Genomic DNA, 52,500 nt, shown 5'->3' with positions numbered 1-52,500 from the left:
CCAGCTATCTCCAGGTTCGATTGGAATTTCTCCGCTACCCACACCTCATCCCCGCACTTTTCAACGTGCGTGGGTTCGGGCCTCCATTCAGTGTTACCTGAACTTCACCCTGGACATGGGTAGATCACCTGGTTTCGGGTCTACAACCACATACTAAACGCCCTATTCAGACTCGCTTTCGCTACGGCTCCGCCTTATCAGCTTAACCTTGCATGGGATCGTAACTCGCCGGTTCATTCTACAAAAGGCACGCCATCACCCATTAACGGGCTCTGACTACTTGTAGGCACACGGTTTCAGGATCTCTTTCACTCCCCTTCCGGGGTGCTTTTCACCTTTCCCTCACGGTACTGGTTCACTATCGGTCACTAGGTAGTATTTAGCCTTGGGAGATGGTCCTCCCAGCTTCCGACGGAATTTCACGTGTTCCGCCGTACTCAGGATCCACTCAAGAGGGAACGAAGTTTCAACTACAGGGTTGTTACCTTCTTCGACGGACCTTTCCAGGTCGCTTCATTTACTTCGTTCCTTTGTAACTCCGTATAGAGTGTCCTACAACCCCAAGAGGCAAGCCTCTTGGTTTGGGCTAATTCCGTTTCGCTCGCCGCTACTCAGGAAATCGCATTTGCTTTCTCTTCCTCCGGGTACTTAGATGTTTCAGTTCCCCGGGTCTGCCTTCAATATCCTATGTATTCAGATAAAGATACTGTTCCATTACGAACAGTGGGTTTCCCCATTCGGAAATCTCCGGATCAAAGCTCACTTACAGCTCCCCGAAGCATATCGGTGTTAGTCCCGTCCTTCATCGGCTCCTAGTGCCAAGGCATTCACCGTGCGCCCTTTCTAACTTAACCATTAGCGAATAAATGGTACAACATAAAGTTGTGTTATTTATTGGTTTGATTAAAGAAAAGTTTCACTTTTCCTCAGCAATTACTGTTATCTAGTTTTCAAAGAACAATCGCAACCAAAATTCTTCTTATCTAATAAGAAGAAAGTAGTGTGCTTTCTATAATTGAGAGATTGAACTCTCAAAACTGAACAAAGTGTCAAAACGTACGTCATGTAAAAATCCTTAGAAAGGAGGTGATCCAGCCGCACCTTCCGATACGGCTACCTTGTTACGACTTCACCCCAATCATCTGTCCCACCTTAGGCGGCTAGCTCCTTACGGTTACTCCACCGACTTCGGGTGTTACAAACTCTCGTGGTGTGACGGGCGGTGTGTACAAGGCCCGGGAACGTATTCACCGCGGCATGCTGATCCGCGATTACTAGCGATTCCAGCTTCATGTAGGCGAGTTGCAGCCTACAATCCGAACTGAGAATGGTTTTATGGGATTGGCTTGACCTCGCGGTCTTGCAGCCCTTTGTACCATCCATTGTAGCACGTGTGTAGCCCAGGTCATAAGGGGCATGATGATTTGACGTCATCCCCACCTTCCTCCGGTTTGTCACCGGCAGTCACCTTAGAGTGCCCAACTAAATGCTGGCAACTAAGATCAAGGGTTGCGCTCGTTGCGGGACTTAACCCAACATCTCACGACACGAGCTGACGACAACCATGCACCACCTGTCACTCTGTCCCCCGAAGGGGAACGCTCTATCTCTAGAGTTGTCAGAGGATGTCAAGACCTGGTAAGGTTCTTCGCGTTGCTTCGAATTAAACCACATGCTCCACCGCTTGTGCGGGCCCCCGTCAATTCCTTTGAGTTTCAGTCTTGCGACCGTACTCCCCAGGCGGAGTGCTTAATGCGTTAGCTGCAGCACTAAAGGGCGGAAACCCTCTAACACTTAGCACTCATCGTTTACGGCGTGGACTACCAGGGTATCTAATCCTGTTTGCTCCCCACGCTTTCGCGCCTCAGCGTCAGTTACAGACCAAAAAGCCGCCTTCGCCACTGGTGTTCCTCCACATCTCTACGCATTTCACCGCTACACGTGGAATTCCGCTTTTCTCTTCTGCACTCAAGTTCCCCAGTTTCCAATGACCCTCCACGGTTGAGCCGTGGGCTTTCACATCAGACTTAAGAAACCGCCTGCGCGCGCTTTACGCCCAATAATTCCGGATAACGCTTGCCACCTACGTATTACCGCGGCTGCTGGCACGTAGTTAGCCGTGGCTTTCTGGTTAGGTACCGTCAAGGTACGAGCAGTTACTCTCGTACTTGTTCTTCCCTAACAACAGAGTTTTACGACCCGAAAGCCTTCATCACTCACGCGGCGTTGCTCCGTCAGACTTTCGTCCATTGCGGAAGATTCCCTACTGCTGCCTCCCGTAGGAGTCTGGGCCGTGTCTCAGTCCCAGTGTGGCCGATCACCCTCTCAGGTCGGCTATGCATCGTTGCCTTGGTGAGCCGTTACCTCACCAACTAGCTAATGCACCGCGGGCCCATCTGTAAGTGATAGCCGAAACCATCTTTCAATCATCTCCCATGAAGGAGAAGATCCTATCCGGTATTAGCTTCGGTTTCCCGAAGTTATCCCAGTCTTACAGGCAGGTTGCCCACGTGTTACTCACCCGTCCGCCGCTAACGTCTTAGAAGCAAGCTTCTAATCAGTTCGCTCGACTTGCATGTATTAGGCACGCCGCCAGCGTTCATCCTGAGCCAGGATCAAACTCTCCGAAGAAATGTTTGACTTGCTCAATTTAAAAAATAAAAATTAACGTTGACGTTTGTCGCTTTGTTCAGTTTTCAAAGTTCAATCGCCGCTCTTAAGCGACTTTACTATCTTATCAAGTTATCAACGTAATGTCAACAACTTTTTTTATTTCTTTTTGTTGTTTTCGCTTATCTGCGTTAGCAACAGATATAAATATACCAAATCGTTTTCATAAAAACAAGAGGTAAATTAAAAGTTTAAATTTTCTAATATTAACACCTAAAAAAAGATGGCCGTAGCCATCTCTTTTTTTAGCGTTGACGCATATGTGGGAATAATAGCACATCACGGATTGACGGTGCATTTGTTAGTAACATAACAAGGCGGTCAATACCGATTCCTAGACCACCTGTAGGTGGCATACCGTATTCTAATGCCTCAATGAAGTCATCATCCATCTCATGTGCTTCATCGTTTCCTTGTTCTTTCTCTTTCAACTGAGCTTCAAAGCGCTCACGTTGGTCAATTGGATCATTTAGCTCTGTAAATGCGTTCGCGTGTTCACGCGCCACGATAAACAGCTCAAAACGGTCAGTAAAACGCGGATCTTCCGCATTTTTCTTAGCAAGTGGAGAGATTTCTACAGGATGTCCGTAAATGAACGTCGGTTGAATTAACTGCTCTTCTACTTTTTGTTCAAAGAATTCATTTACAATATGTCCATATTGCATATGTTCAGTGATTTCTACCCCGTGTTCTTTTGCTAAAGCACGAGCTTCTTCAACAGATGTTTCTCCCCAGAAGTCTACGCCCGTATATTGTTTAATAGCATCGACCATATGAAGTCTTGTCCATTCTGGCGTTAGGTCTACCTCTTGATCACCATACTGAATCTTTGTTGTGCCAAGTACTTCTTGCGCAATGTGTGCAATTAAGTTCTCTGTTAAAGCCATGATATCTTTGTAGTCCGCATACGCTTCGTACAATTCGATCATTGTAAATTCAGGATTGTGACGTGTAGATACACCTTCATTACGGAATACACGGCCAATTTCATATACTTTTTCTAATCCACCTACGATTAAACGTTTTAAATGAAGTTCAATCGCAATACGCATATAAAGTTCCATATCAAGCGCATTGTGGTGTGTCACAAACGGACGAGCTGCTGCTCCACCTGCGATTGAATGCATCATCGGTGTTTCAACTTCTAAGTATCCGTGATTATCTAAGTAACGGCGCATCGATTGAATAATGCGGCTTCTTGAGATAAATGTTTGTTTACTTTCTGGGTTTGTAATTAAATCTAAGTAACGTTGACGGTAGCGCTGTTCAATATCTTTTAAACCATGATATTTATCTGGAAGTGGACGAAGCGCTTTTGTTAGTAACGTGAAATCTTTTACTTTAATAGAAAGTTCGCCAACTTTTGTTTTGAATAAAACACCTTCAACCCCTACCAAGTCACCGATATCTACGCTGCTGAAGATTTCGTACTGTTCTTCGCCAATTGCATCTTTACGTACATAAAGCTGAATTTGTCCTGTTAAATCTTGAACGTGAGCGAAACCTGCTTTTCCTTTTCCACGCTTTGTCATAATACGACCAGCTAGTGACACAGGCACTTCATTTTCTTCTAACTGTTCTTTTGTTAACTCGTCATACTCACTAATTAATTGCTGTGATGTATGTGTACGTTCAAAACGTTGACCAAACGGATCAATACCCTGATCTCGTAGGTTGCTCATTTTTTCGCGACGAACGAGAAATTGATCATTTAATTCTTCATGACTCATCGTTTACTCATCTCCATCGTATAATTAAGTTTTCCGAAACAGAAAAAAGGCCAGCATGTTTACTGGCAACTACTACGTTTCTTTAAAATTATTATAGGTTCAGTCGTTTCTCTATGTCAAATCGCTTTATTCTTGCTTCGCTTCTCTTTTTCTTCGATTTCTCTAACAAGCTACCGAATAAACCAACAACCTGCGAACCCAAACCTTAAAGTTTTCACTGTGAACTCTACTTTACGCCAATATAAAAATGAATCAACTAATAAGATTCATTTTTACTTATGTAAATCATTCCTATTATTTTCGAACATATCTAGTATATCAGTTGTTTGCTCTCGAAATAATTTTACATCTTTTAAATCCGATAACCGTTTTGTGATGGTTTCAACTTTTTCTTCTGCTACAGGGAGAATAAGAGATGGAGCTAGTTCGTTCAGAGGAACCATCACAAACGCCCGTTCAAACATTCGGGGATGAGGGACGTTCAGCCTATCCGTATGAATGATTTCATTACTATAAAGTAAGATATCCAAATCAAGGGTTCGAGGTCCCCATACAATCTCTCTTTTTCGACCTGCCGCTTGTTCAATGGCTTGCAAACAATCTAAAAGTTGCTCTGACGAATACGTTGTTTGTATTTTTACTACCATGTTTAAAAAGCTTGCTTGATTCGTATACCCGACCGGGGCCGTTTCATAAACAGATGAAACAGCCACTACCTTAACCTCAGAATGTTTCATCAAGCCAGTAACTCCCGACTTCAAATGTTCCATTCGATTTTCAATATTTGATCCTAATGCAATATATGCTTCTGTTGTCATTCAACGGCTCCTTTTAATTTCAATAGCTACCGATTGATAATAACCGGGAATTGGCGGATCAGGCTTATATACCTTTACTGTACAAGCCTGCACGAGTTCGTAATTAGCAAGCAATTCAGATGCAATCGTTTCGGCCACCGTTTCAACTAACTTGAACGTGCGCTTCTCTACAACTTCCTGGCATGTTTGGTATAAATCTGCATAGCTCACCGAGTATTCTAAATTGTCCGTAGTACCAGCTTGTTTTAAATCTAGTTCTACAGTTAAATCCACGTGAAAACGCTGCCCTAATTTATTTTCTTCTGGAAATACACCATGATATCCATAGAAACGCATATCATTCACATAAATTTTATCCATCTTTAGCCTCTCCTTTCGCTTTTATACATGTAGCTCGCGTCGACTCATTAGCGACATCGTGTAAGAGCGATACTCTTTTTGCAACTGAGCTGTTAACGTATGGTCTCCGACTGAAAACTTCTTATCCTTTATACTTCGAAGAGGTACGATTTCTTGAATGGAATTTGTAACGAAAGCTTCATCACTCTCCAAAAGCTGTTCCGCCGTAAATAAACCTTCTACAACTTCTATGTTTTTCTTTTTTAAAAGCGTAAAGATAAACTGTCTCGTAATTCCATTTAAGATACCTGTTTCAAGAGACGGTGTATATACACAATCATCTTTTACAAAAAATAAATTGGACACAATACCTTCGGCTAAGAACCCTTCTTTTGTTAAAAAAATACCCTCTTTATTTAAGTCTGAACCAACTTCTCGCTTAGCCAGTACATTGTTTAAATAATGATGAGACTTCAACCTCACGGTTCCTTCGGGCGTATTTCGCTTTGTCTCAAGAATAAGCCCCTCTTTTACAAGGGGGCTCGATGGATGAGGCATTGATTTCATGTATACAATTGTAGATGGCTTGTCGTATTCTTCCACTTGCAGTCCAATTCCGCCATTTCCTGCTGAAACATTTAATCGAACATACGCATTTCTCTCATTGTTTTTCATTAACAGACTATTAATAATTGCCAACACGTCCTGTGTGGAGTAGTCCCATACAATATTTAATTCACGTAAGCTGCTACGCAGTCGATCCAGATGGTCTTCCACTAAAAATGGATGACCATCATAAACTCGTAGCGTTTCAAATAGCCCTAGACCATACATATATCCGTGATCAAACGGAGAAATAGTGGCTTCAGACGCAGGCTTTACTTCACCATTGACGTATATATACATATCATTACACTCGCTTTTTTTCGTAAGTTTCAATAAAATTCTTCAGCATTTCTTTACCGTAAGAAGTCATGATAGATTCAGGGTGGAACTGTACCCCTTCAATAGGTAATGATTTATGGCGAATCGCCATAATTTCATCTTCTGCTGTCCACGCTGAAATCTCAAAGCAATCCGGCAGTGAACTTTTTTCTACAATCAAAGAATGATATCGAGTTGCCGTGAACGGATTATCAAGACCTTTAAAGATAGTACGGCCATCATGATGCATTTCAGATGTTTTACCGTGCATTAATTTATCCGCACGAATCACATTCCCTCCAAAAGCTTGCCCAATCGACTGATGCCCTAAGCATACGCCGAATATTGGAATCTTACCTGCAAAATACTCGATGGCTTCTAAACTGATTCCCGCTTCGTTAGGACTACAAGGTCCCGGGGAGATCATCAAGAAATCTGGATTTAGCACTTCAATTTCAGAAAGTGTAATTTCATCATTTCTTTTTACAAGAAGCTCATGCCCTAGCTCACCTAAATACTGTACTAAATTAAACGTAAAAGAATCATAATTATCAATCATTAATATCATCTTTACTCACCCTCACTCAGCTCATTTTCGCTCTGCTCTTTTGCTTTCCATAGTGCAATTGCTTTTTTCAGTGATTCTTTGTATTCGTGTTTCGGATTTGAATCAATTACAACACCCGCACCAGCCTGCACATAAGCTTGGCCGTCTTGAATAATCATAGTGCGAATCGCAATATTTAATTCCATATCTCCATTAAACCCAATCCAACCAATCGATCCTGTATAAATTCCTCGCCTTACAGGTTCAAGTTCTTCAATGATTTCCATTGTACGAACTTTAGGCGCTCCAGTAATCGTTCCTCCAGGAAAAACCGCATCTACAATATCTACAAAATCTTTATTGCGCGCGAGCTTGCCTTTTACATTAGACACAATATGCATCACATGTGAATACTTTTCAATAACCATAAACTCGTCAACATGAACGGTACCATAGTCGCTTACTCTACCAAGGTCATTACGCTCCAAATCAACAAGCATCACATGCTCTGCACGCTCTTTTTCGTTATGAATAAGCTCATCCGCTAACTGTTGGTCTTCTTGATCATCCTTACCGCGAGAGCGCGTTCCCGCAATTGGTCTCGTACTGATTTCGTCACCGGCTTTTTTCACTAATAGTTCTGGTGAACAGCTCACAATGTGAAATTCTTCTGTCTGCATATAAGACATATAAGGAGACGGGTTGATTTTTCGTACCTGTTCGTAGATATGCATAGGATGAGTTTGAAGCTGTTGAGACTGTCGAACAGATAAGTTCACTTGAAACACATCGCCTTGACCGATGTACTCATGTACGCGAGTTGTGGCATCTGAAAAAGCAGCTTCAGACATTGAAACCTCACTCTTTTCGGCAACACGATGAATACGCTCATATGAGAGCCCTTCAGCACTTGCCTCCATCCAGTCCTTTTTGTATTGATCAATACGCTTATGTGCCTGCTCTTTACAATCTGCTTCATCGTTAACGATAATCCAGAGCTTTTCCTTTTCTTGATCGTATACAAATACGTCATCGAAAATAAGGAAATAAACGTCCGGCGTTTTCAATGAATCTTCAGCAAGATCAGGTATGGTTTCTACATAGCGGATATAATCATAGCTAATAAAGCCAATTGCTCCACCTTGAAAAGGAGGAAGATCTGGATTCACCTCTGCTTCAAACTTCTTCATCCAGTCTCGCATAAGATGAAGCGGATTACCTTTTTGAACAGTAGCTTGGCCATCCGTTTTGATATGAAGCTCGTTTTGTTCGCCTCGCAAAATGGCTACAGGTTTTAATCCCATCATTTGAAACTTTCCGCCTCGACCGCTTTCAAGCAGGATATGATTCGGTTCCTCTTTTGACAACTCTTGATATTTTTTGAACCATTGGTTTTTAGAGATAGAAATAGATTCGCCCCAAGTCATTCTTTGCTGCATTTGTTCACTCTCCTAAAAATAAATCACCTGCTTTCATTTTACATGATTCTCAGATGAAAAAAAACAGCTTCATATAGAAGCTGTTCTTTTATGGTTTTTATGCTTGTGTTTGTTCCTCGAATTGGAACAATGGAGTACTTAAGTAACGCTCACCGTTACTTGGAATAATCGCTAACACTTTTTTACCTTTTCCTAGCTGTTTTGCAGCTTTTAACGCAGCATAAATCGCAGCCCCAGAAGAGATACCTACTAGTACGCCTTCTGTTTTTGCTACTTTACGTGCATATTCAAAAGCTTGGTCGTTTTGAACAGCGACAACTTCGTCATATACTTCCGTGTTAAGCGTATCCGGAACAAAGTTTGCACCGATTCCTTGAATTTTATGAGGTCCTGGTTGACCACCACTTAAGATCGGAGAATCAGCTGGCTCTACCGCATAAATTTTGATGTTTGGATACTTTTCTTTTAATACTTCGCCAGCACCTGTAATAGTACCGCCAGTACCAATACCTGCCACAAATCCATCTAGCTGATCGCCAAACTGCTCGATGATCTCTTTAGCCGTTGTTTGACGGTGCACTTCTGGGTTAGCTTCATTTTGGAACTGCTGAGGAATAAAGTAGCCGTGCTCTTTTGCAAGCTCAGTTGCTTTATTAACCGCACCTTTCATTCCTTCTGGACCTGGTGTTAACACTAACTCTGCACCGTACGCACGAAGCAGATTACGACGCTCAATACTCATCGTTTCAGGCATTGTTAAAATAGCACGGTATCCTTTTGCTGCAGCTACCATTGCTAAGCCAATTCCTGTGTTACCGCTTGTTGGTTCAATGATGGTGTCTCCAGGCTTTAATACACCTTTTGCTTCAGCATCTTCGATCATTGCTAATGCGATACGATCTTTTACGCTGCTTCCTGGGTTCATAAATTCTAATTTTAAATATACATCCGCCATATCTTCTTCAACTAGACGGTTTAGTTTTACGATTGGTGTTTGACCAATTAACTCTGTAATTGAATTTGCAATACGTGCCATATGACCACTCCTAATACCAACTAATTTTATTGATTTTGTATACAATTTATCAGATGTTTTCTAAATTGTCAATCATTTTGTCTTTCCATTTACCTATTTTTGTTATATTTTTAGATCAATATATACATAAATAGGACTTAACACTTATAAAAAAAGGCGTTCATTTATAAAATGACGCCTTTAAAGAATCTTTTATTTCATTTAAATTGCTTGTTCTTTCATTTCTTCTAGCTGCTTTTTATCAAAACGATAGGTTTCATTACAAAAATGACACTGTGCTTCAGCTTGGCCGTCTTCCTCAATCATCGATTGAATCTCTTCTTTTCCTAAGCTGATAATGGCATTAGCAATTCTTTCTTCTGAGCACTGACATTTGAACTCTACAGGCATTGTCTCTAGAAACTTTACGTTTTCTTTTCCAAGAACTTCTTCTAAGATTTCCTCAGGAGAAAGACCTTTTTGGATCAGTTTTGAAATGGGTTCAATCGTTTGTAAACGTTGTTCAATAGCTGTAATCGTTTGATCATCTGTTCCTGGCATAAGCTGAATGATAAATCCACCCGCAGCTAAGATTGTGTTATCAGGGTTAACAAGTACACCTACACCTACTGAAGATGGAACTTGCTCAGATGTCACGAAATAATACGTGAAATCCTCTCCTAATTCTCCCGATACGATAGGTACTTGTCCATTAAATTGATCACGCATCCCGATATCTTTTACAACACTCAGCGTACCATCTGTACCTACAGCACGTGCTACATCTAATTTTCCATGCTGATTTAAATCGAAGTGCGTTTGCGGGTTCGTTACATATCCACGCACTTCACCCTTGGCATTGCTGTCTACTAAGATAACACCAATTGGGCCGCGGCCTTCAATTTTAATTGTTAGCTTTTGCTCACCTTTTAGCATAGCCCCCATCATAACTCCCGCAGTCATTGAACGTCCCAATGCTGCAGAGGCTGTAGGCCATGTATAGTGACGGCGCTGCGCTTCTCCAACTGTATCCGTTGTTTTTACCGCATAAGCGCGAACTTGACTATTGTAAGCTAGTGCTTTTACTAAATAGTCGCCCATAATATACACCTCTTACTCCATATTTTTTGTATAGATTATTTGTAATCCTTTTAAAGTCAAAAATGGATCCACAATATCAATAATATCCGACTCTTTAGCAATCAATGTTGCGAGTCCTCCAGTAGCAATAACTTTAGGATTTACTGTTGCTTGCTCTTTCATTCTTGCTACAATTCCTTCTACTTGTCCAACGTATCCATATAAAATACCTGCTTGCATCGCAGATACTGTATTTTTCCCAACAATGCTATTTGGTCGCGCAATTTCAATACGCGGAAGCTTAGATGCTCTTGAATAAAGAGCTTCTGTCGAAATATTAATACCAGGGGCAATTGCACCACCCATATATTGCTTATTTTCATCAATGTAGCAATATGTGGTTGCGGTACCAAAATCAACGATAATTAAAGGGCTTCCGTACAGCTGAATTCCAGCAACAGCATTGACAATACGGTCTGCTCCCACTTCACGTGGATTTTCATATTTAATATTTAAACCCGTCTTAATTCCAGGACCAACAACAAGCGGCTTTAAATGAAAATACTTTTGACACATTCTCTCCAATGCAAACATAATAGGAGGAACAACAGAGGAAATAATAATACCATGAATATCTTTAAAAGATAAACTAACGTGCTCAAGCAAGGCTTTGATTGTCATGCCATACTCGTCTTCTGTTTTATTACGGCTTGTTTCTACACGCCAATGGTACTTTAATTCATCTCCATCGTATACACCTAATACCGTATTGGTATTTCCAACATCTAATACAAAAATCATTTCAATCACCACTTTATTTAAATTCAGTATTCACACTGAAACCATCATACCATAACTGGTAAATAGACGTGTATATTCTAGATAAAATAGGAATATAATGACACAATTCTCTAGTGGATATCCTACTTATCCACTATATATATGAAAAACTTTTTGCCAAACCTAACTTCTACCAAATAAAAAAGATCAGTGGAGATTGTCTCCACTGATCTTTTTTGGTCTTATGCTTTTGGCTCTTCATCGTCTGTCTTTGTTTGGATGTTTACTTTAACATCTTCATCTGTTACGTGACTAGAACGGTCTGGAAGAGTTCCATGATCTACTAAGTGGTTGATCTGCTCAGCGTCTAACGTTTCTACTTCTAACAATGTTTGAGCTACAAGCTCTAACTTGTCACGGTTTTCCGTTAAGATCTGCTTCGCACGCTCATAGCTTTCTTTAATGAAACGTTGGATTTCATTATCAATTTCATGAGCAATCGCATCACTGTAGTTTTGTTCACTGTGTAAATCACGACCTAAGAATACTTGGCCTTGTTGTGATTGACCGAATTGCATTGGTCCTAACTTTTCACTCATACCGTATTCTGTTACCATTTTACGAGCGATGCTTGTTGCACGCTGGAAGTCATTGTGAGCACCTGTACTCACTTCGCCGAAAATAATTTCCTCAGCTACGCGACCACCAAGCAATCCAACAATTTTATCCAGCAGCTCTGGCTTCGTCATAAAGTAGCGATCTTCTTTTGGTAACATAACAGCATATCCACCAGCTTGCCCACGTGGAACAATGGTTACTTTATGTACCATATCAGCTTCGTCTAATACGACACCGATAATTGTATGTCCTGCTTCATGATAAGCAACAATATTGCGTTCTTTTTTAGAAATAACTCGACTTTTCTTAGCTGGACCTGCAATTACGCGGTCTGTTGCTTCGTCAATATCGACCATTTCAATTTTCTTTTTGTCCTGTCTAGCAGCTACTAAGGCAGCTTCGTTTAACAAGTTTTCTAAATCTGCACCTGAGAAACCTGGCGTACGCATAGCAATTGCTTTTAAGTTTACTGATTCATCTAAAGGCTTATTGCGAGCATGTACTTTAAGCACTGCTTCACGGCCATTTACATCTGGACGATCTACCGTAATTTGACGGTCGAAGCGGCCTGGACGTAATAACGCTGGATCTAAAATATCCGGGCGGTTTGTTGCTGCAATAATAATGATACCTTCGTTAGCACCAAAACCATCCATCTCAACAAGCAACTGGTTCAATGTTTGTTCACGCTCATCGTGTCCACCACCAAGACCTGCGCCACGTTGACGACCTACAGCATCGATTTCATCAATAAAGATAATACATGGAGCATTCTTCTTCGCATTTTCGAATAAATCACGAACACGAGAAGCACCGACCCCAACAAACATTTCAACAAAGTCCGAACCACTGATAGAGAAGAAAGGAACGCCTGCTTCACCAGCAACAGCTCTTGCTAATAATGTTTTACCAGTACCAGGAGGTCCCACAAGTAAGACACCCTTCGGAATTCTTGCACCTAGCTCTGCGAATTTACGAGGATCTTTTAAGAACTCAACAACTTCCACAAGTTCTTGCTTTTCTTCGTCTGCACCAGCTACGTCTTTAAATTTAACCTTTTTCTTTTCTTCGCTGTAAAGCTTAGCCTTACTCTTACCGAAGTTCATAACACGACTTCCGCCGCCCTGAGCTTGGTTCAGTAAGAAGAAGAATAGGATGAAAATAATAACAAACGGAATGATTGACGTAAAGAACGTTACCCAGCCGCTTGTTTCATCAGCAGGTTTAAAATCAACTTCTACTTGATTATTTTCTGAAGCAGCGTCAATACGATCAAGTGCTTTGTCACCATCTACGATGTAAGTTTGGAACGTTTGATCCTTTTTATAAGAATCTAACTTTCCTTGCACAACATACACGCCTCTTTCAGGCTTCATAGAGAGTGATTTCACATCACCTTTGTCTAAGTGTTGAACAAATGTATCGTATCTCATTGGTTCTGCTTTTTGATTAGAGCCACTAAAGAAGCTTACCACGCCAATAATGACTAAAAATATAAGTAAATAAAAGATGGTATTACGGAAGATCCGATTCATTTCTTACCTCCTCCCACGATAAACAAATACTGTATTCAATACTAACATAGAACATTTATCCTATCCAATAAATTGCACTTGGATATGTGCTTCTTAATTGCTGTATACTTGCGGTTTAAGAACCCCAATATACGGCAGGTTACGATATTTTTCTTGATAATCCAATCCATACCCTACTACGAACGCATCAGGTACTTCAAATCCAACGTAATCTGCTTTAATAGCTGCTTTACGACCTGTTGGTTTGTCTAAGAGTGTGACAATCTTAATTGACTTAGCTTTACGGTACTTGAATAACTCTACAAGATAGCTAAGTGTTAAGCCGCTGTCGATAATATCCTCTAAGATAAGAATGTCTCGACCTTCAACTGATGTATCTAAATCTTTTAGGATTTTTACTTCACCAGAAGAAACCATCGCATTGCCATAACTTGATACATCCATAAAATCCATTTCTAAATATGTATCAACACGCTTAATTAGATCAGACATAAAAGGCATAGCGCCTTTTAGTACACCGATTACCAAAGGAAAACGGTCAGCGTATTCCTCAGATAATAGCTTACCCAATTCTTTTACTTTCTGTTGTATTTCTTCTTCTGAAATCAAAATTTCTTGAATATCCTGCTTCATTCCTTACTTGCCTCCTAGAAGTTTTCGCTACTTATAGTATAAAATAACATATCTGGACTTATGTGTATGCAGTTCATAAGCAGATTTTTTCAAACCAGGTAGCCACAAAATAGTTCCTTGGCTATCTTCCACTACCGGCCAATGATCTCTGAAGTGTAAAGGGATTTTTTCATCGATAAAAATATCCTTTACTTTTTTATGTCCCTTCATGCCCTTTACTCGCATTTTATCGCCATTTTTTCGTGTCCTTACCTTTAATGATTGTAAATCGTGAGCTTCATCTAAAAGAAAAACATCGTTTCCTTTTATATCTTCGACTTTATTATGTATTTCACAAATAAGCTGGTGACCATTTGGAAGCTCAACGACCCCTGGAATCGGAACAATAAATTCATATGGCTCGATGTTCCCCTCATTAAAGGTGAAAAGACAGTCGTTGTAAGATCGGATAATGCGTAAACCATTTGGAAAGTCAAGCGTCCCAGACGGTTTTTCACTTTCACAAAATCCTACTAACGTGTCAACATGCGCTGAGGAAAGGGTTGGAGGAATTTCTTTATAGAGATAGTTTAATATTAGTTGAATACCACGCCTTTGTAAAGGCTTGCGTATCCTTAGAAAACAATCTCTATCAATGAGAATTTCATTTTGCAATTTCTTTCTCATTACTTTATTCATCACATCGGTCGTTAATTCCTCTAAGTATGCTTGATCTTCATGCAAGTTCTCGCTAAATTGTTGAAATTTTTCATGTACAGCGACGTTTTCTTGCTTTAAAAATGGCAAAACGTAATGACGAAACCGATTTCTCGTGTACGAGTCTTTCTCATTACTCGGATCAATTCGAGGTGTAAGCCCATGTAGCTTACAGTAGCGATTGATTTCTTCTTTCGTTACGGCTAGGAAAGGCCTAATAATAAATCCATGCCCATATGGCCGCTTGGGCTGCATCCCTGCGTATCCATTCATCGTACTACCTCGAACCATTCGCATTAACATCGTTTCAATCTGATCATCTCCGTGATGTCCTAATGCAAGAAGGTTTGCTTTGTGCTTCTTCATAACATGAGTAAAAAATGCATAGCGGCATTCTCTGGCAGCTACTTGAGAAGATAGCTTTCTTTCCTTCTGATAGGCAGTAACATCAATCTGCTTCGCCTCACATTTAATATTCAATTGTTTGCAGTAGTTCTGCACATATTCCATGTCTTGCTGTGACTCTTGGCCCCGGAACATATGATCAACATGAGCAGCAATAATCGTAAGAGATTTTTGCTCTTTCAGACTCCATAAGAAATGCAGCAGCGCTAAAGAATCAGGACCACCAGAAATACCTACAACCACCGTAGAGCCTGCGGATAATAACTGATGTTTTGTCATAAAATTGTTCACTTGCTTTTCCATAGGAATGACTCATCCTTATAATGTACACGCAATAATGTATCATTAATTTACTTTATACGAATGACTATAAGGAAAGTTTCACAATTTCTCCAAACTTTATAGCACTTGAATAAATAGATACAAAATATAAATCAACATTAAAGACGTACAAAGTAGTAGCGTCTCTAACACGTGAGAACGCTTCTTCTTTACTTTAACACGAGGGGCAGACGGTTGACGAACGTTTTGAGGCTTTGTTCCTCTACTTTTTGCCCCTCTTCTTTTTTCGATCGATAACACCTCTGTTTTCATTTCTTTAGCTGACTTATACTTTCCCGTAACCGCTTGATACAAAACGTCTCCGAAAGGCTCCAACTGCTTTGTTGTTAATATAAATTGTTTTAATTGTTCAGCCGGTTTGTCTGTTTTATTAATTCGCTTGCCATAAGCCGCGTGAATCAAAACCATAGATACGGCAAACAAATCATAGGTCGGTTCTGCTTTTCGGGAGCCAAGCCCCCAGTGCGCTCGATCATAAAAGTCGGTAAATTCTTTTATTGACCGCCCTTGCAGAGTTGTTCCTCCCACGTCGATCCATCGAACTTTTACAGGGTTAGATGTTACGACCAGGTTTTCGGGTTTTAAATCGCCAAATACCCACCCTTCTTCATGAAGGTTTTCTAAGTCTGTTAAGAGCTGACTTGCAAACACTTGCAACCATTCTGTCCCTCTTGTTGAGATAAAAGAAAGGAGAGGCTGCCCTTTCACATACTCCATTACATAGAAAGAAAGAGCGTGAGAACCATAGCTCCAATCATCTACATCAAGTAAACGCGGTCCTAGCACTTTGTCTTTGACTTGAGACAACTTTTTTAATACATTCACTTCTGCTGTAACGGACATGTTGGAAAAGCTTATTTTTAACGCCGCTAGCGTTCCGTTTACTAATTGGACTAAGTAGACAACTCCAGTTGCTCCCACGCCTAATTTCTCAAGAATTTTATAATGGACGTGATGCCATTTCCCTTGAATTACTGTTCCCGGAGATAGGTTACATACCTGATTCTTCAATGTATTGTTCATTATTTTTTAACAACCCTCTCAATGAGCGCTTTTTGGTGAAATAATGAGTAGCCTCTTTGATAGCCGGTCCAGTAGGCGTAATACCTCCTGCTGTTAGTTTTGGGAAAATCGTTGAAAGCGACTCTAATCTTGGATTCCAGTCCATTAGCTTCTCTACATCTTTCTTTTTCCCAGGAAATAAAAAGATTGAAAATTGATTGTGCCCCATGCGAGCATTCAAGCTTAACGATAAATCTAACAGCGACTCCTTTACAGTAGGGAGCTTATTTTTCATACTTCCGCTCATGTCAACTAAAATAAGAATCTCTAAGTCAACCGTTTCCCCAAGTTCATCAACCACTTCCATGATTTCTCCTCGCTTCTCAGGAGATAACTCTTCTAATCTTGAATTAGAGGAACCTAGAATTTGCTGAAGTTCTTTATTTACAACGCCTTGAAGTGTTTGCGTCATTGCCTGCCTTGTAACCATTTGAACAGTTTGAGACAGCTGTTTTACGTAAACAATTTGACTCACGCCACCGCCTGACATGGCAATGCCTTCTATTTCATTCGTGCTTTGCTCATCAATTGTATCCTCTTCCATCACACCAATAACGTTTACACTAATCCCTTGTTCTTTAGCTAGTGCAGCCATTGCTACCGGATCTTCACCTGTATTTGAACCACCGTCCGTAATGACCAACATCTGTTTCAATGTACCTTTTTTCATAAAAAAATCCCCTCCTCATTATCAGTATTAACATGATAGACGAGGAGGAGATAAAATATACTTCTATCTAACTATTGTGCTTTTTTACGATAAGCGTAAGAAGGAATCGATGACCATTTCGGGGTATTGTGCTGAAGTTTTGCCACAACTACCGTCATATCATCTTCAATTAAACCTGATTTTGTTCGAATAACTTCTTCCATAATTAAGTCTGCAATTTCTTGTGGATCGTTTGTTTGAAGCTCGCCAATTTTTCGCTTCATCCACATTTCGTAGTTCTCAACGTGTTTCGGTCCTTCAAATACACCGTCACTCATCATAATTAACAAGTCTTCCGCCTTCATTTGTTCATTCACAACATCCACTTCAAATTCTTCAATAATGCCCATTGGCAAATTGCTTGCCTGTATTTTAATAACCTTATCTCCGCGTTTGATGAAGCTTGGCGTAGAACCGATTTTCAAGAAGTTTACATTGGCATCTTGTAAATCAATCATCGCTAAATCTAAGGTCGAAAAGATCTCATCGTTTGTACGCAGGGATAAAATAGAGTTAATCGATTTAATTGCAATTGTCTCTTCTATTCCTGTTTGTAAAATTTGTTTTAACAGCTGAAGCGTTTCGCTGCTTTCATAGTGGGCACGCTCTCCATTTCCCATGCCATCACTAATAGCTAGTGCATATTTACCGGCGTTTAGCTCAATCATGGAATAGCTGTCACCGGATACAAACCCTCCGCCTTTAGCAGCATGTGCTACGCCTGTATCAACAACGTATGCTTTTGTACAGCCAAACGAAACGTGGCAATAGCCTTGAGGATATTTAGCACATTCTTCGTTCTTTACTACAATACTTTCACCTAAAATATCCGTAAGCATTGGCGCAATAATTTTCTCGCATTCTCCTCTTCCGTGACAATATGGCACCCACATTTCAATATCTACATTTCCAGGTTCTAAGCTATAAATTTCAATTTGATTGATTTCCATCCCAAAGTTACGAAGAGCTTCTAAAATCTGTTCTTCTTGTACATTTAAATTTTCGCGCTCTCGCTTAATTTCTTTTGCAAAATTCCCCATGACTTCAGAGACACCGTGAAGCTGTTCTGCTACAATCCTTCTACTTTCTTGAATTTGTGCTTTTAAGTGCTGATTGGCTTTAAAATACGTAAGTTCATGCTCAATCACATCGATGACTTTTTTCGATTTCACGCAATGTTTGTCCATTTCTCGAATTAGCCTTGGATTTTGTTCAAGAGTGCCATTATCAACTTCAAGCATAATTTCCTTCATATATTCATAGGTTGTATCAAACTGCTGTGCCCAGCATTGTTCTTTTTTAAAACAAAATTGGCACGTCCTTTCGGTAACGCTGCTTAAGAAATAATCAACTTCTTTATCAGCGCTTGGCTTTTCATCGTAAAATCCATTTTGCGTAAAGCTTTTGGAAAGTGCTTGAAAAACATTTGAAAACTGTTCTACGCGATTTGCTGTTACATCTCGGATCTTACGCACGTACTGCTGTTGTTCAAGCATATTTTCAGATGTCCCTGGTACTAGTTTACTTAAGTTTTTCAAAACAAAAGATGGGGTTAATAAAAATAGGACAACGGCCGTCAGTGATTCATACAAATTAGTCGTCAATCCTTGATCTGCCTGAGCATATAGGCCAATTAGCAATGAACCAACAACCAGCCCTAGAGCTGCCCCTAGCTTTTTACCGTCTTTTAAAAGTCCTCCAAGCAAGCCAGAAAAAGCGAGTAAACTCATTTCGTACAAACTAGAAACATTCGCGAAACTTAAAATTAAACCGGTTACGACCCCGACCGTAGCTCCTATCGTAGGGCCAGATACAAACGCAAAAACTAGTACTAAGTAACGAGATAATATATGTTCAGCCGAAAGGCCGTAAATCATCCACCCTATTGTCCCTGTCATAACAGATGCCAACAAAATAATAAGAGAAATCACTTCTTCTGTTTTTAATGATTGTTTTCGCTTTCGATATGAAATTAAAGGCACGCTTTGTAGGAAAATCATTGTTAAGATAAAGCTCAACCCTGCTTCTACTGCCACAAATGTAAAATCATACATGGTGAATTCCTTGGTAAACACATAAAAGATAGTTAGTTTTGTAAGTAACATCGCGCTAAATACAGTGAACGGCAGTTTCTTTAACGGATCCATTGTCAGTATGCCGCTAAATCGATGAATTAGTAAGAAAACAAATAGTGTAGCAAATACGGTACCTCCATTTTGAATGGAAACACTAAATGCCCCTGCCAATACGGCTAAACTTGCTAACGGTGCTTTTTCTTTCTTTATAGCCATTACGGCTGCAAAGAATGGCAAAGCAAATGGCATGATTTTCATTAAAATTAACGCTCGTCCTAATAAGAAACCTACGACTAGCAGCAATAATCCCCATTGAAATAACACCTTTTCCGTTTTCATACCCGCCTTTGTAAATACACGGGACATTTCTAATCTAGTTCGGTTAAATACCGCCTCTGTTGTTGGACTTGCAAAATCTCTTTCCGTCTTTTGCATTCTCCCACCACCCGCTAATTATACTTATTCGTTATTATATCGCGGCGAAAGGTGAAATTTTGTCAAACGGACTAGCAAAATACCTATAATCGTTCGACTATTTTCTAGTATTATATTGAAAACTATACAAAAAGATGTACAATCTTACATGGAGATTTAAAAAATATGAGAGATACTGTTCGCCCCAGAGAAAGCCTATGCTCATCATTCTTTTTTAAAAGCAAATAAAAGTCTATAAAAATAACAAAAGAGTTATTGACAATAACCCTGCTTTTTTATATTATTATAAATGTCTTTTAGAGAACGTATAATGGCGGTGTAGCTCAGCTGGCTAGAGCGTACGGTTCATACCCGTGAGGTCGGGGGTTCGATCCCCTCCGCCGCTACTCGAATAACGGCCCGTTGGTCAAGCGGTTAAGACACCGCCCTTTCACGGCGGTAACACGGGTTCGAATCCCGTACGGGTCATCAAAAAGCATGTACAACAAGTACATGCTTTTTTTCTACTCTTTTTTACATATAAAAAAAGCACCTTTTAGATAAAAGGTACTTTCCAAAAACTCGCTATCTATTTGATATAAGCAGCAAGTTAACCGCGTTTTGCACCGCGTCCACCGCGTTTTGATTCGGTATGGCGTTTTAGGGAAGATAAACGTTCTTCACTGTCTTTTAAGAAACGATTCATTTTTTGTTCGAATGTTTCTTTTGTACGGAAATCATTACCGCCACCACGATTGTTATTACGTTGTGGGCGTGAATCACGTGGACGGTCTGAGCGTGGCGCTCTTGCAGGACGCTCTGGTCTTTCTGGACGTTCTGGTTTGTCTACCGCTTTCTTAATTGAAAGACCAATTTTACCATCTTTCTCAACGTTAATTACTTTGACTTCAACTTCGTCGCCCACTTTTAAATGGTCGTTAATGTCCTTTACGTAATTATCAGCTACTTCACTGATATGAACCAAGCCTGTTGAACCTCCTGGTAACTCAACAAAAGCTCCAAAGTTCGTAATACCTGTTACCTTTCCCTGTAACTTGCTGCCTACTTCGATTGACATAAAAAAAATGCTCCTCCTTAAATGATAAAAGAAATCAATTTATTATATTATACAAAAAGCAAAAATACACTGTCAACGAACCATACGTTTAGTCTTTTTTTACATTAAAGATAATTTCCCCGTCTTCTGATAAAAAATAATCTCTGCGGGCAATCTTTTTAATATAATCATCGTCATTTAACTTGACGATTTCACCTTTTAACTGTTTTTGCTTGCTTTGTAATTTTGTCAGCTGCTGTTCTAATTTTACCTTCTCAGCTTTTTTGTTCTCAATAGCTGAGGTTTGCGTAATTAAAGCTGATACCATCAATCCACCAATGATTAAGGCCAACACTCCGAAAACAGTCAAACGCCTAATTAAACCGATACGCTTTCGATCTGTATTTTGTTTAATTTGTTCTTGTTTATGGCTATAATCAGTATTTAACTTCGCGACCTTTTTTTTTCGTACCGCACTCATTGAATTAGTCGTCCCCCTTGTTTTTTAAAGTGTTCACCCATGCAACGACTCTCATTATCATATTCTTTGCACGATTGTAAATTCCTTCTATATACCGAAAACCCATATGTAAAAATCGTTTTACAGGTTTAGGCATCATTCTCCAAAATACGAAAAGAACCCACCTAGTCGGTAAGTAAATAAGCTTTAGACAGAATACGAGCAGCTTATGAACAGCTCGGTAGATCCCTAAAGCGACTACAAGTAGAATATGAATAAAGAAGCGGATAGGCTTGACCAAAAAAATATTACTAAGCGTTAAAACACCTCGATATAAACTTAATACGCTCGAGACAGTAAATGTTAATACTTTTAAATACAGTGATTGAAATAAGCTTTGATACGCGGCAAAGCCGCAAAACAAAGCAAGAAACGCATACAAACGCAGTTCTCCTTCATTCACTAAAAACAACACATAAAAAATGAGAAGAGCTTGCACCATCCAAAACAATACGTCATTTACAAATACAAACCATGGGCGTGATTTAGAGCGATTAACAAAGTAACGATAAGTATCGAGAGAAGCACCTAAACCGCTTCCCATCGATACCATCGCAAGCATTGTATAGAGCTGAATGTTTAAACTCATCGAAACAACTTACTAAAGAATCCTTTAGCCTTCTCCGATTGGTTCTCATCTAAGTAAACTATATCAAAGATTTTTCCTTTTATCGATACAATTCCTTGATCAACGTCTAAATTTTTCATTTGCAGATTTTGCCCTCTAACTGACAAGAAACCCATCACTGTTTCAAGTAAAAATTCCTCATTGTCAAAGCTCTCTACCTGCTTCACACCCGTGATATCTAAGAGACGCCGACCCTTCATCACTAAATCATGATTTGGAGTATGGTCTTTGTTTGAATTGCTTGTTTCATAAAATTGGCTCATATCTTCATCCCCACCTCATTCATTAAGAGCATTCGCTCTTGTTATCTGTTGTTTAAAACATATGAATGAGAAAGGTGATTTAGAACAAGCCTTCATCAGTTATACTTCAGATGAAATACGCTCTTCTTTGACAATTGAGTACAAATTAGCTGCTTCTTCTTTTTTAGCTGCTTCTTGAAGAGCCTCTATTTTAACGGTAATTTTCTTCGTGCCAAATGTGATGGCTAATTCATCTCCTACTTTCACATTTGTGCTTGCTTTTGCAACGATACCATTAATCGTAATACGGCCCTTGTCTGATACTTCTTTTGCCAATGTACGGCGCTTAATTAAACGTGATACTTTTAAAAATTTATCTAACCTCATAATTCCCTCACCTTTCTGTTTTACAAACCTGTTTTTTTGGCTTCTTCCCAAAATTCATCTAACTCTTTTAACGAAAAAGATTCAAATGGTTTTTCAGAAGCTCTCACTTTTTCTTCAATATATTGAAATCGATTTAAAAATTTTGTATTCGTTTTAGCTAATGCAGCTTCAGAGTCGATTTTATAAAATCTTGCAATATTCACTAAAGCAAATAAAATATCTCCAAATTCATCACTCATTTTTTCTTTATCAGCATGCTGTACTTCATCTTGGAATTCAGCAAGTTCTTCCTGTACTTTTTCCCACATAGGTTCAACTTCTGACCAATCGAAACCAACTTTTGCAGCTTGTTTTTGGTATCCGTGCGCTTTCATTAAAGAAGGCATAGCCCCAGGTACAGAAGCTAACAGAGAAGAAGGCTCCTCTCCTTTTTCTTCTTTTTTGATTTCATCCCAATTTTTTAAGACCTCATCTGCATCATTCACGCTCACTTCCCCAAATACATGCGGATGGCGTCTTACCATTTTCTCTGAAACACTGCGAATGACGTCATCAATTGAAAACATTCCTTCATCTTCACCGATTTGTGCATGAAGCAATACCTGCAGCAATACATCACCGAGCTCTTCAATCATATTATCGTCATCTTGACGGTCAATTGCATCTAATAACTCATAAGACTCTTCTAGCAAATAGCGCTTGAGCGATTCATGCGTTTGTTTTTGATCCCAAGGACATCCGTTTGGCCCTCTGAGCGTGGCAATAATCCTTCTGAATGAGTCAAATTGATGGTATAAAACCGTTTCGTCCGCTACTGGAGGGACATAAATAGTGGTTAAGTTATTGAGCGACATTTCTCTATCTAATTCATACAGCTTGACCGGCTGGATTTTTTCTTCACTGCTTCCCGCTGCCGTTACAATGTAAACGAGGTAATCATCAGGAACGTGTTCCATCAGCGTTAGTTTTACCTCTGAAGCAACGAACTGATCGTACACTTGAGCAATTAGAACATGACCCGTTAACTCTATTTCGCTTCGCTTTAAGTCTGTTCCGTCTAGCAGCTGAAATCCTTCAATAGGATCGATCTTTAGTGCGCCAAAAATTGGATCTAAGAAGCTTTGTCCCCCTTTAATTTCAACAGGAATGCTGCGTTCTTTTCCTTTTTGTAAAAGTAATTGAACCGTACGTTCTGCCACTAAAGGATGCCCGGGAACGGCATACACCACTTCTTCTACTGAAGCTTTATCGATTAAATCATTTGATATATGTTCATATACCTCTTCAAATCCATCATAAGATTCGTATACGTCATCATAGGATACGTACGTCAAGCCTTCACTTTCTAATTCTTTGATTACAGGATGTTCTTTTGTGCGCATATAAATATGCTTTTCCTGCTGCAGCAAGCGATAGATGCCTACGGGTAGCTGCTCTAAATCGCCTGCTCCTAAACCAATAACTGTTACTTTACCTGTCATTGCTTCACCTTCTTATTTATTTTTTAATACGTATTTAGCTAAAACACTTCCCATTGGAAGTAAACGTAATTCCTCTTCGGTAAAAATATGTTGTTTCATAATGATAAACAAATAAAACAAACCGCCTATTAAAACACCAGATCCTGTTTCAACCACTTGTTTGCTTGTATCTAAACCATTAGACCATACAAAGTGATGTAAACAAAATAAATAGCTTTGCAAAAGAATGACCATTGCTATGCCCGTTATAAAAATACCTCCACTCGCCTTTTTCGGAACGAGCGATACAGCTAGCTTTTTATACAGACAAAATAGATTGATTGCTGCAACAATAGCGAATCCAGCTGAGGAAGCAATGGCTGCTCCTATGGTTTGAAAATCTGGTATTAGCCAAAGATTCAATATCAGTTTAACCGTCATGCCAGCGATGACGGCTATTACAGGTGCGAAAACAGCTCCCATCCCCTGAAGCACAGCTCCAGCAGTTGCTGCTACGGTTGTAAATATAACTAACAAGCTCAAAATTTGTAAAACGTCCGTTCCGTCGGAGTTACTATATAAAAGCATATTAATGGGTTTCATCAGCGCAATCAAGCCAAAGGCTGCTCCAACTCCGACTACAAGCGATAGTCGGAGAGACAGCTGAACTTTTTCAAGCACAAATGACAAGTTCTTTTTCGCAATGGCTGAAGAAATAACGGGTACAAGTGAAAGTGAAAAAGCTGTACCTACTACTGTACCTAATTGAATCAACGGAAGTCCACGGTCATAAATACCTTTTGAAACTTTTGCTGCCTGTTCAGCCATGCCATGCGCCGTCAGACCGGAATATAATGTAAAGGAATCAATAAGCTGAATAAACAGCAGACCCATAGCGCTGATACAAATTAATAAACCTTGAATAATAAGGATTTTCACTACTTTTTTGATGTCTGCTTTTTTTATGCGTTGAAATACTCCCTTAGAATTTGTCTTTGTTCTAAAAACAAATAAACATAAAATAATAAGAGATGTTATACCGCCTGTTATGGAACCAAAAATAGCTCCTGCTCCTGCAGTATAAGGACCATACCCATGGTGGATAAAGAAAATAGATAGGCACAAAATAGTCCCTACTCGAACAATTTGTTCTGCGATTTGAGACAACGCAGTAGGAAACATATTATATAATCCTTGATAATAACCACGAATGACAGCAATAAACGGAATAAGTAAAAACGAAAATGAAATAATTTGAATGAGAAGCGTTAACTGACGATCTCCCATCCACTCGGCAATCGTTTCTGCAAAGATATATTGGAGGGAAAACATTATGCAGCCTACTACAAACAAAAAAGCAAATGAAACTTGAAGTATTCCTCGGATTTCCTTTCTCCGATTTGTTGCCACATAATCGGCTACTAACTTTGAAATAATTACAGGGAAACCGTATGTACCTAGCTGTAGCGCAATTCCATATAGCGGATAAACTTGCTGATAGATATAAAACCCTATATCTCCCGCAATATGGTGATATGGAATACGGTAAGTAGCACTTAAGATTTTCGTAAATAAACCTGCGAGCGTTAAAATAATCGCGCCGTTAAAAATAGAATAGAGCTTTGATTGTTTCTGCATTCCTACACCTTTCACCTGCAGCTTGTAATTATGTGAACAATGCTTTTTATGAGCCGCTAACTGTAGAAGAATAGCGCTTTGTTCTTATAAAACATCCTGCACTTTCCAATAAATAAAATACCGTACCATTATATCATGTTCTCTTTATTTCTAAGGTAAGACAGCATGAAAAAAGGTAGCAGAAACTGCTACCTTTTCAGTAAATAATGTAAAATAAAGATAATTACGCTTACTGCTCCATTTGACGAGATAAGAAGCTAGCTGCCGTTTCGGCTGCTTTATGCTCTACTTCACCAAGAGACTTCTCTTTTGAGAAGATGACAACAGCTCCAATCGGATCTCCATTTGCAATAATCGGACCGATTGTGTAAGAAGAAATATTTTCTTCGTATCCATCGACAAATTCAAGGTTTTTCCCATCAGTTACTAAAGAAGAACTGCGGCTTTCCATAACAGATTCTACTAAAGAACTAATGTTTTTATTTAAGTATTCTTTTTTAGAGCTTCCTGCTACCGCAATAAATACATCGCGGTCACAAATAAGTACAGGATGACCTAAGCTATCGTATAGCGCTTCGCCATACTCTTTTGCAAAATCTCCTAATTCACTAATTGGCGAATATTTCTTTAAAATAACTTCTCCATCGCGATCGACGAAAATCTCTAGCGGGTCTCCCTCTCGGATGCGAAGTGTTCTTCTAATTTCTTTTGGAATCACAACGCGACCCAAATCATCAATACGACGAACAATACCTGTTGCTTTCATTCATTGAAGCCTCTCTTTCATATGATGATTAAAATAGTTGGTGAATATCACTGATGGCTATATGATAAAAGGTTCACCTTTGTTGAGGTTAGTATTCTTCACTCTACAACTTCTATTCACCAACCATCTCTTTTTTTGTTAAAAAGTGTGCTTTTATTAAAAAAATGTCCAAAAAACCGCCAAAACATGGGGATTTGGACATTTTTATTTCGGCTATATAAAAAGAAGGCTCAAAAATGAGCCTTCTTTTTAATTCGTAACTTGTTCTTTTTTAACAGTGGCTACTCCTTTTACTAACTGATACACAATATTGAGCCATTCTTTTTGAGCAAGTCCTTTTACGTTAACCACTAATTTTACTTTCTTGCCTTCCATACCTAAGCTGACCATTCTGCCAAATTGATCACCTAGCATGAATAATTTTTGGCCGTCTATCGTTGAGCTCGCTTCTTCAGAAAGCAGAATAGAAATTTCTTGTTTTGACTGAAGAATAGATTCTACTAGGTTCTGCGTTGCATATACTTTTGTTTCAGCTACTTTAAACAAATACTCAACCTCAGCCGGATACTCCCCAAAACGATCAATCATTTCATCTTGCAATTCTTGAATATCCTCTAGCGCTTCAATTCCTCTAAAGCGCTTATACATCTCAATTTTCAAGCGGCCGTCTGTAATGTACTGATCAGGGATATACGCGTCTAAGTCCAGATTCATTTCCACATTAAATTTCACACTTTCTCCGTCAGACCCGCGTCTTTCCTCTATCGCTTCTTTAAGCATTTGTGAGTAGAGATCGAAACCGACAGAATCGATAAATCCATGCTGCTGAGCACCCAGGAGGTTTCCGGCGCCACGTATTGAAAGATCACGCATAGCAATTTTAAAACCAGAACCTAATTCGGTGAATTCTTTAATAGCTTGCAGACGCTTTTCAGCTACTTCTGTCAGTACTTTGTCTTTATGATACGTAAAGTACGCATATGCCACGCGATTTGAACGACCTACGCGTCCTCTTAATTGATACAGTTGTGATAATCCCATCTTATCAGCATTGTTGACAATGAGCGTATTTACATTTGGAATATCTACTCCTGTTTCGATAATAGTTGTACTCACAATCACGTCATATTCGCCTTCTAAAAAGCTTAAGATAACTGCTTCGAGTTCTGTTTCATTCATTTTTCCATGGGCATACGTTACCCTAGCATCAGGCACGAGCATCGAAATTTCTTCTGCTTTTCGTTCAATATCTTCTACGCGATTATATAAAAAGTAAACTTGGCCATCACGCGCTAACTCACGCTCAATCGCTTCACGAACTAGAACCGGATTATACTCCACTACATATGTTTGAACCGGAAAACGATTTTCAGGCGGCGTTTCAATAACAGACAAATCCCTTACGCCCAACATAGACATATGTAATGTTCGTGGAATAGGTGTTGCTGTAAGTGTAAGGACATCAACGTTTGCTTTCATTTGCTTGATTTTTTCCTTGTGCGTTACACCAAAACGTTGCTCTTCATCGATAACTAACAACCCTAAATCCTTATAAATCACATCTTTAGATAGTAAACGATGTGTACCAATCACTACATCTACGGTCCCGTTTTTTAGCCCTTTAATTGTTTCCTGCTGCTGTTTACGGCTGCGAAAGCGGCTCAATAGCCCAATATTAATTGGGTAGTCTTGAAAACGCTCACGGATGGTTTCATAATGCTGCTGAGCTAAAATAGTGGTTGGCACTAAAATAGCCACTTGTTTTCCATCTGTCACAGCTTTAAACGCAGCACGAATGGCTACTTCTGTTTTTCCGTATCCAACGTCTCCACAAAGCAGACGATCCATTGGTCTTTCATGTTCCATATCCTTTTTAATTTCTTGTACAGAACGAAGCTGATCTTCGGTTTCTTGATAAGGGAAAGCTGTTTCAAATTCTCTCTGTAAATCGCCATCCGGGGAAAATGCATAACCTTTACTTGCTTCGCGCTCTGCATACAGTTTAATTAAGTCATCAGCGATGTCTTGAACAGAAGACTCAACTTTTCGTTTCACTTTCTTCCAGTCATTTCCGCCAAGTTTATATACTTTCGGCTCTTTCCCTTCAGAGCCTACATATTTTTGTACTTGATCAATCTGTTCAACAGGAACGTACAGCTTGTCAGAGCCTTCATATTTGATATGGATATAATCTTTATGATTACCGTTAATCTCTAACGTTTCCATTCCTAAATAACGGCCAATACCGTGGTTCACGTGAACGACATAGTCACCTACGTTTAACTCTGAATAGCTTTTAATACGCTCTGCATTGGAAAGCTTTTGACGACGCTTTGATTTCTTGATCCGCTTTTTAAACAATTCTTCCTCGGTTAAAACTGCTAATTTTTGCATCGGCAGTTCAAAGCCCATTTGTAAATCGCCTTCAATAATTTGAACAAGACCTGGCACAAGCTGACCATTTCCATCTAAAATAGATGAATCAATATCATAATCTGCTAGCACACCTTCGAGTTTTTTCACGCGCTCCTTATCTGCTCCTAAGAGGACTACCGTATAATTAGCATTTTTCCAACGTTCAATTTCACTTTTTAATAAGTTCATTTGGCCGTAAAACTGCTGCATCTGCTTACATGAAATATTAATAATATTTTGCGGACTCGTATACGATACGTGCTTCAAAAATAACGATAAGTATAAAAACTGATGTTTTGCTCGCTGAATAAGAGATGGGAGCTTATGAGATAATTGAACATCTCGAACAATTTGCCCCTGTCCTAATAATTCTGTTATCCATTCAGCTTCCTCTGTTTCAAGCTGATCAGACGTCTCTTGAATTCGAGTTGTTTCATCAAAGATGACAAGGCCACCTTCTGGTAAATAATCTAGTAAACTAGCAGGCGATTCGTAAAAGAATGATAAATACTTGAACATATTTTCAAGAAGTTGACCTTGACGCAGCTGTTCAATTTCACCTTTAATATTTTCTGTTAAGGTAGCTTTTAGCGCTGCGTTTTTCACTTGCTGCAGCGTCGAAGCCAGCTGTGCTTCTAGTTCTTCAATTCCTTGGGCCACTTCATTTTGGTTCACAATGATTTCCGTAGCAGGGCCGATTGAAATTTCTTTTAACTGTTCTTGAGAGCGTTGATCCTCAATTGTAAAAGTACGAATGGAATCGATCTCGGTATCAAATAGTTCAATTCGGACAGGTAGCTCTTCTGTTAACGGATAAATATCAATGATTCCTCCGCGCACACTAAACTCACCCGGAGCTGAAACCATCGATGCCCGCTCATAACCCAACTCAACTAACCTTTTTAAATAATGATCAACGTCGATGTCAATTCCCATTTGAAACGGCAGCTGCGTTTGCTCCCATCTTGCTTTAGGAGGCAGCAGCTTTCGAATTCCTGCAAGCGGCGTTACAACTACTCCACCTGTATGTTGACTCCAATAATTGAGTACTTCAATTCGCTGAGCCTTTAATTCTGGACTTGCAATCCCCACTTCTGTAGCAACTAAATCGTTAACAGGGTATAAGAAAACGTCTTTTTCCGGTAAAAGGTGCAAAAGGTCTTCATACACTTTTTGGGCTTGATATAAATTATGAGTCACTACTAATAAGGGGTATTTTTTATCCTCATTTAAGAGTGCCATTAATACAGATCGAGCTGAACCGGAAATTCCCGTTACTAACTGTTCTTTCAAACCTTCTTCTAAACTGCTGACAACAGCTCCAATTTCTTTATTTTCTTCAAATTGCTGTCTAATCCCTCGCAAAGGAATTCCCTCCTCCCATGATATGTCTAAACTAAACAGAAAAACGCTTTGGTTTGAGACCAAAGCTTTTTATTGTATAAATGTTTCGTACTGATGATAGTCTGGATTTCGTTCTAGCGCTTCTTGACAGTCTTCACAAATAATTTTAACCACGATGTCTCCACTATTATGGTAGTGAATAAAGTCTTTTCGTTCATCTGCGGTCAGGTGATTAAAACCGAGTGCTTCTGTATTGTGAGCTGTCTTTTCTATCATACCGACTTTTGCGCCACAATGTCTACAGAAATAATGAATAGACATACAAATCCTCCCAAATCTTTTAGTGTTAGTATGGACGATTGAGAGAAATTTTATTCTGCTTAATTATAGCGATTCATTACTTCTAAGAACGTTTGACCTAAAAAGTCTTCACTCGCGTGCACAGACGTTTTCATCGCTTCTTCCATATGAACCATTTCATCTTCTGTAAAGCGCCCTAGTACATAGTCAACTACTTTCATACCGTTTTTCGGACGATCAATCCCAATACGAATTCGGTTAAACTCTTGGGTTTTTAAATGCTGAATAATTGATTTTATTCCGTTATGGCCGCCTGGACTTCCTTTTGTACGCAATCTTACTTTTCCGCACGGCAAATCTAAGTCATCGTAAATAACAAGCAAGTCTTCGACGTCTATATCAAAATAGTCCATTAACGGGCGAATACTTTCTCCTGATAAATTCATATATGTTAGAGGCTTTAATAATATGACTTTTTCTCCTCTTATTATACCTGTTCCATATATTCCGTTAAACTTTGTTTTATCTAATGAAATCATAAACTGTTCGGCAATTTTATCAATTGCCATAAATCCTATGTTATGACGAGTACGGTCATATTCTTTTCCAGGATTCCCTAAACCAACGATTAATTTCAAAATAGATACTCCTTTCCACTCTATGTAAGTTGTACATAATAGGTAAATGTCTTTAATGTTTTACATTACTATATAGTATCACTTTTATTATAATCAATTCACACAAAAAGACGTAACCTTTTGGTTACGTCTTTTTATATTATTCTTCGCTATCTTTTTCTTTTGTTGCTTCAACGTCGCCTTCAGCATCCTGAACTTCGCCGCTATCCGGCTCTTCTTCCTGTTGAGGAGGTAGTACAGAAGCAACTGTATCTTCTGCATCATGCGTAATTTCTAGCTTTTTATCTACCTTAATATCCCCTACTGTAATTGTATCGTTAATTCCCAAATCTGATACATCTACATCAATAGATGATGGGATATCTTGCGGCAAGCCTTTTAATGAAATTTCATATAGAGACTGCTGTAATACGCCGCCTTCTTTTGTTCCTTTTGCTTCTCCTACTAGAGATAAAGAAACTTCAGTATCAATTTCTTTCTTCATGTCGACCACTTGGAAATCGGCGTGGACAATTTCGTTTTTTAATGGATCGGTTTGAATATCATGTAACATTACGGAATATTTTTGCTTGTCCACTTGTAATGTTAACACTCCATTGCGTCCTGCTTCACGAATAGTCTTAATAAAATCAGCACTGTTTAAGTAAATAGGCGTGGATTCTGTTTTATTTCCGTAAACAACCGCTGGGAAGTTTCCTTCGTCGCGAATTTTTCTATTTGTAGAATTTTTGAAATCCGTTCTTTTATTTGCTTGAATTGAAATACTCATTTTATTCACCTTCCAGTATGTTTTCTACTTAAAATGTACCCTTTTTAGAAGGCTGCTAAACATAAAACTCGTTTCAATCAGCAATATATCTTTGCTCATCCCGTCCAAATCCCTTTAAAACCAAGGATTAGCCCATTTAATTTTTTTCAAAAAAACCTCTTTCCAAATGGAAAGAGGTTCTGTTTATCAATCAAATAACGTACTAACTGATTGCTCTTCGTGAACACGAATAATCGCTTCACCAATTAACGGAGCTACTGAAAGTTCTGTTACTTTACCAATTTTCTTATCTTCTGTTAAAGCAATAGAGTTTGTTACAGCTAGCTCTTTGATTGTAGAGTTTTGAATACGCTCAATCGCAGGGCCTGAAAGAACTGGGTGTGTACAACAAGCATATACTTCTTTTGCACCTGCTTCAATTAATGCACTTGCACCAATTGTAATTGTACCAGCTGTATCAATCATGTCATCAATCAAGATTGCTGTTTTCCCTTCCACTTGTCCAACAATGTTCATAACTTCTGCTACGTTTGGACGTGGGCGACGTTTGTCAATGATAGCGATCGGCGCTTTTAGACGTTCCGCTAAACGGCGAGCACGCGTTACGCCACCGTGGTCCGGAGATACAACAACAACGTCATCAAGGTTTTTACTCTTGAAGTATTCACCTAAAATTGGAACACCTACTAAATGGTCAATTGGAATATCGAAGAAACCTTGAATTTGAGGAGCATGTAAATCTAATGTGATAATACGAGTAGCTCCCGCTTTTTCAATGATATTTGCTGCTAATTTGGCAGTGATTGGTTCACGTGCACGAGCTTTACGATCCTGACGAGCATAGCCATAGTAAGGCATAACGATGTTAATTGTTTTAGCTGATGCACGTTTTAATGCATCAATCATAATTAATAATTCCATTAAGTGTTCGTTAACTGGAGCACTTGTTGATTGAATGATAAATACATCACAACCACGGATACTTTCTTCAATGTTAATTTGAATTTCACCGTCACTGAAACGATCAACCGAACATTTACCTAATTCCACACCAATTACTTTTGCGATCTCTTCAGCTAAAGCCTTGTTTGAATTTAGCGTAAATAACTTTAAATTTTCATCAGCATATACATTTGACATTTTATTGTGAAACCTCCGTCAGGATTTTTTATTAATATCAAGCTTTTCAGCATAGTTTTCTTTATTTACTTGTTTCGCACGAGCAATTGATAATGCTTTTCCTGGCACATTATCCGTTACGGTTGAACCAGCTGCAACATAGGCGCCTTCACCAATTGTTACAGGTGCAATTAAGTTTGAGTTACATCCTACGAATGCCCCATCTTCAATCTTTGTTAAAAATTTATTTTTCCCATCGTAGTTAACTGTAATAGATCCGCACCCTAAGTTTACACCTTTTCCGACCTCTGCGTCTCCAATATAACTTAAATGAGAAGCTTTGCTACCTTTGCCAAAAGATGCTTTTTTAATTTCTACAAAGTTTCCTACGCGCACTTCATCTCCAATTAATGATTGAGGACGAATATGTGCAAATGGGCCAATTGTGACTTCGTGACCAATTTCACTATCGTGAGCAACAGAATGGCGAATAGAAGTATTATTACCTATTTTGCAGTCTTTAATTTCACTGTTAGGTCCTACTTCACAGTTCTCTCCAATTACAACTGTTCCTTGAATAACCGTACCAGGATAAATAACCGTATCTCTGCCAATGACAGCATCTGCTGAAATGTACGTGTTAGAAGGATCCACAATCGTCACTCCATTTAACATATGCTGCTTGTTGATACGCTTTTTCATTGTTTCTTCTGCTTGAGACAGAGCAAATCGATCATTAACGCCCAATGTTTCAGCAAAATCGGATGTTTGATATGCAGAAATAATTTGACCTTCATTTTTTAGAATTTCGATAACATCAGGTAAATAGTACTCTCCCTGTACATTATCATTTGAAACTTTTGAAAGTGTCTCAAATAATTTCTCATTATCAAAACAGTACGTACCAGTATTAATTTCCTGTACAAGACGCTCTTGTTCTGTGGCATCTTTATGCTCAACAATCTTTTCAACAGAGCCTTGTTCATTTCGAATGATGCGTCCATATCCTGTTGGATCTTCTGCATGAGCCGTTAAAATAGTTGCCATTGCATTTGTTGCTTCATGATGCTTTAATAAAGATTCAATTGTTTCAGCTGTAATAAGCGGAGTATCTCCACATACAACAATTGTCGTACCTTTTTCATGTGCAAGTAAAGATTCTGCTTGCATTACTGCATGAGCTGTTCCTAACTGCTCTTCTTGTAAAGCAAATAAGCTTTTATCTCCAACATGTGATTTCACTTTTTCGGCACCGTGACCTACAACTGTAATTAAATTTGTTAAATCTAAGCGTGATAACTGATCAATTACGTGTTGCACCATCGGTTTGCCACACACAGGGTGTAACACTTTATATAAAGATGACTTCATACGTGTACCCTGACCAGCTGCCAATATGACTGCATATCTTTTTGACATAACAGGCCTCCAATTTTACCTTTTTATCCATTAAGAATATTATATCAAAAATGACAGCATTTCAAGGAATCATTTATAAGTCATGAATTTTATTTTTTGGTAATGCTAAAGTTTTACAAAGGTGTGAAATTATATAAGCGGTAATCAAAAAGAAAAGAGCCTACTTTTCAGTAGACTCTTAATGTATCATATGTTTACGAAGCACCCGCTTCTTCGAATTCAACTTCTACCTCACCTAAACGATGATATTCTGCTAAAACAGCATCTTGAATCTTTCCGCGAGTATTTGAATTGATTGGATGTGCAATATCACGGAACTCACCATCCGGTGTACGTTTACTTGGCATGGCTACAAATAAGCCATTATTACCATCAATCACACGAATATCATGAACAACAAATTCACCATCTAATGTGATTGAAGCAATCGCTCTCATACGTCCTTCAGTGTTCACGCGGCGTAATCTTACGTCAGTTACTTCCATCTTGTTCACCACCTTTTTCTATGCGAAGCTTTACATACTTAATTCCACAGAATTTTGTGTTTTCCTGCTATTCAGAAAAAATTTTTAGAAAATTTTCGCAAAAAAAGTGAACAATTGGAAGTTACTTGCTTTTTGTTAGAAATTTGTTAATTTAATTACCCTTTAACAAGCGCAATAACTTCAATTTCAACAAGTACATCTTTAGGTAGTCTCGCTACTTCTACACATGAACGTGCCGGCTTATGGTCGCCGAAGTAGTCACCATAGACTTCATTTAATGCTGCGAAGTCGTTCATATCTTTAATGAACACGGTTGCCTTTACAACTGTATTTAGAGAAGCTCCTGCTTCTTCAAGAACTGCTTTTAGATTTTCAAATACTTGAGTAGCTTGTACTTGAACATCGCCTTCGACCAACGTACCATCTGGACGAAGTGGAATTTGACCTGAACTGTAAAACAAGTTATTCACAACAATTCCCTGTGAATATGGACCAATAGCTTGCGGTGCATTTTTTGTTTGAACCTGTAACATATGTTCCTCTCCCTTACTTGATCAAATATATTTTAAGTAATTGCCTTCCTGTACACGAATTTGTTTATCTTTAATATTTACATCTGTTAATTGTACAAGAGACACATACTCATCCACTAAACGTTCTTCAATATCTTCTGATTCTACTAAAACTCCAATACCAGCAACAGTTGCATCAAACTCTTCAAGCAAACTAACCATTCCATTTACCGTACCGCCGGCTTTCATGAAGTCATCAATGATGAGTACATTTGACCCCACCGCTAAACTTCTCTTAGCTAACAGCATCGTTTGAATGCGCTTAGATGAACCTGACACGTAGTTAATACTAACGGTCGATCCTTCAGTTACTTTACTGTCTCTGCGCACAATAACAACGGGCACGTCTAAATACTGAGCAACCGCATACGCAATAGGAATACCTTTTGTTGCTACAGTCATCACAACATCGATTTTGCGGTTAGCAAAAAGCGATGCATACAAGCGACCGATTTTATTCACAACGCGGGGGTTCCCTAAAATATCAGTTAAATATAAATATCCACCTGGCAATAAACGCTCAGGTTTTTCAATCAACCCACATAATTCTTGAACAAGCTGACCGGCTTCTTCATTCGTCATCTTTGGAATGAATTTAACTCCGCCGGCAGCCCCTGGTAGCGTAACCAAAGTTCCGATACCCTGCTGTTCAAAAGTTTGTTTAATAATCGCCATATCTTCGCTAATAGATGATTTTGCGGAATCATATTTATCTGCAAAATACGTAAGAGGGATAAGGCGCTGAGGGTTTTGAATGAAATAGTTGGTCATATCAATTAATCGTCCACTACGTCGAAACTTCATAACATCCTCCTGAAAATCCGAATATTGTAATGTAAATATAACATTAACATACGGATTTATTCAAGCGTTATTCGTTCACCTAGTAACCTAACTGCATAAACTTTATCACAAAAGCCACGTAATCCATTATAAATGCGATGCATACGTGAATCATGCTGTACAAGTCCAAATACAGTTGGCCCACTGCCACTCATGAGTACAGCATCGGCGCCAAAACGCTTTATTTGTTCTTTAATGAGAGCTACTTCCGGATGCATTTTCAGCGTTACTGCTTCCAATACATTTCCGACAAGGCTACACATTTGATCATAATTTCCTGATTGTATGGCGTGAACCATCTCATCTACTTTAGGATGATCCATTTCCTCAATTTTTAAGTTTCGATATACATCTGCTGTAGAAACACCTATTTCAGGCTTAGCCAAAATCACCCAGCAGCTTGGAGGTGCCTCAATATGCTCTACAATCTCTCCGCGCCCTGTAGCAAGAGCTGTCCCTCCGTACACGCAAAAAGATACGTCAGAGCCAATCTCAGCCCCTATTTCTGCAAGTGTGTCTAATGATAACCCTAATTCCCATAACGTATTTAAACCGCGTAATGTAGCAGCCGCGTCACTGCTGCCTCCAGCTAATCCAGCAGCTACTGGAATATGTTTATCAATTAATATATTTACACCTTTTGAAATGTTATAACGCCGCTTCAAAATCTGCGCTGCCTGATAAGCAAGATTTCGCTGGTCATCTGGAACAAAGCGATTATGAGAATAAATAACAATTCGTCCATCTTCACGATCAGAAAGTTCAATTCTGTCCGCTAAATCAATTGTTGTCATAATCATCTTAACTTCATGGTAACCATCTGGGCGTTTATGTAACACATCAAGTGACAAATTTATTTTAGCCGGTGCTTTCACCATTAATTTCAACTTACTTCACCTACTTCATCTTATCGAGTTTAACGCTATTTTATCATAAAATGAACAAGATATAGCTGTTCATTTAAACATCTTTGTTTAATCCTCTGTTTTATCTTTCATTTTGGGACAAAAAAACCGAAGCGGTTATACACTTCGGTTTTCCTCATTTCACTTTAAATAATCGCATAAGCATTGATTTTCACTATTGCCTTAGCTGCTGCTGTGCAAGCTCCACTGCTCGCTTCACCATATCGCCTGCGTCTTTTGCCCGAATAGCGCCCCAACCTTCTGCTTGTACAGTATCGTAAAAACCAAGTTCTTTAGCCAGTTCTTCTTTCAGCTTCGATGACATAATCCCTCTACGCCTTGACATTGCACATGGCTCCTTTACGTATAAAATGAAATTTCAACCTGAATCTCCTCGCTCTTTATACATGAAAATGCGAGGACGATATGTATAGTATGTATAAAAAATAATGTATATATAATTTGAAAAAAAGACCAATAAAAAAGCAGTAAACCAATGTCCACTGCTCATCACCACTTGCTATATTGCCTATGTCATTCTTAGAAAAATTTTAGTTGCACTGTTTCCGTTAACACATCTGCGTAACTATACGAAACGCGCTCCAAAGAGTTTTCCTCTTGATCTAATTCAACGATAAAAACAGATGGGTACGTTTCTGTTAATACACCTGAACGTTCTACTGTTTTTCTACGACCACCGTTTGCTTTTAAAGTTAATCGTTGGCCTAGGTGCAAATCCAGCGCTTGCTTAATATCAGACAAAGTTTTCGCCATATTGGTCCACCTCACTATGTATAGTGTAACACATGTTAGAAAAATAGTCAAAAACATAAAATTATAACAATCTATCTCTAATTGTGTCAATAAATAATTTTCAACATGAATCTACATTTCGCTGTTAGTATGCTCGTTTTTTAACGAAATATGTATATCTTTAGCAAATATTGAAAATGATTTTGTGAAATTCAGCGTATACTTTGGCTTCATACGAAAAAACAACTGGTTGCACATCATGCGTGTACATGCTGTAACCAGTTGTTTTTATTTCTACTCATCGCTTTCATAAGGCATGCCCGTGCGAAGCAGCCCTTTTGTTTCTACTCCTCCTAAACCTTTAGCACCCGTTAATGTATTACGTAAGACGTCCCATACATTAATACGATCCGTGAAAGGAGTAAAACTTAGTTTTGCTACTACATACACGGGGTCAAGCGCATGAATATTTACACGCGAAGGTGAACTAGCAAAGTTTGCTCCAGCTTGAATCAATAATTCAAAATGCGATTGACAGGCACCTGCAAAAATCACCAGCTGATCTAAATTACCAACTCTTTTTCTTGCTTCTTGGACTGTTCGAATATAGTGCTTGGAATGTCTATAAGCAAGAAGATCATCCTTATTTCCTTTTCCTTTGGAATAAGCATCATGCCCTGTCAGCACCAGAATATCAGGCCTTACATCCTCAATTAACTTTCCAACTTTCTCCGGCATCTCTGACTCTACGCAATGAACACCATAAACAGGAACACCAATTTTTTCATAAACCAACAAACATTTACGTAAATAATTAGGGTCTCCGTCTACGTGCAGGACCTTTCCAGGAATTTGAAACAAGCGATGTGAATGGCTGTATCCATTAGTCATACTATATTCAGTTTTCTCTCGAACGAGCCGATAATCCTGTTGAATAAGCTCCAAGGATCTTTCTAAAAGTTCTTCTTCTTGTTTTTTTCTTTGATCCTGTTCTTTAGCATCCACAACCTCTAAATCTGTACAAGGAGCGTCGGCAATCAACCGAACGTCTTCTCCTATTAAAGTCGCATATTTCCCCGCTTCGCTGTCATTAATAGCTATAACACGAAAAAGCAAATCTCTTTGATAAGAAGGTCGTGTAACTATATCACCAATTTTGATGTTCATATGCTTCACTCCGTCTTTGCTACTTCAAAAATAAATTCTCTTCATAGCCTATGACTTCATGATAAAAATGTGATGATTTAGCGAAATGATTTTAAAAGTTGGTCACTTAACGCTCCGAATTCTTGAATAGACAGCGTTTCGCCTCTTCTTTTCGGATCAATTTCAGCAGTTGCAAGTGCTTGCTCAATGTCCGCTTTTTTCTGTTTCCCATTTGGCAAGTTGTTCACTAGATTGTTTAAAATGGTTTTTCGGCGCTGTCCAAAACTTGCTCGTACAACTTGGAAGAAGAATGCTTCATCTTGTACTTCTACCGCTGGCTTCGGTCTTCTCAGCAGCCGAATAACAGCTGAATCTACATTAGGCTGCGGATTAAATACTGTTTTAGGCACAATCATAACCGTCTCAGCCTCTGTATAGTATTGAATCGCAATAGAAAGTGAACCGTACTCCTTTGTTCCCGGTTTAGCTGCTATACGGTCGGCAACTTCTTTTTGAAGCATAACAACGATTCCCCGTACCGGAATTTGCTCTTCTAATAATTTCATCAAAATGGGTGTCGTCACGTAATACGGTAAATTCGCAACGACCATTAAATCTTCTATGTTTTCGAATTCTTGTTCGAGCGTCTCTTTTAAATCCGCTTTTAACACATCTTGATGAATAACTTTTGCATTTGGGTAAGGAGAAAGAGTGTCGGCTAAAATCGGAAGCAGACGCTGGTCGATTTCAAATGCCAGTACTTTTTTTGCGCGCTTTGCTAGCTGTTCAGTTAACGCTCCGATACCGGGTCCAATTTCAATTGCTCCCGTTTCTTCTGTTATTTCTGCATGATCAACAATGCGATGTAAAATGTTCGTATCAATTAAAAAATTTTGTCCCAAACTCTTTTTAAATGTAAAACCGTATTTCTTTAAAATTTCCTTGGTTCGATTAGGCGTTGCAATATCTTTTAACACGATTCCTTTTCCTCCTTATTTATCTGCTCAACAGCTTTGATAAACTCCTCTTTTGAAATTTGGAACATCTGTAATCGTTTATGAAGCTGCTTTCCATTGGCATAGCCTATTTTTAATAACTTTCCTATTCTTTCACGTCGAGACTTGGCTTTACTATCTCCTACCAAACGAGCTACGATTAAATCCTCTTGAGAAATCTCCATATCTGCTTCTACCCACTCTTGCTTTACATCTTTTAGTGCTTTTTGAATAGACGCAATAGAAGCATGTTCAACTCCAATACCTTTGCCGTTTTTAGGGCGAGCCTCTTCTTTATCTAAAAATGCATGTTTACATCCTGGAACACGTTCTGAAACAATATTTCGAATTCGCTGTCCTGGATAATCTGGATCTGTAAAAATAATTACGCCTCTTGTTTTTTGAGCTAATTTTACTTTTTCAATGGTTTCTTCATTTACAGCTGATCCATTTGTCTCGATAGTATCCGCATCCACTGCACGTTTAATCGCTACGGTATCGTCCCGACCTTCTACTACAATAATTTCTTTAATCTTCATTTCTTCCTCCAAAACATTCAGTTTTGTTCATTTGCTTTTCAGTAAAAATGAAATGCTCGTTACTCACATCATTTTTCTTCTATGAAATCAACGTTTTATCTTATTATCAACTAAATTAAAAAGCATCTATCTGTTATTTTAACTGAAAAAGGCAGAGGATAACATTCTCCTCTGCGCCTATCTTTACTTTAACACGAAAATGATTGTTATATGAGAAAAAGTTTTAATCATTAATGCCAAATAGCTTTTTAGCGTTAGCTGTTGTAATATCAGCCAACTCTTCATACGTTATGCCTTTTAACTCTGCAATTTGCTCCGCTACGTATGACACATAACCAGGTTCATTGCGCTTGCCGCGGAATGGATGAGGAGTTAGATAAGGACAGTCTGTTTCAATTAATAGTTTATCTAAAGGAAGTTCTGCAGCAACTTCTTTTGGTTTTTTTGCATTTTTAAAAGTAACAGGTCCACCAAAAGAAATATACATATTCATATCCATACACTGCTTCGCTACTTCAATACTGCCCGTGAAGCAATGCATAATCCCGCCTACTTCCTCTACGTGCTCTTCTTTTAAAATGGTTACCACGTCTTCGGTGGCATCACGATTATGAATAATGATAGGTAAATTCACTTTGCGCGCTAAGCGAATTTGACGGCGAAATACGTCCTTTTGAACCTCTTTAGGTGATTTATCCCAATGATAGTCTAATCCCATCTCTCCTAAAGCCACAACTTTCGGATGCTGAGCTAACTCTTCAATCCAAGCTAAATGCTCATCCGTCATATCAATTGCATCTACTGGATGCCAGCCTACACTAGCATAGATAAAGTCGTACGTTTCAGCTATTTGAATAGCTTTTTTAATGGTAGGTTCATCAAATCCAACAACCACCATGTTTTGAACACCTTTTTCTAACGCGCGATTAATTACTTCTTGCAAATCGTCTTCATACTGTTCTGCGTTTAAATGAACATGTGTATCAAATAACATCTAATCGATCCTTTCCATGAATAAAAGGGGGTCCTCGCATGTTACACGTGAAACACCCCTTTTAACTATACTTATTTTATCTTCGTGCCGTTTGCTAAGTTTTGATCTACGCTTGCTAGTGAAAGACCATTCTCATCTTCACCGGCTAAAATCATTCCTTGTGATAGTTCGCCGCGCAATTTTACAGGTTTTAAGTTGGTTACACAAATTACTTTGCGACCTACTAATTCTTCAGGCTTATAAAACTTGGCAATACCTGATACAACTTGGCGTTTTTCATAGCCAAGATCAAGCTGCAGCTTTAATAGTTTATCTGCCTTCTTAACTGGTTCTACTTGCGTAACTTGCGCTACACGAAGCTCTACTTTCATGAAATCATCAATCGTAATCTCTTCAGAAGGCTCTTCCTTCACAACAGGTTTTTCTTCCTTCGGAGCACTTCCTTGCATCTGCTCTTTAATAAACGCTACCTCTTCTTCTCGATCTAGACGAGGGAACATTGGCTCACCTTTTTCTACCTTTGTGCCTTCTTTAAGCATATTAAAGCGCGTCGTGCTTTCCCACGTTTTTAACACATCTTCTTTTACACCGATCTGAGCAAAAATTTTCTCAGGTGTACGTGTTAAGAATGGCTGTAGTAATACCGCAATGTGACGAATTGATTCAGCTAGATGTGTCATAACGGAAGCAAGTTCTGCACGCTTATTCTCATCTTTTGCTAACGCCCAAGGTTGCGTTTCATCAATGTATTTATTCGTGCGGCTTACATATTGCCAGATAGAAGCAAGAGCCACTGAAAACTCCATATCCTCCATCGCTTCTTCATATTTATTCACTGTATCTTTTTGAGCTTGTACGATAAGTGCATCAAACTCTGTTACATTTCCTTCATAAGTCGGAATAACACCATCAAAATACTTATTAATCATCGCCACTGTACGGTTAACTAGGTTGCCAAGGTCATTTGCTAAGTCAAAGTTAATACGTTCAACAAACGCTTCTGGTGTGAATACACCGTCTGAACCGAATGGAACTTCACGAAGCAAGTAGTAACGAAGGGCATCTAACCCATAGCGGTCAATCAATGTCACTGGGTCTACTACATTCCCTTTTGACTTCGACATCTTTCCATCTTTCATTAATAACCAGCCGTGAGCAAATACTTTCTTAGGAAGTGGCAAATCAAGTGCCATCAACATGATTGGCCAATAAATGGTATGGAAACGTACGATTTCTTTTCCTACTAAATGTACGTTAGCCGGCCAGTATTTTCGATAGTTTTCATCATTCTCAGTATCATACCCAAGAGAGGTGATATAGTTAGAAAGCGCATCAATCCATACGTAAATAACGTGTTTTGGGTTACCTGGAACTTTTACCCCCCAATCAAACGTCGTACGAGAAACAGCTAAGTCTTCAAGACCCGGCTTAATAAAATTATTGATCATTTCGTTTTTACGAGACTCCGGTTGAATAAATGAAGGGTTCTCTTCATAAAAAGCTAGTAAACGATCTACGTATTTCCCCATTTTAAAGAAATAGGACTCTTCTCGAACGAGCTCTACAGGGTGTCCGCTATCCGGGCTTTTCCCACCTACAACTTTTCCATTTTCAACGATTGGATCTACTAGTTGATGCTCTGTATAGTACGTCTCATCGGGAACTGAATACCAACCTTCATACTCATCAAGATAAATATCACCTTGTTCTAAAAGGCGCGCGAAAATCTTTTCCACGATTTCTTTATGTCTTGGTTCTGTTGTACGGATAAAATCGTCATACGAAATATCCATCTTATCCCACAGCTCTTTGATTCCAGAGACAATATCATCTACGTATTGCTGAGGTGTCACGTTTTTCTCTTCTGCTTTTCGCTGAATTTTTTGACCATGTTCATCCGTACCTGTTAAATAACGTACGTCAAACCCTCTCAAACGTTTATAACGAGCCATTGCATCTCCCGCTACCGTCGTGTATGCGTGCCCTATATGTAATTTACCACTCGGATAATAAATCGGCGTAGTAATGTAAAATGTATTATTTCCATCTGCCATGTTCATAACCTCCAACATTCCATTTCAACATTTTGATTTATATGGATGTAATCATATAAACCCTGTCTTCTTATTCTACTATCTATCATACTATTTTACATGATAATTTCAAAACATTCTCTTCCTATATACACGGGAATATGACGGATTCACTTCATTTTTAAATAATCGTTATTTTCCCAAAAAATAATCCTGTTAATTGTATCAGCTTCGCCCTATTTTTATATAAAATATACCCCCATTCAAAAAGTCACTTTGATAAAAACGACAAATAGGTCTAATTTTGTCGTTTTATGTCGAATTATATTTACCCTATCTTCAAAATAGTTAATATCAAGCTATTTAGGCGATTAATCTTTTTTCCAATGAAACCCCTTGTCATTCCTTGACTGACGGTCACAATTAGCTTCTAAACGAGTCGGGGAAAAAATTTTTTCCCAGCTACATTTTTTTACATATAAAATGATTGACTAGTTTTGGAAACGCTGGTATTATGAAAGTACGTTGAAATTGTCGAATAATGACGAAAGTAATAACATAGAAAAATGATCATTGAGAGGAGAACGATTAACATGAAATCTACAGGTATTGTTCGTAAAGTTGATGAATTAGGACGCGTAGTAATTCCAATTGAATTACGTCGTACATTAGGAATTGCAGAGAAAGATGCTCTAGAAATCTATGTAGATGAAGAGCGCATCATCTTAAAAAAATATAAACCAAACATGACTTGCCAAGTAACAGGTGAAGTATCTGATGATAACATTCAACTTGCTAGCGGCAAATTAATTCTAAGCCGTGAAGGTGCAGAACAAATCATGAAAGAACTTCAAGATTCTTTACAAGCTTCTAAATAAAACGAAAAGCTGTCTATGATAGACAGCTTTTTTTAATGTACGTGATATTCACTATAAATGTCTCGTTTTGATACATCTCGGTCTTTTGCCACTTGCTTAATCGCTTCTTTGTTTGAAAGTCCTTCTTCTACATAGTGATCAACGTGCTCGATAATGGTGAGCTGTTCCCACCATAGATTACTTTCATCTGGCGCTTCTTCATTTGTCCCTTCAAGAATTAAGCAGAATTCCCCTCTAATATCTGTGGCATTTGTCCATTCAATTGCTTCTAATACGCTTCCTCTTAAAAATTCTTCATAGCGTTTGGTTAACTCTCTACATAACACAATAGATCGGTTCCCTAAAATTTCTTCTATACTCTTTAGCGTTTCTTTTAATCGATGAGGGGCTTCATAAAATATCATGCTTTCTTTAATATACTGAAGCTCTTGAAGCTGTTCTTTACGCTGTTTTTTATTTCTGTTTAAAAATCCATAGAAATAAAACTGCCCTGTAGGTAGACCAGAAGCAATTAAAGCTGTTAATGCTGCGTTAGGCCCCGGCAGCGGAACAACCGTATATCCTTCTTTAACGGCAGCTACCACTAACTCATAACCAGGATCTGAAATACAGGGCATACCCGCGTCGCTTACTAAAGCAATATTTTTTTCACTGTCCAAGTCGCTTAACAGCTGTTCACTTTTTGTATGTTTATTATGTTCATGATAACTTGTAATAGGCGTATCGATTTCAAAGTGGTTACATAGTTTTTTCGTTTGTCTCGTATCTTCTGCGGCAATATAATCAACTTCTTTTAAAATTCGAATCGCACGAAATGTCATATCCTCTAAGTTTCCAATAGGAGTGGGAACTAAATATAAAACGCCTCGTTCATTCGATACATCATAACTTTTTTGTGATTTCATTCTGCTTTTCTTGCTCCCTTCGAATGTAAGCCTGTTTTTGCACTCTGCTTAACTGTTTGAACCAATACTCTTTTTGCATAGCTTCTGTTTTAGAAGTAAACACCTCATGCCAAATTAATGAAACAGGCCTTCTTGCTCTCGTATATTTTGCCCCTTTCCCTTCATTATGGACAGAAATACGTTTTTGCAAATTATTCGTGTAACCAGCGTAATACGTACAGTCCTTGCATTCAACTACATAAAAATAATGATTATTCTGTTCCATATAAAATCCTTTTTAATTCGTCCGTGTATTCATCATTATCTTGGTAGACCACCAGCGGAGGAAGAATCTTTAAATCTGGACTTCCATCCTTCGTACCTTCAATTAAAAGTGTATTTGCTTCTTTCCCATCTTTAGGATAGACAAACTGAAGTCTCTTTGGCTCTAAACGGTATTGCCTCATTAACGTAACGATATCTAATAGTCTCCCTGGACGGTGAACCAATGCTACTTTTCCGCCTTGCTTAACTAGTTGACTACTGGCTCTAATCACATCTTCCAACGAACAATGAATTTCGTGGCGAGCGATTGCAAAGTGTTCGTTTTCATTTATTTCTTCTTTATTGGATGTGGTGAAATAAGGAGGATTACATGTTACAACATCATATTTTCCATAACCCAGTTCTTGAGGTGCATTTTTTAAATCACCATGTATCATTTTAATCTGCCCATCCAGCTGATTATACGCAATACTTCTTTGTGCCATACTATGTAGCCGCTCTTGAATTTCTACACCAATGATTTTTCCCTTTGTTCGTTTAGATAAAAACAGTGGGATTACACCGTTTCCTGAACATAAATCAACCAAGTTGCCTTTACGAATTGGGACATAAGCAAAGTGAGATAAAAGCACAGCATCCAATGAAAAGGAAAAGACAGATGGACTTTGAATAATGCGCATTTCCTCATCGGCTAATAGATAATCTAAACGTTCATCTCCATATAACTCAACCATAATCGTTCTTCTCCTTGTACATCTATTATTTACATCTTTTACTCATAAAAAGAACCTCTCCAAAAGGGAGAGGTGTTGTTACTTTTTATTTAAAAATGACAAGCAAAACAAACAGTCTCCATCTTTACGCACACTTCCATAATGAATGTTACAAATATGAAAACCCTCTTGGTAAAGGCGAGCCAAATTGTCATATCCTTCTCCGATATCAATTTGTTTTTGCTCTTTTGTTTGAGCGCTTGCTTTTGAATGTCTATTTTTCAGCTTCGTTTCGAAGTTTGTCTGGTCAAGGCGACGGCGCAAATGATCATTTTCTATTTGCAGATGATGATTTTCTTCAATTAGCTCAGCAAGATGCTCTTTCAACTCACCTAACTGCTTATATAAATGACCAATTTGTTCCTCCATGTTTGTCACCGAATCAAAAATCTCTTTTTTATCCACCTTTGCCCACCTCGTTAATCTGTGGCTTGAAACGAAACAGCACCTTCATTATTGATCTCATCCAGAGTATACTCTAAAATTTGTTCGTGATCTGACAGTTCCACTTGAATAATTCTTTCCAAAATATTCAAACCTACTACACGTCCTGAACCATCTGAAGTTTTAATTGTTGAGCCTATATCAGGAAGCTGTTCTTTTGCCGTTTCATACTCATCATTTTCATATTTTAAACAACACATCAAACGTCCGCATAAACCAGAAATTTTCGTTGGATTAAGCGATAGGTTTTGGTCTTTGGCCATCTTAATAGAAACCGGCTCAAAATCACCTAAAAACGTTGAGCAACATAGCATACGTCCACAAGGACCTATCCCGCCCAACAGTTTTGCCTCGTCTCGTACACCAATTTGACGAAGCTCAATTCGCGTACGGAAAATAGCAGCTAAATCTTTAACTAGCTCTCTAAAATCAATACGGCCGTCTGCTGTAAAATAAAAAATGACTTTATTACGATCAAACGTATATTCTACATCTACTAACTTCATATCTAAATCGTGTGATTGAATTTTTTGCACGCATACGTCATACGCTTCTCTAGCAGCTTGTTTATTTTCATCCACAATCAGCCTGTCTTTTTGTTCAGCAATGCGGATTACTTTTTTCAAAGGAAGCACGACATCATGTTCACTTACTTGCTTTTTGTTAATAACCACTCTGCCAAATTCAACACCACGAACTGTTTCTACAATAACAAACTCACCATCTGGAATTGTAAGTTCTCCAGGGTCAAAATAATATATTTTTCCCGCTTTTTTAAAGCGAACGCCTACTACATCATACAAGCTTTTATCCCTCCTGCAAATCCAACACCAGCTGTTCCATTAATAACTGTAGATTCATATTTGAATTTAATTTATTTTTGGCCTTCAAGATAACCTCTAAGCGATAAATCGCTTTTTCCTGCGTTGTCTGAAGAGCTTGCTGTTTTAATTCTTCTATTTTATGACGATAGACGATTTTAGACTCTTGTCCAACTTGCAGCGTCAACAAATCACGGTAAAGAAGCATCAATAAAGTTAAACCAATATGAGCTTGTTCTTTTTCTTTAAAATGTGTTACCCACTTTTCATGAATAAAAAGAAGAGCTTGTTGAGGTCTCGTTGTTAACACTTCATATAATTGTATCACTAACTTTATTGCAAGTCCAAACCATTCATCTTTACTTAATTCAATTGCTTCATCAATGCTGTTTGTTAAATTAGACAAGATGGACGCATCTACTGCGGAAAGGCCATTTTCTACTAGTTTTTCAGCTAACTGTTCTGGTGTAAGAGATCGAAATGATATTACTTGGCAACGTGAGATAATCGTATCTAATAAGCGCTGTATATTTTCTGTTAATAAAATTGCATAAGTTCCGTTGCCAGGCTCTTCTAAAAATTTCAGTAAACTATTTGCTGCGCTTACTGTCATTTTATCAACATGATTCACAATATATAACTTTTTATTAGATTCAACACCGGTTTTTGTGAATTCTGATTGCAAGAATTGAATTTGCTCTTTTTTAATCGATAAACCAGCTGGCTCAATCAAGTGAATATCTGGATGATTACCTGAATCAATTCGCCGGCAGTTACTGCACTCATGGCATGGCCTATGATTAACTGGATTTTGGCAAAACAGTGCTTTAGCAAACAAAAAACTAATTTGTTTTTTACCTGTTCCTTTGCTTCCTTCAAATAAATAAGCATGAGCAACTCGCTCTTTAAGTAAGCTGTTTTGCAAAATCTTTAATACGTTCGGCTGAAGAGCTTCAAGCTGTTCCCATGTATTTCCCATTCAATCATCACTTTCTATTTAAAATCTTCTCTCTTAAAATTGATGAAATTGATCTACTGGTAGTACGAATACTGTAGCTCCGCCCACTTCAACTTCAACAGGATACGGAATGTATGAATCTGCATTACCACCCATCGGTGCCACAGGAGAAATCATCTGTCTGCGGTTTTCACATTGGCCCTTAATAATATCAAGTACTTCATCTACTTTATGATCATCTGTACCAATCATAATTGTTGTATTCCCTGATTTTAAAAATCCGCCCGTACTTGATAATTTGGTTGAACGAAATCCTCTTTCTACAAGTGCATTTAAAAGCTTTGAGCTATCTGAATCTTGAATAACGGCCATTACTAATTTCATGAATAACACCTCATTTTACTTTATTGTTAAGAATAGTATAGCAAGAATAACAATCATCTGTATTTATTTTAAAATCAATTGTATCTGTTTATAAACTTCTTCACAGACCTTTTCAATGGATTGATTTGCATCAATTCGGCGAATACGCTCTGGAAATTGACTCAAAAGAGATAGATATCCATCTCGTACTTTGTAATGAAAGTCTAAGGATTCTAAATCTAATCGATTAATCTCATCTTTTCGACCTTTATTAATTCTTTCTAATCCTACCTCAGGCTCAATATCAAAATATAAAGTGGCCTGTGGCATCGTTTGCTCAATAGCAAATTGATTGATAGCAAAAATATTTTCTACACCTATCCCCCGCGCATTTCCTTGATAAGCAAGTGAGCTATCAATAAAACGGTCACATAATACTATATTCCCTTTATTTAGCTCAGGAATCACTTTTTCTACAAGATGTTGTCTCCTAGCCGCAGCGTAAAGAAGTGCTTCTGTTCTGGCATCCATTTCCGTGTTAGATGGATTTAAGATGATTTCACGAATTTGTTCAGCAATTCGTATGCCTCCAGGCTCTCTTGTTAATACAATGTTATAGCCATCTTGTATTAATTTTTGTTGAACCATATGGATGATGGTCGTCTTACCAGCACCCTCTGGCCCTTCGAATGTAATAAACGTTCCTGACATGTATAAATTCCTTTCTCTATTTAAATACTTCTATCTTTCCTTCTTCCATACAAGAGCCGCCTTGAATATGACCATTTAACCTTTGAATATGCAAAATATAGTCAATATGATTGCTCGTAATCGTTTCTCCCTCCATTAAAATAGGAATTCCAGGAGGATATGGAATAATAGATTGTGCGCTTACACACCCAATCGCTTCTTCAAACGAACACATATGCTTTGTCCTTAATTTTCTTTCTTCCATAGACAGGAGAACCGTTGCCCTTGAAAAACGAAATGGTTTGATTAGTGGTTTTTCATACGACTTACGCTGTATATTTGCTACTGCTTGTCTAACCCGCTTAATTGTATCATTAAAGTCCCAACTGCTGCTTAACGGTAGAACAAACAATACATAGTTAACGTCAGCTAGTTCTGTATAAATATCTTGTTTTTCCAGTTCCTTTTGCAAATCATATCCTGTTGCCGCTGAACAAGTCAATGTCATTTTCAAAAGGTCGGTAGCAGTTTGATCTGTTTCCACATTAATAGTTGAAAGTGTATCAATCTTATTAATCTTTTCAACAAACGAATGAATATTGTCAGTCATTCTATCGATATCATGCTGTGTAAACTGCTGCAGATAATACCGTGCCAAATCGAGAGAAGCCATAATAGGGTATGAAGGACTGCTTGACTGAAGTACTTGTAGGTAATGGCGCACCGCTTGCTTATTCACTAATGTTCCCTGCATATGTAAATAAGAACCCATTGTCATAGCTGGTAGCGTTTTATGTGCTGACTGAACGACAAGGTCAGCTCCATACGTAACAGCTGACGACGGAAAAGGATTGCCTAAAATAAAATGGGCTCCATGAGCTTCATCAATAACTATAGGAATATTGTAGCTATGAATAAAGTCAATGGTCTCCTTTAAATCTCGTGCCACCCCGTAGTAAGTAGGATTTGTTAATACAAATGCTTTTATATCCTCAGAACGCTCTAAAGCCGCTTTAATTGTTTTAATGGATACACCTGTACTAAGATGTGTTTTTGAATCTATTTCAGGAGCTAAAAAAATAGGTGATGCCTTTGATAAAGTAATAGCATTAAAAATAGATTTATGAGAATCTCTTTGAACAGCAATTTTATCTCCTTCTTGACAAAGAGATAAAATTGCTGAGAGGTTGCCTACAGTAGAACCATTAACTAAAAAAAAGCTTTCATCTACTCCATACAACTTTGCCGTTAACTCTTGTGCTTCTTTAATAACAGATTCTGCTTCATGTAAATCATCTAATCCGCTAATTTCCGTTAGATCGTATTGCAAAAAATCTGCGTAAGAAGACTGAATATGTGAAGGGAGAATTTGACCATTTTTATGGCCGGGCACGTGGTAAGAGAGTGACCTCTTTTCGCTATGCCTTACTAAACGGTTATATAAAGGTAAATATGTATCCATACATCCATTCCTTACTTTTTGTAAATATAACATTGTTAACTTGATAAAAGAATATGTAAGCATTTTTCCTATCAAAATTCATTTTTCTTTCATTATAACAAACTTAGATGATTTTTTTGAGCCATATAAAGAAGCCCTTATAAAAAAGGGCTTTTAGTAAGAAAACGCTCCTGATATTCTCTTTAATTGATTTACTAACAATTGATAACGAAAATGAGATGAATCCACCTCTACAATCTCTACCTCGCAGTGTTGGCATATAAAGCTGGAAAACACCTCAATACCCTTTGTATGCTGTTCATGACAAACGGAACATGTTTTAATTTGTTTTTCCATTACTCTCCACCTCCACTAAATAAGTATCGACAAGATGTAACTTCTTTATGCAGTTCATTTACCCCATTTTATGTAGATAGCTTATACTTTGTGAATAATAAAAAAAGACTAGCTAAAATAGCTAGTCTTTTTTCAAGTGCCTGGCAACGTCCTACTCTCACAGGGACAAAGTCCCAACTACCATTGGCGCTAAAGAGCTTAACTTCCGTGTTCGGTATGGGAACGGGTGTGACCTCTTCGCTATCGCCACCAGACAAGAGATTGTTCTCTCAAAACTAGGTAACAGTTTGCTGAGTAAAGCTTACGCTTTTAAAAGTTTGGTTAAGTCCTCGATCGATTAGTATCAGTCAGCTACACATGTCGCCACGCTTCCACCTCTGACCTATCAACCTGATCATCTTTCAGGGATCTTACTAGCTTGCGCTATGGGAAATCTCATCTTGAGGGGGGCTTCATGCTTAGATGCTTTCAGCACTTATCCCGTCCACACATAGCTACCCAGCGATGCCTTTGGCAAGACAACTGGTACACCAGCGGTGTGTCCATCCCGGTCCTCTCGTACTAAGGACAGCTCCTCTCAAATTTCCTACGCCCACGACGGATAGGGACCGAACTGTCTCACGACGTTCTGAACCCAGCTCGCGTACCGCTTTAATGGGCGAACAGCCCAACCCTTGGGACCGACTACAGCCCCAGGATGCGATGAGCCGACATCGAGGTGCCAAACCTCCCCGTCGATGTGGACTCTTGGGGGAGATAAGCCTGTTATCCCCGGGGTAGCTTTTATCCGTTGAGCGATGGCCCTTCC

51 protein-coding genes, 2 tRNA genes and 4 rRNA genes (2 of these 57 only partly in view) are annotated in these 52,500 nt (G+C 38.6%); 3 read left to right on the top strand and 54 right to left on the bottom strand.

Going from position 1 to position 52,500, the window contains the following annotated elements:
- The 17 genes from MKX72_RS00505 to spoIIE all read right to left on the bottom strand — a co-directional run.
- A 23S ribosomal RNA gene (locus MKX72_RS00505) occupies positions 1-854 on the bottom strand; it reaches 2,082 nt to the left of the window's first position.
- A gap of 225 nt (positions 855-1,079) precedes the next feature.
- Positions 1,080-2,631: ribosomal RNA gene (locus MKX72_RS00500) — 16S ribosomal RNA — on the bottom strand.
- The 16S and 23S rRNA genes sit together here, the layout of an rRNA operon.
- Positions 2,632-2,915: 284 nt before the next feature.
- Positions 2,916-4,400: a lysine--tRNA ligase gene (gene lysS, locus MKX72_RS00495; RefSeq protein ID WP_013054894.1), complete on the bottom strand. Its 1,485-nt coding sequence runs from the start codon at positions 4,398-4,400 to the stop codon at positions 2,916-2,918.
- 272 nt (positions 4,401-4,672) lie between these two features.
- Positions 4,673-5,218 (bottom strand): 2-amino-4-hydroxy-6-hydroxymethyldihydropteridine diphosphokinase, encoded by a 546-nt coding sequence (gene folK, locus MKX72_RS00490; protein WP_033580815.1) that lies wholly within the window; start codon positions 5,216-5,218, stop codon positions 4,673-4,675.
- Positions 5,219-5,578 carry a dihydroneopterin aldolase gene (gene folB, locus MKX72_RS00485; RefSeq protein ID WP_028412654.1) on the bottom strand — a complete coding sequence of 120 codons (360 nt, stop codon included), beginning with the start codon at positions 5,576-5,578 and terminating at the stop codon, positions 5,219-5,221.
- Positions 5,579-5,599: 21 nt separating this feature from the next.
- Positions 5,600-6,463: an aminodeoxychorismate lyase gene (pabC, locus tag MKX72_RS00480; protein ID WP_033580816.1), complete on the bottom strand. Its 864-nt coding sequence runs from the start codon at positions 6,461-6,463 to the stop codon at positions 5,600-5,602.
- A 4-nt stretch (positions 6,464-6,467) separates the two neighbouring features.
- The gene (gene pabA / locus MKX72_RS00475) at positions 6,468-7,049 is read right to left on the bottom strand and encodes an aminodeoxychorismate/anthranilate synthase component II (RefSeq protein ID WP_013054890.1); all 582 of its coding nucleotides are present in this window, start codon (positions 7,047-7,049) and stop codon (positions 6,468-6,470) included.
- 2 nt (positions 7,050-7,051) lie between these two features.
- Positions 7,052-8,467, bottom strand: a complete 1,416-nt coding sequence (gene pabB / locus MKX72_RS00470) for an aminodeoxychorismate synthase component I (RefSeq protein WP_028412651.1) — start codon at positions 8,465-8,467, stop codon at positions 7,052-7,054.
- Positions 8,468-8,564: 97 nt separating this feature from the next.
- On the bottom strand, positions 8,565-9,503 hold the full coding sequence (cysK, locus tag MKX72_RS00465; RefSeq protein ID WP_013054888.1) for a cysteine synthase A: 939 nt from the start codon (positions 9,501-9,503) through the stop codon (positions 8,565-8,567).
- Between the two features lie 201 nt (positions 9,504-9,704).
- Complete coding sequence (gene hslO, locus MKX72_RS00460) at positions 9,705-10,583, bottom strand: Hsp33 family molecular chaperone HslO (protein WP_028412650.1); 879 nt, start codon at positions 10,581-10,583, stop codon at positions 9,705-9,707.
- A gap of 12 nt (positions 10,584-10,595) precedes the next feature.
- The gene (locus MKX72_RS00455) at positions 10,596-11,363 is read right to left on the bottom strand and encodes a type III pantothenate kinase (protein ID WP_013054886.1); all 768 of its coding nucleotides are present in this window, start codon (positions 11,361-11,363) and stop codon (positions 10,596-10,598) included.
- 221 nt (positions 11,364-11,584) lie between these two features.
- Positions 11,585-13,495: an ATP-dependent zinc metalloprotease FtsH gene (ftsH, locus tag MKX72_RS00450; RefSeq protein WP_013054885.1), complete on the bottom strand. Its 1,911-nt coding sequence runs from the start codon at positions 13,493-13,495 to the stop codon at positions 11,585-11,587.
- A gap of 93 nt (positions 13,496-13,588) precedes the next feature.
- Positions 13,589-14,128, bottom strand: coding sequence for a hypoxanthine phosphoribosyltransferase (hpt, locus tag MKX72_RS00445; protein ID WP_028412649.1), 540 nt, complete (start codon positions 14,126-14,128; stop codon positions 13,589-13,591).
- Between the two features lie 27 nt (positions 14,129-14,155).
- Positions 14,156-15,532 carry a tRNA lysidine(34) synthetase TilS gene (gene tilS, locus MKX72_RS00440; RefSeq protein ID WP_028412648.1) on the bottom strand — a complete coding sequence of 459 codons (1,377 nt, stop codon included), beginning with the start codon at positions 15,530-15,532 and terminating at the stop codon, positions 14,156-14,158.
- Positions 15,533-15,628: 96 nt separating this feature from the next.
- The gene (locus MKX72_RS00435) at positions 15,629-16,594 is read right to left on the bottom strand and encodes a protein kinase domain-containing protein (protein ID WP_033580813.1); all 966 of its coding nucleotides are present in this window, start codon (positions 16,592-16,594) and stop codon (positions 15,629-15,631) included.
- Positions 16,563-17,303 (bottom strand): VWA domain-containing protein, encoded by a 741-nt coding sequence (locus MKX72_RS00430; protein WP_013054881.1) that lies wholly within the window; start codon positions 17,301-17,303, stop codon positions 16,563-16,565. Before MKX72_RS00430 ends, MKX72_RS00435 begins: the two co-directional genes overlap by 32 nt.
- A gap of 71 nt (positions 17,304-17,374) precedes the next feature.
- The gene (spoIIE, locus tag MKX72_RS00425) at positions 17,375-19,852 is read right to left on the bottom strand and encodes a stage II sporulation protein E (protein ID WP_013054880.1); all 2,478 of its coding nucleotides are present in this window, start codon (positions 19,850-19,852) and stop codon (positions 17,375-17,377) included.
- A 312-nt stretch (positions 19,853-20,164) separates the two neighbouring features.
- Here spoIIE and MKX72_RS00420 point away from each other — a divergent pair.
- Both MKX72_RS00420 and MKX72_RS00415 read left to right on the top strand, forming a co-directional pair.
- Positions 20,165-20,238: transfer RNA gene (locus MKX72_RS00420), tRNA-Met, on the top strand.
- 10 nt (positions 20,239-20,248) lie between these two features.
- Positions 20,249-20,320: transfer RNA gene (locus tag MKX72_RS00415), tRNA-Glu, on the top strand.
- Between the two features lie 121 nt (positions 20,321-20,441).
- Here the strand turns inward: MKX72_RS00415 and MKX72_RS00410 are convergent.
- The 25 genes from MKX72_RS00410 to metG form a co-directional block, all read right to left on the bottom strand.
- Positions 20,442-20,909: a S1 domain-containing RNA-binding protein gene (locus MKX72_RS00410; RefSeq protein WP_013054879.1), complete on the bottom strand. Its 468-nt coding sequence runs from the start codon at positions 20,907-20,909 to the stop codon at positions 20,442-20,444.
- 88 nt (positions 20,910-20,997) lie between these two features.
- Positions 20,998-21,369 (bottom strand): FtsB family cell division protein, encoded by a 372-nt coding sequence (locus MKX72_RS00405; protein WP_013054878.1) that lies wholly within the window; start codon positions 21,367-21,369, stop codon positions 20,998-21,000.
- Between the two features lie 4 nt (positions 21,370-21,373).
- The gene (gene yabQ / locus MKX72_RS00400; protein ID WP_028412646.1) at positions 21,374-21,997 is read right to left on the bottom strand and encodes a spore cortex biosynthesis protein YabQ; all 624 of its coding nucleotides are present in this window, start codon (positions 21,995-21,997) and stop codon (positions 21,374-21,376) included.
- Positions 21,994-22,299 carry a sporulation protein YabP gene (yabP, locus tag MKX72_RS00395; RefSeq protein ID WP_013054876.1) on the bottom strand — a complete coding sequence of 102 codons (306 nt, stop codon included), beginning with the start codon at positions 22,297-22,299 and terminating at the stop codon, positions 21,994-21,996. The genes yabQ and yabP overlap by 4 nt, the downstream gene beginning before the upstream one ends.
- A gap of 99 nt (positions 22,300-22,398) precedes the next feature.
- Entirely contained in the window at positions 22,399-22,665 is a 267-nt protein-coding gene (locus MKX72_RS00390; protein WP_013054875.1) for an RNA-binding S4 domain-containing protein, read from the bottom strand.
- A 20-nt stretch (positions 22,666-22,685) separates the two neighbouring features.
- Positions 22,686-24,146 (bottom strand): nucleoside triphosphate pyrophosphohydrolase, encoded by a 1,461-nt coding sequence (mazG, locus tag MKX72_RS00385; protein WP_028412645.1) that lies wholly within the window; start codon positions 24,144-24,146, stop codon positions 22,686-22,688.
- 12 nt (positions 24,147-24,158) lie between these two features.
- On the bottom strand, positions 24,159-25,763 hold the full coding sequence (locus tag MKX72_RS00380; protein WP_028412644.1) for a putative polysaccharide biosynthesis protein: 1,605 nt from the start codon (positions 25,761-25,763) through the stop codon (positions 24,159-24,161).
- Between the two features lie 229 nt (positions 25,764-25,992).
- The gene (gene spoVT / locus MKX72_RS00375) at positions 25,993-26,529 is read right to left on the bottom strand and encodes a stage V sporulation protein T (RefSeq protein WP_028412643.1); all 537 of its coding nucleotides are present in this window, start codon (positions 26,527-26,529) and stop codon (positions 25,993-25,995) included.
- 249 nt (positions 26,530-26,778) lie between these two features.
- Complete coding sequence (gene mfd / locus MKX72_RS00370; protein ID WP_048021886.1) at positions 26,779-30,309, bottom strand: transcription-repair coupling factor; 3,531 nt, start codon at positions 30,307-30,309, stop codon at positions 26,779-26,781.
- A gap of 69 nt (positions 30,310-30,378) precedes the next feature.
- On the bottom strand, positions 30,379-30,609 hold the full coding sequence (locus MKX72_RS00365; protein WP_013054869.1) for an anti-sigma-F factor Fin family protein: 231 nt from the start codon (positions 30,607-30,609) through the stop codon (positions 30,379-30,381).
- Between the two features lie 59 nt (positions 30,610-30,668).
- On the bottom strand, positions 30,669-31,226 hold the full coding sequence (pth, locus tag MKX72_RS00360; RefSeq protein WP_028412641.1) for an aminoacyl-tRNA hydrolase: 558 nt from the start codon (positions 31,224-31,226) through the stop codon (positions 30,669-30,671).
- A 139-nt stretch (positions 31,227-31,365) separates the two neighbouring features.
- On the bottom strand, positions 31,366-31,995 hold the full coding sequence (locus tag MKX72_RS00355) for a 50S ribosomal protein L25/general stress protein Ctc (RefSeq protein WP_028412640.1): 630 nt from the start codon (positions 31,993-31,995) through the stop codon (positions 31,366-31,368).
- A gap of 186 nt (positions 31,996-32,181) precedes the next feature.
- Positions 32,182-33,135 (bottom strand): ribose-phosphate diphosphokinase, encoded by a 954-nt coding sequence (locus MKX72_RS00350; protein WP_014462059.1) that lies wholly within the window; start codon positions 33,133-33,135, stop codon positions 32,182-32,184.
- 18 nt (positions 33,136-33,153) lie between these two features.
- Positions 33,154-34,533, bottom strand: coding sequence for a bifunctional UDP-N-acetylglucosamine diphosphorylase/glucosamine-1-phosphate N-acetyltransferase GlmU (gene glmU / locus MKX72_RS00345; RefSeq protein WP_028412639.1), 1,380 nt, complete (start codon positions 34,531-34,533; stop codon positions 33,154-33,156).
- Between the two features lie 194 nt (positions 34,534-34,727).
- On the bottom strand, positions 34,728-35,018 hold the full coding sequence (spoVG, locus tag MKX72_RS00340) for a septation regulator SpoVG (protein WP_013054864.1): 291 nt from the start codon (positions 35,016-35,018) through the stop codon (positions 34,728-34,730).
- A 155-nt stretch (positions 35,019-35,173) separates the two neighbouring features.
- Complete coding sequence (locus tag MKX72_RS00335) at positions 35,174-35,551, bottom strand: RidA family protein (RefSeq protein ID WP_013054863.1); 378 nt, start codon at positions 35,549-35,551, stop codon at positions 35,174-35,176.
- Between the two features lie 21 nt (positions 35,552-35,572).
- On the bottom strand, positions 35,573-36,394 hold the full coding sequence (purR, locus tag MKX72_RS00330; protein ID WP_013054862.1) for a pur operon repressor: 822 nt from the start codon (positions 36,392-36,394) through the stop codon (positions 35,573-35,575).
- Positions 36,395-36,450: 56 nt separating this feature from the next.
- Entirely contained in the window at positions 36,451-37,320 is an 870-nt protein-coding gene (ispE, locus tag MKX72_RS00325) for a 4-(cytidine 5'-diphospho)-2-C-methyl-D-erythritol kinase (RefSeq protein WP_013054861.1), read from the bottom strand.
- 193 nt (positions 37,321-37,513) lie between these two features.
- On the bottom strand, positions 37,514-37,684 hold the full coding sequence (locus MKX72_RS00320) for a small, acid-soluble spore protein, alpha/beta type (RefSeq protein WP_034264017.1): 171 nt from the start codon (positions 37,682-37,684) through the stop codon (positions 37,514-37,516).
- Positions 37,685-37,878: 194 nt separating this feature from the next.
- A complete protein-coding gene (gene veg, locus MKX72_RS00315) occupies positions 37,879-38,112 on the bottom strand; it encodes a biofilm formation stimulator Veg (protein WP_013054859.1) in 234 nt (77 codons plus the stop codon).
- A gap of 273 nt (positions 38,113-38,385) precedes the next feature.
- Positions 38,386-39,258 carry a sporulation peptidase YabG gene (yabG, locus tag MKX72_RS00310; protein WP_028412638.1) on the bottom strand — a complete coding sequence of 291 codons (873 nt, stop codon included), beginning with the start codon at positions 39,256-39,258 and terminating at the stop codon, positions 38,386-38,388.
- 77 nt (positions 39,259-39,335) lie between these two features.
- A complete protein-coding gene (rsmA, locus tag MKX72_RS00305) occupies positions 39,336-40,214 on the bottom strand; it encodes a 16S rRNA (adenine(1518)-N(6)/adenine(1519)-N(6))-dimethyltransferase RsmA (RefSeq protein WP_028412637.1) in 879 nt (292 codons plus the stop codon).
- The gene (rnmV, locus tag MKX72_RS00300; protein ID WP_028412636.1) at positions 40,208-40,771 is read right to left on the bottom strand and encodes a ribonuclease M5; all 564 of its coding nucleotides are present in this window, start codon (positions 40,769-40,771) and stop codon (positions 40,208-40,210) included. Before rnmV ends, rsmA begins: the two co-directional genes overlap by 7 nt.
- Positions 40,772-40,994: 223 nt before the next feature.
- Positions 40,995-41,765, bottom strand: a complete 771-nt coding sequence (locus MKX72_RS00295) for a TatD family hydrolase (protein WP_028412635.1) — start codon at positions 41,763-41,765, stop codon at positions 40,995-40,997.
- Positions 41,766-41,836: 71 nt separating this feature from the next.
- Positions 41,837-43,819: a methionine--tRNA ligase gene (metG, locus tag MKX72_RS00290; RefSeq protein WP_028412634.1), complete on the bottom strand. Its 1,983-nt coding sequence runs from the start codon at positions 43,817-43,819 to the stop codon at positions 41,837-41,839.
- 566 nt (positions 43,820-44,385) lie between these two features.
- Here metG and MKX72_RS00285 point away from each other — a divergent pair.
- Positions 44,386-44,676, top strand: a complete 291-nt coding sequence (locus MKX72_RS00285) for an AbrB/MazE/SpoVT family DNA-binding domain-containing protein (protein WP_170836841.1) — start codon at positions 44,386-44,388, stop codon at positions 44,674-44,676.
- Between the two features lie 32 nt (positions 44,677-44,708).
- On the opposite strand, the gene rsmI is transcribed toward MKX72_RS00285, so the two are convergent.
- From rsmI to MKX72_RS00225, 12 genes are all read right to left on the bottom strand, one after another.
- Positions 44,709-45,581: a 16S rRNA (cytidine(1402)-2'-O)-methyltransferase gene (rsmI, locus tag MKX72_RS00280; RefSeq protein ID WP_016762698.1), complete on the bottom strand. Its 873-nt coding sequence runs from the start codon at positions 45,579-45,581 to the stop codon at positions 44,709-44,711.
- The gene (locus MKX72_RS00275; RefSeq protein WP_013054850.1) at positions 45,559-45,846 is read right to left on the bottom strand and encodes a GIY-YIG nuclease family protein; all 288 of its coding nucleotides are present in this window, start codon (positions 45,844-45,846) and stop codon (positions 45,559-45,561) included. The genes rsmI and MKX72_RS00275 overlap by 23 nt, the downstream gene beginning before the upstream one ends.
- A complete protein-coding gene (locus MKX72_RS00270; protein WP_028412633.1) occupies positions 45,833-46,579 on the bottom strand; it encodes a tRNA1(Val) (adenine(37)-N6)-methyltransferase in 747 nt (248 codons plus the stop codon). The genes MKX72_RS00275 and MKX72_RS00270 overlap by 14 nt, the downstream gene beginning before the upstream one ends.
- Before the next feature lie 78 nt (positions 46,580-46,657).
- Entirely contained in the window at positions 46,658-47,023 is a 366-nt protein-coding gene (gene yabA / locus MKX72_RS00265; protein ID WP_013054848.1) for a DNA replication initiation control protein YabA, read from the bottom strand.
- 14 nt (positions 47,024-47,037) lie between these two features.
- Positions 47,038-47,865: a PSP1 domain-containing protein gene (locus MKX72_RS00260; protein ID WP_013054847.1), complete on the bottom strand. Its 828-nt coding sequence runs from the start codon at positions 47,863-47,865 to the stop codon at positions 47,038-47,040.
- A gap of 4 nt (positions 47,866-47,869) precedes the next feature.
- Positions 47,870-48,862, bottom strand: coding sequence for a DNA polymerase III subunit delta' (holB, locus tag MKX72_RS00255; RefSeq protein ID WP_013054846.1), 993 nt, complete (start codon positions 48,860-48,862; stop codon positions 47,870-47,872).
- Positions 48,863-48,895: 33 nt separating this feature from the next.
- Entirely contained in the window at positions 48,896-49,225 is a 330-nt protein-coding gene (locus tag MKX72_RS00250; RefSeq protein ID WP_013054845.1) for a cyclic-di-AMP receptor, read from the bottom strand.
- 63 nt (positions 49,226-49,288) lie between these two features.
- The gene (tmk, locus tag MKX72_RS00245; protein ID WP_049162633.1) at positions 49,289-49,915 is read right to left on the bottom strand and encodes a dTMP kinase; all 627 of its coding nucleotides are present in this window, start codon (positions 49,913-49,915) and stop codon (positions 49,289-49,291) included.
- Positions 49,916-49,931: 16 nt separating this feature from the next.
- Entirely contained in the window at positions 49,932-51,356 is a 1,425-nt protein-coding gene (locus MKX72_RS00240; protein WP_028412631.1) for an aminotransferase class I/II-fold pyridoxal phosphate-dependent enzyme, read from the bottom strand.
- 153 nt (positions 51,357-51,509) lie between these two features.
- Positions 51,510-51,692 carry a sigma factor G inhibitor Gin gene (locus MKX72_RS00235; RefSeq protein WP_013081329.1) on the bottom strand — a complete coding sequence of 61 codons (183 nt, stop codon included), beginning with the start codon at positions 51,690-51,692 and terminating at the stop codon, positions 51,510-51,512.
- A 138-nt stretch (positions 51,693-51,830) separates the two neighbouring features.
- Positions 51,831-51,946: ribosomal RNA gene (rrf, locus tag MKX72_RS00230) — 5S ribosomal RNA — on the bottom strand.
- 63 nt (positions 51,947-52,009) lie between these two features.
- Positions 52,010-52,500 (bottom strand): 23S ribosomal RNA (locus MKX72_RS00225); it runs 2,445 nt beyond the window's last position.

This window comes from Priestia sp. FSL R5-0597 (genome assembly GCF_038006305.1).
GTDB lineage: Bacteria > Bacillota > Bacilli > Bacillales > Bacillaceae_H > Priestia > Priestia zanthoxyli.
The sequence above is the reverse complement of the archived record's forward strand: the minus strand, read 5'-3'. Positions and strand labels throughout refer to the sequence as shown.

Coding starts and splice junctions, on each gene's coding strand:
- MKX72_RS00240 (WP_028412631.1), bottom strand. CDS start 51,356: ATGGATACATATTTACCTTTATATAACCGTTTAGTAAGGCATAGCGAA.
- MKX72_RS00270 (WP_028412633.1), bottom strand. CDS start 46,579: ATGGTTGAGTTATATGGAGATGAACGTTTAGATTATCTATTAGCCGAT.
- MKX72_RS00275 (WP_013054850.1), bottom strand. CDS start 45,846: ATGGAACAGAATAATCATTATTTTTATGTAGTTGAATGCAAGGACTGT.
- spoVG (WP_013054864.1), bottom strand. CDS start 35,018: ATGGAAGTAACTGACGTAAGATTACGCCGCGTGAACACTGAAGGACGT.
- MKX72_RS00235 (WP_013081329.1), bottom strand. CDS start 51,692: ATGGAAAAACAAATTAAAACATGTTCCGTTTGTCATGAACAGCATACA.
- rsmI (WP_016762698.1), bottom strand. CDS start 45,581: ATGAAATCACAAAAAAGTTATGATGTATCGAATGAACGAGGCGTTTTA.
- mazG (WP_028412645.1), bottom strand. CDS start 24,146: ATGACAGGTAAAGTAACAGTTATTGGTTTAGGAGCAGGCGATTTAGAG.
- MKX72_RS00405 (WP_013054878.1), bottom strand. CDS start 21,369: ATGAGTGCGGTACGAAAAAAAAAGGTCGCGAAGTTAAATACTGATTAT.
- MKX72_RS00455 (WP_013054886.1), bottom strand. CDS start 11,363: ATGATTTTTGTATTAGATGTTGGAAATACCAATACGGTATTAGGTGTA.
- purR (WP_013054862.1), bottom strand. CDS start 36,394: ATGAAGTTTCGACGTAGTGGACGATTAATTGATATGACCAACTATTTC.
- hslO (WP_028412650.1), bottom strand. CDS start 10,583: ATGGGCGACTATTTAGTAAAAGCACTAGCTTACAATAGTCAAGTTCGC.
- folK (WP_033580815.1), bottom strand. CDS start 5,218: ATGACAACAGAAGCATATATTGCATTAGGATCAAATATTGAAAATCGA.
- MKX72_RS00350 (WP_014462059.1), bottom strand. CDS start 33,135: ATGTCAAATGTATATGCTGATGAAAATTTAAAGTTATTTACGCTAAAT.
- hpt (WP_028412649.1), bottom strand. CDS start 14,128: ATGAAGCAGGATATTCAAGAAATTTTGATTTCAGAAGAAGAAATACAA.
- yabQ (WP_028412646.1), bottom strand. CDS start 21,997: ATGAGTTTAAACATTCAGCTCTATACAATGCTTGCGATGGTATCGATG.
- MKX72_RS00335 (WP_013054863.1), bottom strand. CDS start 35,551: ATGTTACAGGTTCAAACAAAAAATGCACCGCAAGCTATTGGTCCATAT.
- spoIIE (WP_013054880.1), bottom strand. CDS start 19,852: ATGCAAAAGACGGAAAGAGATTTTGCAAGTCCAACAACAGAGGCGGTA.
- yabG (WP_028412638.1), bottom strand. CDS start 39,258: ATGAACATCAAAATTGGTGATATAGTTACACGACCTTCTTATCAAAGA.
- MKX72_RS00355 (WP_028412640.1), bottom strand. CDS start 31,995: ATGAGTATTTCAATTCAAGCAAATAAAAGAACGGATTTCAAAAATTCT.
- cysK (WP_013054888.1), bottom strand. CDS start 9,503: ATGGCACGTATTGCAAATTCAATTACAGAGTTAATTGGTCAAACACCA.
- tilS (WP_028412648.1), bottom strand. CDS start 15,532: ATGGAAAAGCAAGTGAACAATTTTATGACAAAACATCAGTTATTATCC.
- MKX72_RS00435 (WP_033580813.1), bottom strand. CDS start 16,594: ATGAACAATACATTGAAGAATCAGGTATGTAACCTATCTCCGGGAACA.
- MKX72_RS00390 (WP_013054875.1), bottom strand. CDS start 22,665: ATGAGGTTAGATAAATTTTTAAAAGTATCACGTTTAATTAAGCGCCGT.
- metG (WP_028412634.1), bottom strand. CDS start 43,819: ATGGCAGATGGAAATAATACATTTTACATTACTACGCCGATTTATTAT.
- veg (WP_013054859.1), bottom strand. CDS start 38,112: ATGGCGAAAACTTTGTCTGATATTAAGCAAGCGCTGGATTTGCACCTA.
- pabC (WP_033580816.1), bottom strand. CDS start 6,463: ATGTATATATACGTCAATGGTGAAGTAAAGCCTGCGTCTGAAGCCACT.
- MKX72_RS00365 (WP_013054869.1), bottom strand. CDS start 30,609: ATGTCTATTCATTATTTCTGTAGACATTGTGGCGCAAAAGTCGGTATG.
- folB (WP_028412654.1), bottom strand. CDS start 5,578: ATGGATAAAATTTATGTGAATGATATGCGTTTCTATGGATATCATGGT.
- glmU (WP_028412639.1), bottom strand. CDS start 34,533: ATGTCAAAAAGATATGCAGTCATATTGGCAGCTGGTCAGGGTACACGT.
- spoVT (WP_028412643.1), bottom strand. CDS start 26,529: ATGAAAGCAACAGGTATTGTTCGTCGTATTGATGATTTGGGTCGCGTT.
- MKX72_RS00410 (WP_013054879.1), bottom strand. CDS start 20,909: ATGTCAATCGAAGTAGGCAGCAAGTTACAGGGAAAGGTAACAGGTATT.
- MKX72_RS00295 (WP_028412635.1), bottom strand. CDS start 41,765: ATGTTATTTGATACACATGTTCATTTAAACGCAGAACAGTATGAAGAC.
- MKX72_RS00250 (WP_013054845.1), bottom strand. CDS start 49,225: ATGAAATTAGTAATGGCCGTTATTCAAGATTCAGATAGCTCAAAGCTT.
- MKX72_RS00430 (WP_013054881.1), bottom strand. CDS start 17,303: ATGAAAAAAGGTACATTGAAACAGATGTTGGTCATTACGGACGGTGGT.
- pabA (WP_013054890.1), bottom strand. CDS start 7,049: ATGATATTAATGATTGATAATTATGATTCTTTTACGTTTAATTTAGTA.
- rnmV (WP_028412636.1), bottom strand. CDS start 40,771: ATGAAGATTAAAGAAATTATTGTAGTAGAAGGTCGGGACGATACCGTA.
- tmk (WP_049162633.1), bottom strand. CDS start 49,915: ATGTCAGGAACGTTTATTACATTCGAAGGGCCAGAGGGTGCTGGTAAG.
- pabB (WP_028412651.1), bottom strand. CDS start 8,467: ATGCAGCAAAGAATGACTTGGGGCGAATCTATTTCTATCTCTAAAAAC.
- MKX72_RS00380 (WP_028412644.1), bottom strand. CDS start 25,763: ATGCAGAAACAATCAAAGCTCTATTCTATTTTTAACGGCGCGATTATT.
- ftsH (WP_013054885.1), bottom strand. CDS start 13,495: ATGAATCGGATCTTCCGTAATACCATCTTTTATTTACTTATATTTTTA.
- yabP (WP_013054876.1), bottom strand. CDS start 22,299: ATGAGCCAATTTTATGAAACAAGCAATTCAAACAAAGACCATACTCCA.
- holB (WP_013054846.1), bottom strand. CDS start 48,862: ATGGGAAATACATGGGAACAGCTTGAAGCTCTTCAGCCGAACGTATTA.
- lysS (WP_013054894.1), bottom strand. CDS start 4,400: ATGAGTCATGAAGAATTAAATGATCAATTTCTCGTTCGTCGCGAAAAA.
- MKX72_RS00320 (WP_034264017.1), bottom strand. CDS start 37,684: ATGTCAAGGCGTAGAGGGATTATGTCATCGAAGCTGAAAGAAGAACTG.